51 protein-coding genes (1 of these 51 running past the window's edge) are annotated in these 57,671 nt (G+C 52.9%); 4 read left to right on the top strand and 47 right to left on the bottom strand.

Annotation, left to right across the window (positions count from 1 at the left end; all coding sequences use genetic code 11):
- The 9 genes from carA to lspA form a co-directional block, all read right to left on the bottom strand.
- Positions 1–1,108: the 5' portion of a glutamine-hydrolyzing carbamoyl-phosphate synthase small subunit gene (gene carA / locus M3G15_RS09480; RefSeq protein ID WP_009225631.1), read on the bottom strand. 29 nt of this gene lie to the left of the window's left edge; 1,108 of the gene's 1,137 nt are visible here — the first part of the coding sequence; it begins with the start codon at positions 1,106–1,108; its stop codon lies off the left edge, out of view.
- Positions 1,109–1,160: 52 nt separating this feature from the next.
- Positions 1,161–2,468, bottom strand: coding sequence for a dihydroorotase (locus tag M3G15_RS09475; protein ID WP_260070727.1), 1,308 nt, complete (start codon positions 2,466–2,468; stop codon positions 1,161–1,163).
- A gap of 91 nt (positions 2,469–2,559) precedes the next feature.
- A complete protein-coding gene (locus tag M3G15_RS09470; RefSeq protein ID WP_260070726.1) occupies positions 2,560–3,471 on the bottom strand; it encodes an aspartate carbamoyltransferase catalytic subunit in 912 nt (303 codons plus the stop codon).
- 1 nt (position 3,472) lies between these two features.
- Entirely contained in the window at positions 3,473–4,018 is a 546-nt protein-coding gene (gene pyrR, locus M3G15_RS09465) for a bifunctional pyr operon transcriptional regulator/uracil phosphoribosyltransferase PyrR (RefSeq protein ID WP_016311533.1), read from the bottom strand.
- Between the two features lie 666 nt (positions 4,019–4,684).
- Positions 4,685–4,828, bottom strand: a complete 144-nt coding sequence (locus M3G15_RS09460; protein ID WP_260070725.1) for a hypothetical protein — start codon at positions 4,826–4,828, stop codon at positions 4,685–4,687.
- A gap of 12 nt (positions 4,829–4,840) precedes the next feature.
- Positions 4,841–5,047: a hypothetical protein gene (locus M3G15_RS09455; RefSeq protein WP_260070724.1), complete on the bottom strand. Its 207-nt coding sequence runs from the start codon at positions 5,045–5,047 to the stop codon at positions 4,841–4,843.
- Between the two features lie 75 nt (positions 5,048–5,122).
- Entirely contained in the window at positions 5,123–6,376 is a 1,254-nt protein-coding gene (locus tag M3G15_RS09450) for an LL-diaminopimelate aminotransferase (protein ID WP_260070723.1), read from the bottom strand.
- A gap of 193 nt (positions 6,377–6,569) precedes the next feature.
- Positions 6,570–7,517: an RluA family pseudouridine synthase gene (locus tag M3G15_RS09445; RefSeq protein ID WP_260070722.1), complete on the bottom strand. Its 948-nt coding sequence runs from the start codon at positions 7,515–7,517 to the stop codon at positions 6,570–6,572.
- Positions 7,514–8,008, bottom strand: coding sequence for a signal peptidase II (gene lspA / locus M3G15_RS09440; protein ID WP_036645669.1), 495 nt, complete (start codon positions 8,006–8,008; stop codon positions 7,514–7,516). Before lspA ends, M3G15_RS09445 begins: the two co-directional genes overlap by 4 nt.
- Before the next feature lie 209 nt (positions 8,009–8,217).
- On the opposite strand from lspA, the gene M3G15_RS09435 reads away from it, so the two are divergent.
- Positions 8,218–8,955, top strand: coding sequence for a TraR/DksA C4-type zinc finger protein (locus tag M3G15_RS09435; protein ID WP_009225622.1), 738 nt, complete (start codon positions 8,218–8,220; stop codon positions 8,953–8,955).
- On the opposite strand, the gene M3G15_RS09430 is transcribed toward M3G15_RS09435, so the two are convergent.
- Both M3G15_RS09430 and ileS read right to left on the bottom strand, forming a co-directional pair.
- On the bottom strand, positions 8,942–9,304 hold the full coding sequence (locus M3G15_RS09430; RefSeq protein WP_260070721.1) for a DUF5665 domain-containing protein: 363 nt from the start codon (positions 9,302–9,304) through the stop codon (positions 8,942–8,944). The genes M3G15_RS09435 and M3G15_RS09430 overlap by 14 nt on opposite strands.
- 154 nt (positions 9,305–9,458) lie before the next feature.
- Positions 9,459–12,554, bottom strand: coding sequence for an isoleucine--tRNA ligase (ileS, locus tag M3G15_RS09425; RefSeq protein ID WP_260070720.1), 3,096 nt, complete (start codon positions 12,552–12,554; stop codon positions 9,459–9,461).
- A gap of 702 nt (positions 12,555–13,256) precedes the next feature.
- Between ileS and M3G15_RS09420 the strand changes: the two genes are divergently transcribed.
- From M3G15_RS09420 to M3G15_RS09410, 3 genes are all read left to right on the top strand, one after another.
- Complete coding sequence (locus M3G15_RS09420; protein WP_260070719.1) at positions 13,257–16,277, top strand: family 78 glycoside hydrolase catalytic domain; 3,021 nt, start codon at positions 13,257–13,259, stop codon at positions 16,275–16,277.
- A 97-nt stretch (positions 16,278–16,374) separates the two neighbouring features.
- Positions 16,375–16,716 (top strand): AraC family ligand binding domain-containing protein, encoded by a 342-nt coding sequence (locus M3G15_RS09415; RefSeq protein ID WP_260070718.1) that lies wholly within the window; start codon positions 16,375–16,377, stop codon positions 16,714–16,716.
- A 59-nt stretch (positions 16,717–16,775) separates the two neighbouring features.
- Positions 16,776–17,288 (top strand): helix-turn-helix domain-containing protein, encoded by a 513-nt coding sequence (locus M3G15_RS09410; RefSeq protein ID WP_260070717.1) that lies wholly within the window; start codon positions 16,776–16,778, stop codon positions 17,286–17,288.
- A gap of 162 nt (positions 17,289–17,450) precedes the next feature.
- On the opposite strand, the gene M3G15_RS09405 is transcribed toward M3G15_RS09410, so the two are convergent.
- The 36 genes from M3G15_RS09405 to M3G15_RS09230 all read right to left on the bottom strand — a co-directional run bounded on the left by M3G15_RS09405 (position 17,451) and on the right by M3G15_RS09230 (position 57,630).
- Positions 17,451–17,957 carry a DivIVA domain-containing protein gene (locus M3G15_RS09405; RefSeq protein ID WP_036645630.1) on the bottom strand — a complete coding sequence of 169 codons (507 nt, stop codon included), beginning with the start codon at positions 17,955–17,957 and terminating at the stop codon, positions 17,451–17,453.
- Positions 17,958–18,137: 180 nt separating this feature from the next.
- A complete protein-coding gene (locus M3G15_RS09400) occupies positions 18,138–18,920 on the bottom strand; it encodes a YlmH family RNA-binding protein (protein ID WP_260070716.1) in 783 nt (260 codons plus the stop codon).
- Between the two features lie 2 nt (positions 18,921–18,922).
- A complete protein-coding gene (locus M3G15_RS09395) occupies positions 18,923–19,198 on the bottom strand; it encodes a YggT family protein (RefSeq protein ID WP_028537947.1) in 276 nt (91 codons plus the stop codon).
- A gap of 7 nt (positions 19,199–19,205) precedes the next feature.
- On the bottom strand, positions 19,206–19,655 hold the full coding sequence (locus M3G15_RS09390) for a cell division protein SepF (protein ID WP_028537946.1): 450 nt from the start codon (positions 19,653–19,655) through the stop codon (positions 19,206–19,208).
- Entirely contained in the window at positions 19,655–20,347 is a 693-nt protein-coding gene (locus M3G15_RS09385) for a YggS family pyridoxal phosphate-dependent enzyme (protein ID WP_036645624.1), read from the bottom strand. Before M3G15_RS09385 ends, M3G15_RS09390 begins: the two co-directional genes overlap by 1 nt.
- An 8-nt stretch (positions 20,348–20,355) precedes the next feature.
- Positions 20,356–21,192 (bottom strand): peptidoglycan editing factor PgeF, encoded by an 837-nt coding sequence (gene pgeF / locus M3G15_RS09380; RefSeq protein WP_397376604.1) that lies wholly within the window; start codon positions 21,190–21,192, stop codon positions 20,356–20,358.
- A 272-nt stretch (positions 21,193–21,464) separates the two neighbouring features.
- Positions 21,465–21,800: a YlmC/YmxH family sporulation protein gene (locus M3G15_RS09375; RefSeq protein WP_085279291.1), complete on the bottom strand. Its 336-nt coding sequence runs from the start codon at positions 21,798–21,800 to the stop codon at positions 21,465–21,467.
- 189 nt (positions 21,801–21,989) lie between these two features.
- The gene (locus M3G15_RS09370) at positions 21,990–23,933 is read right to left on the bottom strand and encodes an FAD-dependent oxidoreductase (RefSeq protein WP_085169617.1); all 1,944 of its coding nucleotides are present in this window, start codon (positions 23,931–23,933) and stop codon (positions 21,990–21,992) included.
- A gap of 108 nt (positions 23,934–24,041) precedes the next feature.
- The gene (locus M3G15_RS09365) at positions 24,042–24,860 is read right to left on the bottom strand and encodes a MerR family transcriptional regulator (RefSeq protein WP_028537943.1); all 819 of its coding nucleotides are present in this window, start codon (positions 24,858–24,860) and stop codon (positions 24,042–24,044) included.
- A 121-nt stretch (positions 24,861–24,981) separates the two neighbouring features.
- Complete coding sequence (gene sigG / locus M3G15_RS09360) at positions 24,982–25,764, bottom strand: RNA polymerase sporulation sigma factor SigG (RefSeq protein WP_009225610.1); 783 nt, start codon at positions 25,762–25,764, stop codon at positions 24,982–24,984.
- A 152-nt stretch (positions 25,765–25,916) separates the two neighbouring features.
- Positions 25,917–26,639, bottom strand: a complete 723-nt coding sequence (gene sigE, locus M3G15_RS09355) for an RNA polymerase sporulation sigma factor SigE (RefSeq protein ID WP_016311514.1) — start codon at positions 26,637–26,639, stop codon at positions 25,917–25,919.
- A 19-nt stretch (positions 26,640–26,658) separates the two neighbouring features.
- Complete coding sequence (spoIIGA, locus tag M3G15_RS09350; protein ID WP_028537942.1) at positions 26,659–27,630, bottom strand: sigma-E processing peptidase SpoIIGA; 972 nt, start codon at positions 27,628–27,630, stop codon at positions 26,659–26,661.
- Positions 27,631–27,819: 189 nt separating this feature from the next.
- Complete coding sequence (ftsZ, locus tag M3G15_RS09345) at positions 27,820–28,935, bottom strand: cell division protein FtsZ (RefSeq protein WP_028537941.1); 1,116 nt, start codon at positions 28,933–28,935, stop codon at positions 27,820–27,822.
- A gap of 56 nt (positions 28,936–28,991) precedes the next feature.
- Positions 28,992–30,242: a cell division protein FtsA gene (ftsA, locus tag M3G15_RS09340; RefSeq protein WP_009225606.1), complete on the bottom strand. Its 1,251-nt coding sequence runs from the start codon at positions 30,240–30,242 to the stop codon at positions 28,992–28,994.
- A 255-nt stretch (positions 30,243–30,497) separates the two neighbouring features.
- Entirely contained in the window at positions 30,498–31,265 is a 768-nt protein-coding gene (locus M3G15_RS09335) for a cell division protein FtsQ/DivIB (RefSeq protein WP_260070714.1), read from the bottom strand.
- A gap of 116 nt (positions 31,266–31,381) precedes the next feature.
- On the bottom strand, positions 31,382–32,662 hold the full coding sequence (gene murA / locus M3G15_RS09330) for a UDP-N-acetylglucosamine 1-carboxyvinyltransferase (RefSeq protein WP_009225604.1): 1,281 nt from the start codon (positions 32,660–32,662) through the stop codon (positions 31,382–31,384).
- A gap of 16 nt (positions 32,663–32,678) precedes the next feature.
- Positions 32,679–33,584: a UDP-N-acetylmuramate dehydrogenase gene (gene murB, locus M3G15_RS09325; protein ID WP_009225603.1), complete on the bottom strand. Its 906-nt coding sequence runs from the start codon at positions 33,582–33,584 to the stop codon at positions 32,679–32,681.
- 228 nt (positions 33,585–33,812) lie between these two features.
- A complete protein-coding gene (gene murG / locus M3G15_RS09320) occupies positions 33,813–34,922 on the bottom strand; it encodes an undecaprenyldiphospho-muramoylpentapeptide beta-N-acetylglucosaminyltransferase (protein WP_260070713.1) in 1,110 nt (369 codons plus the stop codon).
- A gap of 4 nt (positions 34,923–34,926) precedes the next feature.
- Positions 34,927–36,024 (bottom strand): stage V sporulation protein E, encoded by a 1,098-nt coding sequence (spoVE, locus tag M3G15_RS09315; protein ID WP_009225601.1) that lies wholly within the window; start codon positions 36,022–36,024, stop codon positions 34,927–34,929.
- Positions 36,025–36,073: 49 nt separating this feature from the next.
- The gene (murD, locus tag M3G15_RS09310; protein ID WP_036645666.1) at positions 36,074–37,498 is read right to left on the bottom strand and encodes a UDP-N-acetylmuramoyl-L-alanine--D-glutamate ligase; all 1,425 of its coding nucleotides are present in this window, start codon (positions 37,496–37,498) and stop codon (positions 36,074–36,076) included.
- A gap of 5 nt (positions 37,499–37,503) precedes the next feature.
- A complete protein-coding gene (gene mraY / locus M3G15_RS09305; protein WP_260070712.1) occupies positions 37,504–38,469 on the bottom strand; it encodes a phospho-N-acetylmuramoyl-pentapeptide-transferase in 966 nt (321 codons plus the stop codon).
- Positions 38,470–38,492: 23 nt separating this feature from the next.
- Positions 38,493–39,893: a UDP-N-acetylmuramoyl-tripeptide--D-alanyl-D-alanine ligase gene (locus tag M3G15_RS09300; RefSeq protein ID WP_009225598.1), complete on the bottom strand. Its 1,401-nt coding sequence runs from the start codon at positions 39,891–39,893 to the stop codon at positions 38,493–38,495.
- The gene (locus tag M3G15_RS09295) at positions 39,890–41,380 is read right to left on the bottom strand and encodes a UDP-N-acetylmuramoyl-L-alanyl-D-glutamate--2,6-diaminopimelate ligase (protein ID WP_009225597.1); all 1,491 of its coding nucleotides are present in this window, start codon (positions 41,378–41,380) and stop codon (positions 39,890–39,892) included. Before M3G15_RS09295 ends, M3G15_RS09300 begins: the two co-directional genes overlap by 4 nt.
- Positions 41,381–41,466: 86 nt before the next feature.
- A complete protein-coding gene (locus M3G15_RS09290) occupies positions 41,467–43,431 on the bottom strand; it encodes a stage V sporulation protein D (protein ID WP_009225596.1) in 1,965 nt (654 codons plus the stop codon).
- Positions 43,432–43,514: 83 nt separating this feature from the next.
- On the bottom strand, positions 43,515–45,761 hold the full coding sequence (locus tag M3G15_RS09285; RefSeq protein WP_009225595.1) for a penicillin-binding transpeptidase domain-containing protein: 2,247 nt from the start codon (positions 45,759–45,761) through the stop codon (positions 43,515–43,517).
- Between the two features lie 19 nt (positions 45,762–45,780).
- Positions 45,781–46,179: a hypothetical protein gene (locus M3G15_RS09280; RefSeq protein ID WP_009225594.1), complete on the bottom strand. Its 399-nt coding sequence runs from the start codon at positions 46,177–46,179 to the stop codon at positions 45,781–45,783.
- Complete coding sequence (gene rsmH, locus M3G15_RS09275; protein WP_260070711.1) at positions 46,180–47,154, bottom strand: 16S rRNA (cytosine(1402)-N(4))-methyltransferase RsmH; 975 nt, start codon at positions 47,152–47,154, stop codon at positions 46,180–46,182.
- A 53-nt stretch (positions 47,155–47,207) separates the two neighbouring features.
- Positions 47,208–47,645: a division/cell wall cluster transcriptional repressor MraZ gene (gene mraZ / locus M3G15_RS09270; RefSeq protein ID WP_009225592.1), complete on the bottom strand. Its 438-nt coding sequence runs from the start codon at positions 47,643–47,645 to the stop codon at positions 47,208–47,210.
- A gap of 535 nt (positions 47,646–48,180) precedes the next feature.
- Positions 48,181–49,449: an adenosylhomocysteinase gene (locus M3G15_RS09265; protein WP_009225591.1), complete on the bottom strand. Its 1,269-nt coding sequence runs from the start codon at positions 49,447–49,449 to the stop codon at positions 48,181–48,183.
- 12 nt (positions 49,450–49,461) lie between these two features.
- Positions 49,462–51,099, bottom strand: a complete 1,638-nt coding sequence (gene bshC, locus M3G15_RS09260) for a bacillithiol biosynthesis cysteine-adding enzyme BshC (protein ID WP_009225590.1) — start codon at positions 51,097–51,099, stop codon at positions 49,462–49,464.
- Between the two features lie 174 nt (positions 51,100–51,273).
- Positions 51,274–52,215, bottom strand: coding sequence for an ABC transporter ATP-binding protein (locus M3G15_RS09255; RefSeq protein WP_036645611.1), 942 nt, complete (start codon positions 52,213–52,215; stop codon positions 51,274–51,276).
- The gene (locus tag M3G15_RS09250; RefSeq protein ID WP_036645609.1) at positions 52,212–53,207 is read right to left on the bottom strand and encodes an ABC transporter ATP-binding protein; all 996 of its coding nucleotides are present in this window, start codon (positions 53,205–53,207) and stop codon (positions 52,212–52,214) included. Before M3G15_RS09250 ends, M3G15_RS09255 begins: the two co-directional genes overlap by 4 nt.
- An 11-nt stretch (positions 53,208–53,218) precedes the next feature.
- Complete coding sequence (locus M3G15_RS09245; protein WP_009225587.1) at positions 53,219–54,181, bottom strand: ABC transporter permease; 963 nt, start codon at positions 54,179–54,181, stop codon at positions 53,219–53,221.
- 5 nt (positions 54,182–54,186) lie between these two features.
- Positions 54,187–55,119, bottom strand: coding sequence for an ABC transporter permease (locus M3G15_RS09240; RefSeq protein WP_009225586.1), 933 nt, complete (start codon positions 55,117–55,119; stop codon positions 54,187–54,189).
- Between the two features lie 186 nt (positions 55,120–55,305).
- Positions 55,306–57,021 carry a peptide ABC transporter substrate-binding protein gene (locus M3G15_RS09235; RefSeq protein ID WP_036645607.1) on the bottom strand — a complete coding sequence of 572 codons (1,716 nt, stop codon included), beginning with the start codon at positions 57,019–57,021 and terminating at the stop codon, positions 55,306–55,308.
- Positions 57,022–57,246: 225 nt separating this feature from the next.
- Positions 57,247–57,630, bottom strand: coding sequence for a DUF3397 domain-containing protein (locus tag M3G15_RS09230; protein WP_260070710.1), 384 nt, complete (start codon positions 57,628–57,630; stop codon positions 57,247–57,249).
- Between the last annotated feature and the right edge of the window lie 41 nt (positions 57,631–57,671).

The following is a 57,671-nucleotide window of genomic DNA, read 5'->3' as shown; positions in this document are numbered from 1 at the left end:
GTTCGGCTTGGCGAGGCTTTTGCGGATTTTGCCGCTTGTGCTCGCGGATCATCTCGATGAATCGGTCGAACAGGTAGCTGTTATCGTACGGTCCCGGTGCCGCCTCTGGGTGGTATTGCACAGAGAAGGCCGGGTATTTCTTATGCTTCAAGCCTTCGATGGTTTTGTCATTGTTGTTGATATGCGTCACTTCCAGCTCCGTCCCCGCGATGGACGCTTCGTTGACGGTGTATCCATGGTTTTGCGACGTGATGTAGCAGCGGCCGGTGGCCAGCTCTTTCACCGGGTGGTTCCCGCCGCGATGGCCAAATTTCAGCTTTTCCGTATCGGCGCCGCAGGCGAGGGCAAACAGCTGGTGACCCAGGCAAATGCCGAAGATCGGGTATTCGCCAAGCAGCTCGGAAATCATCTTCACCGCATGCGGCACGTCTTTCGGGTCCCCCGGTCCGTTCGACAGCTGGATCCCGTCTGGATGCAGGCGGCGGATTTCATCCGCGGTCGTATCATGCGGGACGATCACCACGTCGCAGTCGCGTTTGTTCAGCTCGCGCAGAATGCCGCTTTTCGCGCCGAAGTCGACCAGCACGATGCGTTCCTTCGAGCCGGGACTGCTGTACACGTGCTTCGTCGAGGTTTGCGCCACTTGATTGCGCAGCTCGGCGATGCTGGTCGCCAGCATCATTTCTTTTAATTCCTCCACCGATTTATTTGAGGTCGTCAAAATCCCTCTCATCGTCCCCTGATGGCGGATAAGTCGCGTCAGCATGCGCGTATCGATGTCGGCAATGCCGGGAATTCCGTATTCCTTCAGCAGGTCACCCAAATTGTACTGTGCCCGCCAGTTGCTTGGGGTCGGTTCATAGCGGCGAACGACAAAGCCGTGGATCGACGGCGTAATCGATTCAAAGTCATCGCGCGAAATGCCGTAGTTCCCGATCAGCGGATACGTCATCGTAACGATTTGTCCGCAATAGGAAGGATCCGACAGCACCTCTTGGTACCCCGTAATTCCCGTATTAAAAACGACCTCGCCGGTTTTGTCTCCTTCCGCTCCGAATGAGGTTCCGGTAAACAACGTGCCGTCCTCCAACAATAGTCTTGCCTGCATCCTGAAGCACTCCTTTATCCATAAGCTTAACTACTATTTTCTTATCCGCCCGTTAACGGGTCAGTTCTCGTTCATCGTTCCATACCAGTCTTCCTCGGACGATCGTTGCGACCGGCCAGCCCTTCAGCTTCCAACCGGCAAACGGGGTGTTGCGTCCCTTTGAGGCGAAGTCCTCAGGATCAACCGTCCGTTCCGCCTCCAGATCAACGATCGTCAGATCCGCTGGAGCTCCTGGAACCAAACGTCCGGCTTCCAGGCCAAACACCCGCGCCGGATCCGCAGTCATCCGCTGCACCAGCATCTCCAGACTCCAGCGGCCAGTTGCCACAAACTTCGTATACAGCAGCGGGAAGGCCGTCTCAAAACCAACGATGCCAAACGGTGCCAGCTGCATGCCTTTCGCTTTTTCCTCTTCGCTGTGCGGAGCATGGTCCGTTACGATGATGTCGATCGTGCCGTCCTCCAGCGCGGCGATGCAGGCTTCCACATCTCGGCGGGAACGCAGCGGCGGGTTCATTTTCCAGTTGGCATCCAATCCGGGGATATCCTCCTCCGACAAAACCAGATGGTGCGGACACACCTCCGCGGTGACGTTGATGCCAAGCTGCTTCGCCTGACGAATCAGCCGAATCGACTGCTCCGTGCTGACGTGGCACACATGGTAGTGAACCCCGGTCGCTTCCGCCAGCAAAATATCCCGCCCGACATGAATCGCCTCCGATTCGTTCGGGATCCCTTTCAGTCCGTGCTTGCGGGCGAATTCCCCTTCAGCCACCGGCGCACCTTCCACCAGTGAATTGTCTTCGCAGTGGGCAATCACCGGCATCCCAAGCGCAGCGGCCTGCCGCATCGCATCCTTCATCATTTGCGCGCTTTGCACGCCCACGCCGTCATCGGTGAAGCCGATAGCACCGGCCTCTTTCAAAGCGGCAAAGTCCGTCAGCTCGCGGCCCAGCTCGCTTTTGGTGATCGCCGCATAAGGCAGCACGTTCACCAGCCCGGCTTCCTCAGCCTTCTGCTTCACATAGCGGACTGTGTCCGGATTGTCGGTCACCGGCCGAGTGTTCGGCATGCAAGCGATGGTGGTGAATCCCCCTTTCGCTGCCGAACGCGAACCGCTTTCGATCGTTTCTTTATGTTCATACCCCGGTTCCCGCAAATGGACGTGCATATCGATAAATCCCGGAGTGACCAGTCTGCCTCCTGCATCGATCACCTGCGTCCCTTCCTCGGCGACCGGCTGCTCAATGGGTCCGGTTTTCTCGATGTTCGAGATCACTCCGTTTTCGATGACGATTTGAGCGAATTCTTGTTCTCCTTGTTCGTTTAAGATCTTGGCATTCATTACGACAAGCCGCATTCTGTTTTCTCCCCCCGCTGATTTTGAAGTACGATCCGAAAAATAACGTCCATCGCCCGTCGCCTAAGCTTCCAGGCACTCTACCTATTTGCTACAGCAAAGCGCGTTCCAGAACCGCCATGCGGATTGGAACCCCGTTTTGCATCTGCTTGAAGATGCGGGATTGCGGGTGCTCCACCACCGCATCGTCGATCTCAACGCCCCGGTTCACTGGTGCCGGGTGCATGATCAGCGCGTGCGGCGCAAGGCTCGCGGCCCGCTCCTCCGTCAAGCCGTAATGCAGTCGATATTCTTCGGCCGACTTAATCAGCCCGCCAACATGGCGTTCCAGCTGCACTCGCAGCATCATCACCACATCGGCGCAAAGCGCTTCGTCCATCGGAACGTAAGGCGCATACGCGCTGAGCTCCGGTGCTTGCATATTGTCCGGCGCGCACAGCTTCACTTCGGCGCCGAATTTTTGCAGCGCCCACAGATTCGAACGTGCAACCCGGCTATGCTTGATATCCCCGATGATCGATACCTTCAGCCCGCCGAGTTCCCCGAAGTGCTGCCTCATCGTATATAGATCCAGCAGCGCTTGCGTCGGGTGCTCATTGTTGCCGTCTCCGGCATTCACCAGCGGTACGGATACCCGCTTCGCCAGCTCCTCCAACACACCGATCGGCTTCAGCCGGATGACTCCAGCGTCAATGCCCATCGATTCCAACGTGCGAACCGTATCGTAAATCGACTCGCCTTTCTCTACGCTAGAGGCGGCTGCCGCGAAGTTCAGCACCTGAGCACCCAGCCGTTTCTCCGCCATCTCGAATGAGAAGCGGGTGCGCGTACTGTTTTCGAAAAACATATTCGCAACAAAGTGCTCCTTCAACACCGGAATCATCTTCTCTTCCTTAGCATCCCAGTAGGCAGCCCGGTCGAGAATCGAGGAAATTTCCGCTGCGCTTAACTCCTTCAGCCCGAGGAGGCTGCGTTCCTTCAGTGCAGTTGCCGTCAGCGCCATCTTAGTTCCCCTCCCGTGCATGCAGGATGCGAACCAGATCAGTGCCGTCATGCTCGGTCAAGAGCACCTCGATTTCTTCCGATCGCGATGTTGGTACGTTCTTGCCAACGTAATCAGCTCGGATCGGCAGTTCCCGATGTCCCCGGTCAGCGAGTACCGCTAACTGGATCGACTCCGGACGACCGCAATCCATGATCGCGTCCATGGCTGCACGAATCGTACGGCCTGTGTAGAGAACATCGTCGAACAGGATCACTTTTTTGCCTTGAATCGAGACCGGGAACGTGGCTTTGGCCGCCCCTTGAGTAGCCTCCACTTTGTCATCGCGGTAGTTTGTTACGTCAAGCTCGCCCCATGGAATTGCGGTTCCTTCAATACTCTCCAAGCGCTCAGCCAGCCGTTTTGCGAGGTAAACTCCTCTGGTTTTGATGCCGGCCAATACACAGCCCTCGATGCCTTTGTTGCGTTCCAAAATTTCATGTGCAATTCTTGTCAGTGCCCTCCGAATCGCGGTTTCGTCCATAATGATATGACTTTCGTTGCTCACAGCTGCGACCTCCTTAGGGATAGGGTCACCTTGCATCGGTCCGTGATAGGCGCATAAAAAAACTCCCTGCCCGTATATCCAGGCAAGGAGTCTTCAGCCATAGTGTACCTATGACTATCATGTAGGATTTGGGCACAGAGAACCGACTTAAATAAGCGCAGTTCGCCCATTTCCCCACTCACGTTACCTTGCCAGCCTCACGGGACTGAATTAAAGGTGCTTATGGTTTACATGAATTATGACAGAATGAAAATAGCCTGTCAAGACACCCTGCCGAGTTTGTAACCTCCCGATACTGAGGTTGATTCTTCCCCCGTGTGAAGCCTGCTGTGATGCGGTTGTTAATAATTATACATTCAATGTAATATTTATTCAACAGTTAGTTTTCCCGGCTTATCCTTGATCTGAAGCCGTTTAACCCGTGTGCTCTCCCCGCCAGATCCCTGCATAAATTTCCTAACATGTTGAATATTTAACCGGGATGTTTGGGGAATGGTGGGCAGCAAGATCACTAATAGTGCATGGTACTTGCTGTGTAACGCTGATCAGAAACGCTATTTGGAGAAAAATGGGGCCTCATGCAACGTAACGCTTGCAGGGGAGCTTATTTGCGATTTTTCAGTGCAAATGAGGTAGGTTTTGCCTAAATAAGACAGCTGGCCAGCGTTAAACGTAAAAATCTGTGATTTTCGCCAAAATAAGCATTCTGGCAAGCGTTAGAGCAAAAGCGGCACCGGCATCGGCATCAACAACAACAACAGCAACAGCAGCAGTAACCAGTAGCTGCAACAGCAAAACCAACATCAGCATCAGCAGAACCCATCAGCACCACATCAGCAACAGCATCAGCAACAGCATCAGCAACAACATCAGCAACAACATCAGCAACAGCATAATCAACAGTAGCACCCAGCTCCAGCAGAACCTGCACAGCACCGGCACACCACCACTAGCATCAAAAGCATCAGAATCAGCAACACAAACACCAACACTAGTATCAGCCACCAGCAGCAACAGCGGAATCCTCAAATCACACATCCTCCACACAAATCAAAAAACGCCCCTTGGATCAACCCAAGAGGCGTTATGGTCTAATTTCTTCTCTTAAAAAATAAACTTCAAATCGCCAAGGCGGCGTTTGATTTCGGAAATGACGCGGCGTTCTTCTTCTTCACCGTCGGCGATAAACGTCACGGAGAACCGCACGTAATGGCCGGCATCGTCCCACGGCACCGTGGAAATCAGCTTCTCCCGGATCAAGAACTGCGAGAAGTCTTCGGCCGTCTCAAACGTTGGTCCGCCTTCCACACCCTTCGGCGCTTGCACATAGAGAAAGAACGATCCCTTCGGCTTCTTCGCCTTAAAGCCCAAGTCGTTAAGGGCGTTCACCAGCAGCTCGTGGCGGCGCGAATATTTCTCAGCGATGCGCTCCGTGATTTCCGGATGGGCCAGCCCGTAAGCTGCCGCTTTCTGAATTGCGATAAACTGGCCGGAATCGTTGTTGTCCTTCACGTCGCTGAACGCTTTAATGATCAGCGGGTTGCCGGCAACAAACCCGATTCTCCACCCCGTCATGTTGTACGACTTGGATAAGGAGTGCAGCTCGACACCTACGTCCTTCGCCCCTGGCACGGACAAGAAGCTCAGCGGCTTCAAGCCGTCATAAGTCAAAGCAGCATACGGTGCATCGTGTACGATCACGACATGATATTTCTTCGCCCAGTCCACCACTTTGGCAAAAAACTCCTTTGTCGCGCTCGCGCCCGTCGGATTGTTCGGGTAATTCAAATACATCAGCTTGGCCTTACGTGCGATCTCTTCCGGAATCGCGTCCAAATCCGGCAGGAAGTCATTTTCCTCCGTCAACGGCACCGTATAAACCTCGCCGCCCAAATACTTCGTATGGGTCCCGATAATCGGGTAACCCGGCACGGTCATAATCGTGATATCACCAGGATTGATGAAGCAAGAAGGCAGCATGGCGATCGCCGGCTTGGAGCCGATCGAGTGCACCACTTCCGTAACCGGATCGATGCCTTCAACGCCAAAAACATCATGAAGATACTTTGCCGCCGCTTCCTTGAACTCGGCGATACCGTTGTCAGCGTACCCGCGGTTCTCGCGTTTCGCTGCTTCCTCCGCCAGCTTGGCCACGATGCCGGCATCGGCCATGTCGTCCGGTTCGCCGACGCCCATGTCGATCAGCTCAATATCGGGAAAATCCTTCTTCGCAGCTGCTTTGGCACGTTTGATTTTCTCAAATTTATAAATAGCGGTGTCTTTGCCGTAATTTGCCCCGCCAATGCGCTCTGCAAATTGCTGTTGAATATAAGTTTCCTGTCTATTCAGCGTACTCATCTCAAACGTCCATCTCCTTCGTATTCATGAAAAAAAATCCATCCTCAAATGGTTCGAACTCGCACTTTAAATATGCAGGAATTCGGCCTATTTAGAGAATGGATTAATCACCTGATCGTTTGTACTTTTTGATCAAGCTGTCTCCTGGAGGTGAACATTTTATAGGTTAAACAACCATTTCTGAACAATTTTCTTAACGGTTTCTCAATGATTGCAACACATTTTCCATATCCGCAGGGATCGGCGCGCTGAACTCCAAATACCGTCCGTCTTCCGGATGATCAAACCCCAGCACAGCGGCATGCAACGCTTGTCCGTCCATTTTGACTCCTTTGCTGCGTCCATACAGCGGGTCTCCCACCAACGGATGGCCGATAAACTTCATATGCACGCGGATTTGATGCGTTCGTCCGGTTTCCAGCTTGAGCTCAAGCAGCGTATAATCGCCAAACCGTTCAACCACTTGAAAATGCGTTACCGCATGCTTGCTGTTCCGTTCAATCACTGTATACATTTTGCGGTCATGGGGATCGCGGCCAATCGGCGCATCCACCGTGCCTTGGTCATGGCTGACGTTGCCATGCACCAGAGCATAATATTTCCGCGTCACCGTATGTGCCTTCAGCTGAGCCGCCAACGAGGCGTGCGCTTTATCGTTCTTAGCCGCCATGATCAGGCCCGACGTGTCCTTGTCGATCCGATGCACGATCCCAGGCCGAAGCTCGCCGTTGATGCCCGACAGATCCTTGCAGTGGAACATCAAGGCGTTCACCAGCGTCCCGGAAGTATGACCCGGTGCCGGGTGCACAACCATGCCGCGCGGCTTGTTGACGACGATGACATCACTGTCTTCATAATAAATTTCGAGCGGAATGTCTTCGGGCACGATTTCCGTTGGCTCTGCCCCCGGAATCACCAGCACGATGCGGTCGCCTTCTGCCAGCTTGTAATTTGCTTTCACCGGGGCCCCGTTTACAGCCAAGTTCCCCGCTTCAATCCACAGCTGAATCTGGCTACGAGAGAACTCTTCACCCAGCTGCGTTTTTGCATATTTATCGATTCGCTCTTTCGCGTCGGCCGGTCCGGCCACCCACTCGAGCTTCTCCTCTTCAAAATCCTCTAGTGTTTGATCCAAACTCATACGTTTTCCTCATGCTCCTGTTGAGCTGCGGTCTGCTTCTCCCGGCGAAGCTCCAGCAGCGAATCCAAAATGATCAGCGCCACGCCAACAACAATGCAGGAATCCGCAACGTTAAAAATCGGGAACGTGTACGAACCGAAATTAAACATCAGAAAATCAACGACTTCCCCGCTGACGGCACGATCGAGGAAATTGCCGATTGCCCCGCCAAGCACCAGAGACAACGCCACCGGCAGCATTTTGTTGGGTTGATTTTTTACTTTAAGCAAATACCAGACGATCCCAATCACCACAACCGTAGTCACCACAATAAAAAACCAGCGCTGATTCTGCAAAATGCCAAACGCCGCGCCGCGGTTCCGATGGGAGGTAATCAGGAAAAAGTTGCCGATCACCGGGATCTGTTCCCCGATCGTCAGTCCGGTTGCAATCCAATATTTCGTGCCTTGATCAACCAGAAAAACGATTAATGCAATCAAAAAGTATACCACGCGGTCCGTCACCTCGTTTTTCATTTCCCGCTCGCAACAAGCGGCAGGATATTCCTCTTCTAAGCCTTGTATATTGTAGCACAGCCGGAAATGGCCCGTCCATGCGCGAAAGGATTTTCCTTAGGTATTTCGTCATGGTTCTGCACAAAATACCGCTAGGAGAGACGTTACAAATCACCGCTCTAGATGCAGGAAGGAAGGAGCAACACATGCCGCATTTGACGAAAGCCCAACTCGCGGAGCTTACCGCAAAACTGCAGGAAACCAAGTCCGCTTTAACCGAACAGTTGTCGGATAATGACCATTACGGTATGAATGAATCGATGCGCGATAATACCAATGAGCTGAGCCAGATCGATAATCACCCCGGGGACCTCGGTTCGGAAGTCTACGAGCGGGGAAAAGACCTCGCGCTCGCCGAGCATCATGAGCTGCATTTGGCCCGGGTCGAGGATGCGCTCGAACGGATCGAGGACGGCAGCTACGGCTACTGCGCGACGTGCGGCAAGCCGATCAGCTACGAACGGCTCCGTGCGATCCCGGAAACGGCCTACTGCAAGGATCACAGCCCCCAATCGTTCGTGTCAGCCAAACGGCCGATTGAGGAAATCTTCTTGTCCCCTCCTTTTGGCCGCACGAGCCTGGATGAACGCGAGGACCAAAATGGCTTCGACGGGGAGGATGCTTGGCAAATCGTCGAGAGCTACGGTACTTCGAATTCACCGGCGATGGCCGAGGACCGGGAAATCGATGATTATAACGATATGGAAATCGAAGCATCCGAAGAGCTCGACGGATTTGTGGAGCCTTACGAGTCCTTTGTTGCCACCGATATTTACGGCAAAAACGTCTGCTTTTACCGCAATGGGGTTTACCGGAAACATATGAGTGCCACGGAGCATTTGGATAGCGAAGATTCGCTCGGAACCGGCCCTAATACGTATTAAGCTCCAGCTGTCTTTGCACGATCCGCACGATGTCCGCGATATAGTCGCCGATGATCGGCAGATTCAGCGCCCCCAGGATCTGCAGGATGTAGATGATCGTTGCCGCAAAAAAGGTAAACCCGATTGCGATCCCCACCCCCCGGGCTGTTCCGGACAACAGGTTCAACCAGATCAAGCGCCACGGGCGGTTTAGCAGTTCGGTGTAATCGGCGATCCGCGATTTCTCTAGCTGCCTGGTCCAATTCAAGGTCAGGCGGTATACGGCGTTCATCTGCTCCTCCGGCGTTTTTGGCAAAGGTTCCGCCGCCGCAGGTACCGCAGGTTCAGGCCTCGGTTTTCGACGAATCATTTACACCCCATCCTTTGCTCCCCAGTGTATCCCAAAACACAAACGAGCCCGTTCTCCATCCCGAGAGACCGCAGGCTCGTTTGCTTCAATTACTAATATTATGACCTTCCTGGAAAAGCTCCATTCAGGCGAATCTGCCATTTCCCCTTAACGGTTAAGCATCAATCGAAATGGCGATCGTTTTACTGCCGAGATCCACCGTTTCTGCCGGGCCTTGCGGCTTGCCGAAGGCGACGTCCGTGATCAAGACGTTCTCACGCAGCACATGTTCAAACGCGGTGATGGCCGCTTTTAATTCATCGTCAACATCCAAGGTGAGGTGTACCCGTTTCTCGATCGGCAGATCGAGCTTCTTACGGGTATCCTGCACCGCGCGGACGACTTCACGCACCCAGCCTTCTTGTTCCAGCTCCGGCGTGATGTCCGTGTTAAGCGCAACGGTTATGCCGTAACCGGAAGCGGAAGCGTAGCCCGGCTTTGCTTGTTTCTCAACGAGCAATTCGTCCGCAGTAACCGTCAGCTCTTCGCCTTCCGGCGAGGTCACGGTAAATTGACCTTGCTCCACGATGGCGCGGGTTTGCTCCGGTGCGAGATTCTTCAGGTAGCCTTGCAGGAAGCCGATGTTTTTGCCGTATTTCTTGCCGGCCACCTTCAGGTTCATCTTCAGCGTGAAATCAACGAACCCGCTGTCGCTCGTTTCGATCTCGATCGCTTTGACGTTGATCTCTTCCTTGATGATGTCTTCGTATTCACTCACCGCAAACTCCCGGTCCATGGAGACGATCAGGCTGGACAACGGCTGACGCGTTTTGATGCCGCTCTCGTTGCGGACGTTGCGGGCCAGCTCAACGATTTGCCGTGCGCTCTCCATGTCTTGTTCCAGCGCCAGATCGATCAGCGATTCATCCGCTTGCGGATAATCGGCCAGGTGGACGCTTTCCCCGCCGCCCAGGTTGGTGAAAATATCCTCGGCGATCAACGGCGCAAACGGAGCGATCACCTTGGAGATCGTGAGCAACACGTGAGTCAGCGTTTGGTAAGCGGACAATTTGTCTTCGTTCAGGCCGCTGCCCCAGAACCGGTCGCGGGAGCGGCGGATATACCAGTTACTGAGCTCATCGATAAACCCTTCGATCGCTTGAGAGGAGTTCACGAAGTCGTTAACCGCCAGGCCTTTGTCTACCACCTGAATCAAGCTGTTCAGACGGGACAGAATCCAGCGGTCCAGCTTATTCTCGGAAGGACGGTAAGCGTGCTCCTCCGGTTTGTAGCCGTCGATGCCGGCGTAGAGCGTCAGGAACGCATGGGTGTTCACCAGCGTATCCACGACTTTGGATTTGGCTTCAGCTACGATGCCTTTGGAGAACCGTTTGCTGTTCCAAGGCGCACTGTCGGACAAGAGTGCCCAACGGAATGCGTCCGTGCCAAACTCGTTGATGATTTCCCAAGGATCGATGACATTGCCTTTGGATTTGGACATCTTCTGCCCGTTTTCGTCCAGCACGTGGCCGGTGGCGATGACGGCTTTGTACGGCGCTTTGCCGGTGAACAAGGTAGACACGGCCAGCAAGCTGTAGAACCAGCCGCGCGTTTGGTCGATCCCTTCGCAGATCATGTCCGCCGGGAATTGCTCCGCGAACGTCTCTTGGTTCTCAAACGGATAATGATGCTGGGCAAACGGCATCGAACCGCTGTCGAACCAAACGTCGATGACTTCGCTCGTCCGTTCCATCACGCCGCCTTCGCAATGCGGGCAATGCACCTTCACTTCGTCGACATATGGCTTATGCAGCTCCAGATCCTCACTGACATGGCCTACTGCATGCTCACGCAGCTCGGCGATGCTGTGCGGTGCGAACTGCCCGCCGCAATCCGGACAAACCCATACGTTCAGCGGAGTACCCCAATAGCGGTTCCGGCTGATGTTCCAGTCGACCAGCTCTTCGAGGAACTTCCCGAAGCGGCCTTCACGGACATGCCCTGGATACCAATCCACAGAATTGTTGTTGGCGATCAGCTGATCCTTCACTGCCGTTGTTTCGATAAACCAGCTCTCCATCGCATAGTAGAGCAGCGGCGATTTACAACGCCAGCAGAACGGATAGCTGTGCTCGTATTTCTCTTTGCTGTACAGCGTTCCTTGCTCGGACAGCATCTTCACGATGTCGAGGTCGCAGTCCTTGACGAAGCGGCCGGCAAAATCAGTCACCACATCCGTATAACGACCTTGGCCGTTCACGACGCTGACGAAGGTGATGCCGTTCTCGCGGCAAGTACGATAGTCGTCTTCCCCGTGAGCCGGTGCCATGTGAACGATCCCTGTACCGCTGGCATCGGTAACAAACGAAGCGCCAACGATCACGTTGATGTTCTCCGCCTTGATATAGGTGAACGGCGGCGTATAGGTTTTGCCTACGAATTCCGAACCTTTATGCGTCGACAATACCGTGTAATCGCCTTTCATGACTTTTTCAACGAGGTTCTTCGCAACGATATATACGCCGTCTTCCTGCTGCACTCTAGCGTATTCCATGTCCGGATTCACAGCCAATGCCACGTGGGACGGCAGCGTCCAAGGCGTGGTCGTCCATGCCAGCACATATTCGCCGGTGTCGTTCAGCTTAAATTTCGCCGTGGCGCTGAGATCCTTCACGTCCTCATATCCTTGCGCCACTTCGTGGGAGCTGAGCGATGTTTGGCAGCAAGGGCAATACGGGCTGACGCGATGACCGCGGTACAGCAAGCCTTTGTCGTGGATCGTTGCCAGGATGTTCCACACGCTTTCGATGTAGCTGTTATTCAGGGTGATGTACGGATCGTCGAGATCCACCCAGTACGCAATCGCTTCGGTAAATTCACGCCATTGCTTTTCGTAGCCAAACACGCTGTCTTTACATTTTTTCACGAATTCCTCAATGCCGTATTTCTCGATTTCCTGCTTGCCGGAGATGCCAAGCTCCTTCTCCACGCCCAGCTCTACCGGCAATCCGTGCGTATCCCAGCCCGCTTTGCGGACTACGCGATAGCCTTTCATCGTTTGATAGCGGCCAATGAAGTCCTTGATAACGCGGCCCAGCACGTGCCCGATATGCGGCAATCCGTTAGCCGTAGGCGGTCCTTCAAAAAAGACGTAGTTCGGCCGGCCCGCCCGATTTTCGATACTCTTTTTAAACGTATTTTCTCGGCTCCATTTGTCCAGAATCCGCAGGTCGCGCGCCCGCGCATTTTCTTTGACGTCAACCTTCTTCATGTTTCTCTTCCTTTCTTTAATCAGCCTGAAAAATAACAAAGCCCCGTCCCTAGAAGGGACGAGGCATTAGCTCGCGTTACCACCCTTGTTTCATGCGCTTGGCTCGCAGCCGCCCGTAAGGACGAGACCACAAATAGGCATGACACCTTGATCCCATACGCTTCATATGGGGTCGGTATAACGGCCGACAGCCGGCAAAGCTTACTACATCGGATTTTGATCACGAAGCAGATCAAGTAATAATTCGACATCGAATCTTGAATTCAGCCGAGTCTTCCGTTGCTCACGTAGGTCTTCCTACGCTCCGCTACTCAGCCTCTAGCTTCATCCAACCTTCTCGGTGCTGAAAATCCGATTTAGAAGAGTTCAGCCTTGCTTCTCCGGGAGGATCTTCCGTCCGTGCATTGAACGTTGGCTTTCAGCAGGATGCCAACTCTCTGGGGAACAACAACACGGCGTACTGGTCCCATCATCGAATGATTCTTTATGCAAGTACAATATGTAAATAGTTATATCTTATTGCCTCCCTCATGTCAACATCCTGCCCTCAACCTGTTTTTTTGCCTAGAAGACAATTCATCATTGCCCTGGAAATGTCCGGAATCCCCCTCTTTCGTACGTTTTCCCCCTCCCCTGTTCCTCAGGTGCCTCTTTTATAATGAAAGGGATTACATTTTCGTGTGAGAAGGAGCGAGCATACCGATGGAGACCCTCTGGCAAGGAAAATGGATTTGGCATTCCGGTGAATCCAGCCCGCGTAACGAGTGGCGTTGCTTCCGCAAAACGTTTGCGTGGACGGCAGCCAACAGCGGGCGAGTAGTGATCAAGCTTACGGCGGACTCCAGATACGTCCTGTACGTAAACGGACAACGGATTGGTCAAGGCCCTCCGCGCTCCTGGCCGTTTCGGCTGGCTTATGATGAATACGACATCGGCCATTTGCTGAGACCAGGACAAACGAACGTCATCGCCGTCATGGTGATGCATTTTGGAATCAGCAACTTCTATTATTTGCGGGGACGCGGGGGCTTGCTGGCCCAATTGGAGCTTGGTAGCAGCCCACAAATCCTAGCAGCAACAGACGATACGTGGTTCACTGTGGTGCATTCAGGCCATGACAGCCGTTCCCCGCGAATGTCCTGTCAGCATGCTTTCGCCGAGAAGATCGACGCGCGATTGTGGGACGACAACTGGATTCAACCGGACTACCAACCTGGCCCGGAATGGCAACCAGCCGCGGTCATCGGCCCGGCAGGCTGCGAGCCTTTGGGAATGCCGGTTCCCCGGGACATTCCCTATTTGACGGAAGAAACCGTATATCCTCGGCGCATCGAACGCTTGAGCAAGGTTAAGCCCGTTCAATATACGGCGGCTATTGACCTGCGCAATCAATTTTTCGAAGAGAGTACCGACACGGCGAACCCAGCCGAATTTCTCGGATTGCTCGCTACCGTGGTGCGTTGTCCGTTGAAATGTACGGCTACGCTGGGGCTGATCGATGTGGGCGGGACATTTCGGGGCTGCAGTCTGGACGGGGTTTGGTACGATGAGAAGTCATTAATAGGTGAAGCTCCCGAACGCTTTCTCCGCCTTGAGCTTGATCCGGGAGATCATCTCCTGCTGATCGACGTCAGCGGAGGGACGCACGGAAGCGGGCATCATTTTGCGGTGGATGCCGAGAAGCCGCTGGAGTTCTTATCGCCTCTAACGTTCATACAAGCACACTCAAACGCTCAAGCAGACGATTCGTCCGTCTTTGTTACCCTTGGTCCCTTTGACGGCGGAATCCGTTACGACCATAAACCAAATCCTCCGATGAATCCGGCGCACCCCGACTATTTGCGGGCCCGAGAGATCGCAGATGCGGCAGGACTTGTACCGTTTGCGAACTGGCTCCGTCCGGTTCCCGAGGCGCTGGTCAGCCAGGAAGATGTCTTTATCCTTTCCGTGTGGAAAAGGGATGAAGTCCCTTTAGCGATTCCAAACACGCTGCAACAAGCGGTGATTCCCAGCTTCGAGCTGGCGGAGGTCCCTTGGTATCCCGATGGAGATACCGAATTTGTGATCGATTTTGGCAGAGAGCTGTCAGGTTATTTAGAGTTCGAAGTTGAAGCGCCGGAGGGGGCGATCCTTGATTTTTACGGATTCGAGTTTATGCATGAAGGTCGACGCCAGGATACTTACGGATTGGACCATACGCTTCGCTACATCTGCGCCGGGGGACGCCAGCGGTACACGTCTCCAGTGCGGCGTGGACTGCGATACTGCCAGGTCACCGTACGAAACGCAACGGTTCCTGTGCGCATCTGCTATATTCGCATGCTGCAAAGCAATTATCCGATCGCTGAGGTTGGGCAGTTCCAGTCATCGGATCCGCGCCTAAATGACATTTGGCAGATCAGCCAACATACGACCCGGCTATGTATGGAGGATACTTTTGTTGATTGTCCGATGTACGAGCAGACCTTCTGGGTCGGCGATGCCCGGAATGAAGCGCTGATCAACTATTATTTATTTGGGGCTGACCGGATCGTCGAACGCTGCCTGCGATTGGTTCCCGGCTCCAAGTTCCAGACCCCGTTTTACGCCGACCAAGTGCCGAGCGGATGGAACAGCGTCATTCCGAACTGGACATTCTTCTGGATTATCGCCTGCTTGGAGCTGTATCGCTATAATGGGGACAAATCCTTTGCCGCGGATATTTTCCCCCATATCGAGTATACGCTCAAGCATTATTTAGAGCGGCTGGATGATCGGGGATTACTATGGATCCGCAGCTGGAACCTGCTCGATTGGGCTCCGCTGGACCAGCCGAACGACGGGATCGTATCACACCAGAACATGTTCCTGGTCAAAGCATTGATGTCCACCGCTGCTATTGCTTCGGCTCTCGGCAATCGTGAAGCGGAGGCGTTCTACACGGAGCAGGCGAACCGCTTGGCAGCCGCCATCAACAAGCATTTATGGTCGGAAGAACAACAAGCCTATCTCGATTGCATCCATACGGATGGGCGGCGCTCTGACATCTTCAGCATTCAGACGCAAGTTGTGGCGCTGTTGTGCGGCATTCCCGAACAGGTTAAGGACGAGAGCTCCAACTCTGCAACCGCTCAAACGGCAGACGCAACGCTCGCGAAGCGCAGACTTGCTTCCGTTGAACGACTGATTCTGCATCCGCCCAGCTCCTTCGTGCAAATTGGCAGTCCGTTTATGTCCTTCTTCTACTACGAAGCGCTGGCGAAACTGGGCAAATGGGATATCATGATCGAAGATATGCGTCAGGGCTATGGGCAAATGATCGATTGGGGAGCGACAACCTGCTGGGAGATGTATCCTAACTTCACGGAAAACCGAGCCAAAGCCGACCTGCTGACTCGGAGCCATTGCCATGCCTGGTCTGCGGGACCCGCCTATTTCCTAGGTGCCTACGTCCTCGGCGTTCGCAGCCTGGAGCCCGGATGGAGTCGAGTGCTCGTGGCACCGCAGCCATGCGGCGGATTGACCTGGGCGCGCGGCACCGTTCCCGTTCCAGGCGGCGGCAGAATCGACGTTTCCTGGCGTCTGGAATCCCCTGCAGCCGTTGCAGCGGAGGAAAGTCAACCGCAACCCAGCCTGCCCCGGATGCACTTGCGGATCGTTTCTCCAGAAGCCATCGAGATCGAGGTTCAGTCCCCGAGCGAGGTTGACGTTGTGATTGAGCATATTCGTGTCGCTTCAGCATAGGCATGTTGTATTTGTCATGGGCTTAGCCGATTTCAAATTGACCCTTGCCGGAGCTGACACTATAATAGGGGCAACCGCAGCGTAGGAGGGATCACCGTTGTCTTTATACCGAGGGGAGAAGGTACTGGACGGGGCTGATTTTTTTACGGACTCCTTACCTTTTTACTTTAACCGGGTCGAAGAGACCTTTGATTTGCAGATGCATAGCCATCGTTTCGTGGAAATTGTGCTCGTGGATGAAGGTGAAGGGTTTCATTTCATCGATGAGGAGGTTGTGCGCGTCACCAAAAACGATGTATTTCTGCTCCCCGCCGGAACGAGACATGTGTTTCGCCCCGGACATGCGGGATCTCGTCATCCGCTATCGTTTACAACTGTTTATTTGAGCCGAGCAAGCTGCTCGCATGCCTGGAACACCTGCCCGGCTTTCACGAGTTAAGCCGCTCCAGACCGTATTTGTTCGAGGGAACTAGGGCCTCCTCTCCGGGGTGGCTGCACTTGAGGGAGGGAGGCAGTCCGTGGAGTATTTGGTTTCGCGCTGCCTACCGTGAGTTTACCGAACGAAAGCCGGGGTATCTCCTTCAACTGTACAGCCGATTTATTGAGCTGGCCGTCATGCTGGAACGTCATCTGGAGCGCCTCCAGTCCAACTCTGCCGCAGAGCCGGAAAATCGGTTCATGGAAGAAGTCCTGCGCCGGATCGATAAAGACTATGCAATGCAATTATCCGCGCAGAGTTTTGCTGCTGCAACTCATCTGAGCGAACGTCACTTCCGTCGCTTGTTCCAGCAGTATGCCGGCTGTACCTTTCACGAATACGTCCGGAGCAAAAGAATCGAGAGAAGCCGCGAGCTGCTGGCCTCCACCCGGCTTCCAGTGATAGAGATTATGAAGAGAGTGGGTTACACAGATAAGAAGCATTTTCTGTCCCTCTTTAAGCAATCGACCGGCGTCTCTCCTACCGAATACCGACGGCAAGCCAGCCTGCATCATCCTCTTGAAGGCAAATAAGAAAAACGTCTATCGACGTACATTCAAAGTAGACAGACCGCGTTTAGCGGAAGTTTTTCTTGCGATATCAGGATGCCAATGCCCCGAAGTTTATACTTTCTGATATCTTAAAAAAACGCCATTTGGCTTCCATGAGGGAGCGCCAAATGGCGTTTGTTGTGATTAGTACAATTCCTGTACTTCTTGACCTTTCTCAGGGACACGTTCGCGGCTCTCCAGCGTATCCCAGGTTTCGCTGCTAAGCAAATCCAACTGGGCTTCCACCAGCGTACGGAAACGAGCGCGGTAAATGGAAGCCTGCTTCTTGAGCTCTTCCACTTCCATCGCGATTTTGCGCGATTTGGCCAGCGATTCGTTGACGATCCGGTCGGCATTCTTCTCCGCTTCCTTCACGATCAACTGGGCTTCCTTCTTCGCGTTGTTCTTCACTTCATCGGCCGCTTCCTGTGCAACGATAATGGTCTTGCTAAGAGTTTCCTCGATATTCGCGAAATGATCCAATTTCTCTTGCAAAGTCAACAGTTGGTTATGAAGCTCCTTGTTCTCCCGGATCACGATCTCATAGTCTTTAATGACTTGGTCGAGAAACTCGTTAACTTCATCTTCGTCATAACCGCGCAAACGTCTGGAAAACTCTTTGTTATGTATATCCAGCGGCGTTAATGGCATGATCCTCACCTCCTAGAAATTTCGAAACTCCCCGTGAAGCGATAGTTCCATCAGCTAATGGTCCCGTTGTTGAACTCGCACCTCAGCGGGAAGACGTGTCCAATTCAATCACGAGATACATTCAAGAACCAGTTCGAACTATCATATTCGACAAGAATCCACCATCTCCTGCAAAACGCCTTATACAAATTTACCGATTTTGACACGATGTCTGCCTTTCTTAGTCAAACCGCCTGCTTCCAGCACCTTAAATCGCCCAAAGCCCTGCAGTGCTACGACATCGCCAACCTTCAACGGTGTGGAGGGGTCCTCCTCCGTTCTCCAATTTACTCGGCAACGGCCGGCTTTGATTGGAATCAGCACTTTGTTACGGCTTAAGCGAAATACATCGCTAACAATCCCATCCAAGCGCAATGAAGCCACCGTTAGCTCCATCGGTTCCAGCTCTTTCTCCATCGTCCGCAGTTCGCTGAGGTTCAGCACATCGGTCATGACGTTGACGCGATGCACTTGATGGAGGTTCATTTGCAGAAACGGCGCAATCTCTTCCGCAACGATGACGTGACATCCGTCCTCGCGAACATGGATGTCGCCGATTTTATCGCGTTTGAGTCCTAATCCCAAAATCGCCCCTAAATAATCGCCATGCTGCAGGGCGAGAAATTTCTGGTCTCCTGAGGTGATATCGAGCACTTTCAGTCCCATCGGCTCTTGGCTTAGATCCCGGTAATCCGGAGCAATTAATGCCCGCCGTCGTTCCGCGCCTTCATAACCGCCGTCCAGCCGAATTTGCACATCGGGATGGCGATTCGCCAGGGTCTCCAGAATGTAACATTGCCGCGGATCCAGGAAGTCGCTAAGCTTGACCTCATGATAATCCCCGGCATTCACGACCCATTCCCAGGCACGGTCGACAAACGGCCGTTCCTCCGGTTTAAAATGCTCATAAATATCGGCTTTCATCATTAGTACCCAAAGATATAGTGGAGAACACTAATTAATCCGAAGACAGCCAATCGGAGCACAAACAAGGCAATAATCGGCGAGATGTCGATCATCCCCATGATCGGTGGAATAAACCGCCGGAAGGGAGCCAAATAGGGCTCAACGAGCTTGCCCAGCAGTTCGCCAATAAAGCTGTCGCGGGCGTTAGGTACCCATGACATCAGAATGTAAACCAGGATCATATAAAAATAAATATTGTATAGCAGCCATACAATGGAATCGATATAACCTACCAAGCTGTCATCACCTCATTCTGTTATAATCGGAATCCTCCGTTAAAATCTCTGTAATCGATCCCTGAATTTCAACGGTATCCGGTGTGCAAAGAAAAATATTCGATCCAATTTTGGAGATGCTTCCGCTAAGCGCATAAATCGTTCCGCTTAAGAAATCAATAATGCGCATGGCTTGATCATTGCGGACCCGCTGCAAATTAACGACGACCGATCGATGGGAACGAAGATGGTCAGCGATTTCCTGCGCTTCTTCATAGGAGCGAGGTTCATAGAGGATGACCTTGACATTCTTCTGGGAGTGAATACTGACCACGTTGCTTCCTCTCTGATTTCTACGGGATTCAAAGCTTGGGGTTTCAATTTCTGCGTCTTCTTGACCAGAAAACCGTTCGCGCTCCACAATCTCTTCTTCTTCCTGTAAGCCCAGAAAGTTCATGAACCGGTTCATTACTCCCATTACGACAATTCCCCTTTCCCCACTAACAGCGTTCCGAGGCGAACCCATGTCGCCCCTTCCTCAATCGCCACTTCAAAATCTCCCGACATGCCCATCGACAATTCCGTCAACGGCTCCGCCGTCACCGATTGAGCGTTCAGTTGATCACGCAGCTCGCGCAGCTTGCGGAAGACTGGTCTTGTCCGCTCTGCATCCTCCTCGATGGGAGCCATGGTCATGAGACCCACCACGCGGACATGCTTCAAATCAGCGATTTCCTTCAAAAAATCAGCAGCGGCCTCGGGTGCAATCCCTTGCTTGGACGCCTCGCCGGAGACGTTCACCTGCAAAAATGCGGTAACGCTCGTTCCCATCGCAGAGGCTCGTTTCTCCAATTCACGGGCCAGCGACAGCCGGTCCAACGAATGAATATATTGAAATCTTCCAATGACGTCCTTGACCTTATTGCTCTGCAGGTGGCCGATAAAATGCCAGGTCCCTTGCCCTCCGAGCGCTTCCCATTTCGGAACGGCGATTTGCGGGCGATTCTCGCCGATATGCACGATTCCTGCCTCCAGCACTTCGCGCGTAGCTTCAACCGATACATATTTGGTTACGGCGACGACATGGACCTCCTCGCGCTTCCTGCCGCTTCGCTCGCAGGCTGCCTTAATCTGCTCTTCCACGTGCTGTATCCGTTCCTTCAGCGACACGGGAAGGATCACCTCTCTTTTATGCCAATCCAGCTTGCCATTCTCCCTGTAACGCCATTTTGCGCCCGGTAAGAGTAAAAATACTCCGGATGACAGCTTGTACACCACGTTGTACATTCGATATGAGTCGGCAATATTCCTGCTTTAATCATAATGATTCGATTCATTTCTTTCAAGTTCAGCATTGTTTTTCCTGCACGGGGAGATGCGGAAGCATAATGCTGCTCCTCGCCTGGTAGGGCCTCACGAACCTTCTCCATCACCACTTCGTCCACCTCATAGCAGCATTCCCCAATGCTGGGGCCAATCGCCGCCCGGATCTCGCTGCGCTGGCTGCCGAACTCGCGCTCCATCGTTTGGATCATTTCCGCAGCGATCAGACGGACGGTGCCTTTCCAGCCGGCGTGGGCCAAGCCAACGACGCCTCTCACGGGATCAGCGAAATAAAGGGGAACACAATCGGCATAAAACGAGGTGAGCAGCACGCCCGGCACGTTCGTCACCAGCCCGTCCGTTTCCTGGAAAGCGCTGCTGCGGTCCAGGTATCCTTTGCCGCGATCTTCGGCACGAACCATGGCGACAGCGTTGGCGTGAACCTGCTCCCCGCAGGTCCATGCCTCAGGGGCAAACCCCAACGCTTCAGCTAACCGGCGCCGGTTCTCAAGCACGTGCTGAGGATCATCGCCAACGTGGAGAGCCAAATTTAAGGCATCATACGGCGGTTCGCTGACTCCGCCTGACCGTCCGGTAAATCCGGCGCTGATTCCCGGAAAAATATTCGCCCACGGAGCCAGCTCGAGCCGTTCCGGTTGTTGGTCTTTAGCATTCCTTACAAACGGTTCCATCATCCATCTCCTTAAGGTAATTAAATTTAACGGACCTAAACGACCTTATTTGCCAGAAAAAGCGTCAAACAAAGATCTAACGGACTGGGAAACCTCTATCAGCTTGATCTTGCAGCAATTTGTGCCCCGTTTAGTCGAATAAGGTCTGTGAGGTCCGTCTCATCTAGTTTCTCAGCCGTATTCACCAGAATAACGTCTTTGAGGTCCGTTAAAGTTCAATATTGGAATTACTTCAAGTCTACCATAAATCGCCACAATACCGCTTGCGGAATCTAGCTCCGTCGTTCCGCCCGTCCGTCTCGGTCGATATACACCGTCGTATCGTAGTTTGTCTGGGTTCTTGTTTCTCGAAGCTCCTCCATTTTCACCAATACAACGTCAGATCCAATCTTCACGATATTTTTCCATGGGATAATGAGATCGCTCCCGCCGCCAAACAACCCCATAAATTTCGCCCCGACAGGCACGACAATCGCTTCAATGACACCCTGTCTTAAATCCAGCTCCAGGTCGCTGATATGGCCAAGCCGCTTCCCGTCCACAACATTGATAACGTCCTTCGTCTGAAAATCGGATATTTTCATACTCGCCCTTACCACATTATCCATACTTCTACCGCCCCCGTCCCGTCGAATTACTCCGTCCCTTTACTATATGAGCTTGGGATTCGGTGCATGCCCTTGGCCACAGGAAAAGAGATGCCCGACCAAGCCCACACAGAAAAGGACAGCCCTTCCGAAAATCTGTAAGATTCCAGAAGAAGCCGTCCTTTCAGTTATCCGTTCGCTTTTATGCTATTATTTCCCCAGCGCCCCGGCAGCTGCACTTTCGCCGCCCAGTCGTCCGGAAGTAAAGGAATAGCCAATGCCTACCCCGTTCCCGACGTAAGTGTCGTTAAACAGCACACCTTCAGATTCAAGCCCAACGGCGTAAAGTCCTTTGATCGGTACACGTTGGTCGTTCAACACTTGGAATTTAGGGTTTACGAGCAAGCCGCCAACCGAACCCAGGTTGTTAATCTCGGCAATGATCGCATAATAAGGACCCTCACCCATCGACAGCAAGTATTCTTTGGATTTGCCAAACTCTGTATCTACGCCAGTTTTGGTCGCTTGCGTATATTTGTTAAACGCGTCCTTAAACACCTCGACGTCCATGCCAGCGTTTTTGGCTAATTCCTCAATCGTATTGCCTTTATACCCATCCCCGTTCTTCACCATCGATTCAAAGACGGCGGTCACGTTCTTCCATGGAGTATCCAGCTTAAACTGATCGGTGAAATCCGCGTAAAATTCCGGTGGAAGTCCTGGCAGCTTCGGCGCTTTGATGCCGTTCATGCCCTTCGCTTCCAAGGCCTTCAACTGCGATTGCGATACGATCACCAGATGGTAAGGCCCGTTAAACGCACTCGTATTCGCTGCCGCTACTGCCGTCAACGTCGCCGTCTCATCTCTGAAACGAGCTCCCGATGGGCCTACGTTCATCAAGTTCGGCAGATAGCTGAGCATGAGTGGATAGCTGGCTTCGAAGGAGGAATATTGCTTCTTCAGATTGCTGGTTCCTCGGGCCAGTGTTTGGTGCAGCATTTGTCCGCCAAAGTTGTCCGGTACCTTCGCTCCAACTTCCCAGGACATTTTCAGACCTTCGCCAATATTTTGGGCGAGTCCGCCATTCACGCCCTCAAAACCAAATGCCTCTTTCACCATTTCCTTGTTTCCTGCGTAGCCGCCCGTTGCGATTACGACGCTTTTTGCACTGATTTCCAGCGTGGTGCCGTCCGTTTTTTCCGCGATAACGCCAGTCACCGCTCCTTTAGCGTTCGTGATCAATTTCTTCCCGGTGGTTTCTGTAATTACCTTGCCGCCGTTCTTCTCAACCGAAGCCGTCAGCATCTTACGGAGCGTCTGCTCGCGAGTATTATAAGCCGGCAGCACATGCAGCTGCTCTCCACCGAAGTTCAGGAACGTCGTAACATACCCTTTGTTCTTCAGCCAATCGTACGTATCCCCGGATTTCGTCACATATTGGCGCACAGCCGCTGCATCCACTCTCCAGTGGTTGTTGACGATCCAATCGGCGATCTCCTTCTCCGCGTCCACCTTGACACCGCTCTCAAGTGCGGCGGAGGAGTTATAGAATTTGCCCGCCCAAGACAGATTGCTGGCACCGCCAATGATACTGGTCTTTTCGATAATGATCACTTTTGCGCCTTTGTCCGCCGCCGCTACCGCAGCCGACACCCCGGAAGCACCGGCCCCAACGACGACGACGTCGGCTTGGAGCTTTTCCGTTTTGCCTGTGCCAGGCTTCTTGACGCTAACCGATTTCAAGGCATTCACATCGCCGCCTGCTTTTTTAACCGCATCCTCTACCGCTTTCAGCATGGCGTCGCTGGATACAGTTGCGCCGCTTACCGCATCAATCTTCAGCGATTGGTTCGTCAAGATTTGATCCTTGATTTTGCTCAGCGCGCTGTCACCAAGCCCCTCAGTTTCGGTTTGGCTGACGATCTTGATGTCCTTGATCCGATCCGCTTGCTCCATCGTCACGAGCACTTTGATTACGCCGTCTTTGCCCTCGGCCTCCCCGGTATACGTCCCCGCCTTAAATGCTGAGGCCGCGACCGCTGTCGAGGAGCTGTTTAGCAGCTTCTCAGATGGCCAACCCCAACCGAACATCGACGCAACCAATACGATGCAGATCGTAACCAAGAGCACCTTGTTCACTCGTTTGTTGCGCATTCCCTCTTCTCCCCTTACTGCATAGTCTGCCTTGTTATTGTGAATGTTTTCACTTATGTTCACAAACAAGGCTACACTAGAAGCATAAACCTTGGTGTTGCACCAAGGTCAATAGGAATTCTCGATAGGAATATGGATCTCTAGGAACGAACGTTTCGTGCCCTCGTGGTTCTCGGTCAACATCAATCGTCCGGTTACCGCACCGGAAATTGCATAGTGCTGCTCATTTATGTAATTCAGCATAAAACGAAGCGATTCTTTGGTAAAATCTTCGCTCTGCGGGGACAATATCACCGATGTCACACAACGAGACGGCGGAATATACTCTAAATGCTCATCCAACGTGATGCCCAGTTGGTGCACCTCGTTTTCCGAAATCGACAGGCCCCAGCTGTATTCCAAGCCCTCCGCCTCGGATTCGATGGAATCCGGGTCGATGCGGAAGCAATAAAATGAGTAAGGAAGCACCTCCATTAACGCATTAATGGTGCCCTCCAAACCTTTCGTGTTAAGCAGGTGATTTTTATCCGTTTGCTTTAATCGGTAGAGTCCTGGTCGGTCCCCCAGCGTGCAACGATAAAGTCTCCCCTCTAGATTCTGGACCTCCCGGCTCAGTTCATCTAACTTATGCAGCAACATCGTGCTTTTGCGGATCTCTTCCTCCAGCTCCCGCTTGCTCTGTTCCATCTTGTTGAGAATGTCGTCCAACGAGGCATTTTGAATCAAGCTGGCCACATCCTGCAGTGGAATCTGCAAACTGCGATACCACCGGCTCATCAACAAATCCCGGGCGTCCAAATCGTTGAAATAGCGGTAGCTGTTATGACGGTCCTTGACCGGCCTCACGATGTCATGCTTCTCATACAGCCTCAGTGTGTCCCGGGTGATGCCAAGCAGTGAAGAAAATTCCCCAATGCAATACTTCATCTACCTTCCCTCCCGCACATCTCAAGTCACAAGCCTTTTGTCCCACTTCTATGATATTGAAGCAGGGGGGATTGAAGATATGGAAATGTTCACACGAAAAAAGGCCCCCGCAGGGACCGAATTACGACTTCACATGTTTCTGCATTTGTAAAATAGCGGATTTCTCGAGTCTGGACACTTGGGCTTGGGAGATCCCGATCTCATCGGCGACCTCCATTTGCGTTTTGCCTTCAAAGAAACGCATGGACAAGATCATCTTCTCACGGTTGCCCAACCGCTGCATCGCTTCGCGTAAGGCGATTTCCTCGATCCAGGATACGTCCTTGTTCTTGTCATCGCTGATTTGGTCCATCACGTAGATGGGATCCCCGCCGTCATGGTAGATCGGCTCGAACAAGGAAACCGGGTCCTGGATGGCGTCGAGGGCAAAGACGACGTCCTCCTTCGGTAAGCCCAAAGCCTCAGAGATTTCAAAAATCGTAGGTTCACGGGAGTTCTGATTGGTCAGGTTGTCCCGCATTTGAAGCGCCTTGTAGGCGATATCTCGCAAGCTTCGGGAGACGCGGATCGGGTTGTTGTCCCGCAGATAACGCCGAATTTCCCCAATGATCATCGGCACAGCGTAAGTGGAGAATTTGACGTTCTGCGATAAATCGAAATTATCGATGGCTTTCATGAGTCCGATGCAGCCAACCTGGAATAGGTCGTCCACATACTCCCCCCGATTGTTGAACCGCTGGATGACGCTCAGCACGAGTCTCAGATTGCCATTTACTAACTTTTCTCTGGCTGATCTTACGTGGTCCTGCTGCAACGAGTGGAACAATTCACGCATTTCCGCATTGGTTAGAACGGGCAATTTTGCGGTATCGACACCGCAAATTTCGACTTTGTTTCGGGTCATCGTGTCTTACCTCCCAAGGAGAAACTAATGAACAGTATCTCCCGGGACTGCATTTTTATTCCGCCGTCATCTTCCAGGTCGAAGCGAAAACACTTAAGTCGACTTCTGTCGAAATAATTGGAAATTGGGAAAATTGCGCTTCCATCAGGCCATTACACCATCTTGTTAAATTCCTTGCGCAGCCGTTTAATGATCCGTTTCTCCAGACGCGAGATGTACGATTGCGAAATCCCCAGCAGGTCAGCTACATCCTTCTGTGTCTTCTCATCGCCGTCAACCAGCCCGAAGCGAAGCTCCATAATCATCCGCTCGCGCTCGGTTAATTTATCCAACGCCTTGTGCAGCAGCTTCCGGTCAACTTGCTCTTCGATATTACGGTAGATCGTATCGTTCTCCGTACCCAGCACGTCGGAGAGCAGCAACTCGTTGCCGTCCCAATCGATGTTCAGCGGCTCATCAAAGCTGACCTCGGTGCGGATTTTGCTGTTCCGGCGCAGGTACATCAGAATTTCGTTTTCAATGCAACGAGATGCATAGGTCGCCAGCTTGATCTTTTTCTCCGGGTCAAACGTGTTAACTGCTTTAATTAAGCCAATGGCGCCGATGGATACCAGGTCCTCGATATTGATTCCCGTATTCTCGAACTTTCTGGCGATATATACGACCAGCCGCAGGTTACGTTCGATCAGCATGGCCCGGATGGCGGAATCGCCGCTGGGCAGCCGCTGCAGCAAATATTCCTCCTCTTCACGGGTTAATGGCGGAGGAAGTGCTTCGCTGCCGCCGATATAATAGATTTCTTCACTCTTTAGTCCAAAAAGAAACAGCAGCCGGTAATACTGCAGCTGCAGCATCATTTTCCACTTTACACGCATCACTTTGTATCCTCCTAAGTTACGTTCCCGTTTTACTGATGGTGTCCATACTCTCCTTCGCCTCTGTCGACTCAACCAGTGCGGGATGAACAATCGCTTGGTAGGTTCCTTCCGTCGATAACCGCCCCCCGTCCAAACCAATCAGCACCCGGGACGAACGATATTCCTTGCCGTCTAGACGGACCATAACCTCGTCAGGCTTCAGCGCCAGCATAAACTGGGTGCCTTTGTTGATCCCGCGGTAAGGAACCAACCGCAGCCGCTCCGGCCATGGAAAATCTCCTGCCTCTGTCAGCTGCAAGATGAGGTTGTCCGCACGTTCGTCAGCCAGCTTCCCCCGATACGACGGGGGCAAAACCTGCTCCCAAAGCACAGCTTCCATTACGGTCACCGGAAGCCGGCTGAGGGGATCGGATAACTGGTTGCCCGTATCGATCAATCCCGTGCACGTAATCGCTGTATCGCCTACGCGTACTTCCAAATCAGCTAAGAAGGAGCGAATCCGCTCCTGCCGTTGACGTGCATCGATCACCCGCTTAAACCCATACAATACGGCGAAGAAGCAAACCAGAATAAACAACACTCCAATTTTCAAGGAAAACGAAAGCCCGCCGGAAGCCGAATACCATATCCCGCTCCAGATTTCTCCGGAATCTTGCAGCAAATAATGTACACCTAGAATTCCGCCGGCCGCTGCAAAATTGACGATATAAAAAGCTCCCATATTCCGTAAGTAGTTTTGTAAACTTCCAAATCCGAACGCAACCCACAGCATCACGACAGAGAATAGAAATTTCACCAGAAACGTGTACAGAAATGAGAGCTCCGGCAAAAACATCATGACGACATACATCGCCCCAACCACCGCCGACAAGGCCAGCCGCCAGAGAACGACTTTTTGCTTTCGCATCCAAGCCGTGACTAGAAGCAAGCTTGCATCGATCAATAGGTTCATCAAAAATATGAGATCGATATAGACAACCAACGGCATTCACCTGCCTGGGTAGATGGTTATCAGTATAAAGAGAACGCGCGATAAAGTCTGTCTAAAATTGAAAGTAGAATGCCACTATTTTTGTCGACTTCGCGGGAGAGATTTGCAGAAGGGAAGGATAGAAAAAAAAAGACCTTGGCCCATCTCGGGTCAAGGTCTAGGGGAAGACGTTTAATAGCTCCTAACCTATTCGTTGTTGTTCCGCGAACGGTTACGAAGAAACGTCGGAATATCCAGTTGGTCGCCGCTAGGCTGGTTACCGAACGGTCTCAGGGTGGAGGTCGAACGGTTCTCCTGCGGCTCCGGAGCACCAGGGGCAGCTGCTGCCGGCTTGCGGCTAGGCAACGGCTTGTTCTCGAATCCCGTGGCGATCACGGTAACTTTGATCTCTTCTTTCATATTCTCATCGATGATTGCACCAAAAATCATATTCACTTCTGGGTCCGAAGCGGCAATAACGATCTCTGCTGCTTCATTGACTTCATACAACGACAGGTTCGCCCCGCCGGTAATGTTCATAATGACGCCGCGCGCCCCTTCGATCGAAGTCTCCAAGAGCGGACTCATGATGGCTTTACGTGCAGCTTCGGCAGCACGGTTCTCGCCGGTTGCAAGACCGATACCCATCAGGGCGGATCCGCGCTCGGTCATGATCGTCTTCACGTCGGCGAAGTCGAGGTTGATCAGACCCGGCACGGCAATCAAGTCAGAAATGCCTTGCACGGCTTGACGCAGGACGTTATCCGCTTCGCGGAACGCTTCCAGCATCGGCGTCTTCTTATCCACAATCTCAAGCAAGCGATCGTTAGGAATGACGATCAGCGTGTCTACCTTTTCCTTCAACGCTTCAATCCCCATCTCCGCTTGCGTGGAGCGTTTGCGGCCTTCAAACGTAAACGGACGGGTTACGACGCCAACCGTTAGTGCGCCGCACTCTCTGGCGATCTCGGCAATGACCGGCGCTGCCCCAGTTCCCGTACCGCCGCCCATACCGGCAGTAACAAACACCATGTCGGCGCCTTTCAACGTATTGGCAATCAAATCGCGGGATTCCTCAGCTGCTTTCTTGCCCACTTCCGGATTAGCTCCGGCGCCGAGACCGCGGGTCAGCTTGTCCCCGATTTGCAATTTATGTTCGGACTTGGCCAAATGCAGCGCTTGAGCGTCCGTGTTGACCGTAATAAATTCCACGCCCTGCACGCCGTTCTCGATCATTCGGTTAACCGCGTTGCTTCCGCCGCCGCCAACCCCGATCACCTTGATTTGTGCCAAGCTCTCCATTTCGAAATCAAATTCCAACATACTCTTCCATCTCCCCCTCAATATGCATGGATCGCCCATGCATCATTCCTGAACCACTATATAAATTCGCTAAACAAGTTCTTGAGTCGTTCCATCAATCCGCTCTTCCGAACGGTTTCCTGCGGTGCCGGAGCCTTGCTCCGGTTCGCGTTCTTCTTCGGGCTGGAAGCGCTGCGGATCCGCATGTTTCTGACCACCTTATGCAGAATTCCCACCCCGCCGGTGTAAGAAGGATCACGAACGCCGATGAAATCAGGCACAGCAATTCGAACCGAAGCTTCCAGCTCCTGCTGGGCAATCTTGAGCAATCCCGGCATGGACACCGTACCGCCGATCAGGATATATCCCCCCGGCTGCTCGCTGTAGCCAAGACGCTTGACTTCCTGGCGGATCAACTGAAAAATCTCCTGTACGCGCGGCTCCGCAATCGCGGCTAAATCCTCCTGCGTAAACTCCTTGTCCACATTGCTTCCGATCCGTGTCACCTTAAAGGTTACATCCGACGCCGCGTCCTCGATTGAAGCGCAGCCGTATTTCAACTTCGCCTTCTCCGCATGGTCCGTTAACGTCCGAAGACCGTAGGCAATATCGTTCGTTATAAATTCTCCCCCAATCGGAAGCGTGGATGTCGCAACGATCGTGCCGCTTTCAAATACAGCGATCGTCGTGGAACCCGCACCGATGTCTACCAGGACGGATCCCATCGTTTTTTCGTCTTTAGACAACGCCAATTGACCGGCAGCAAGCGACAGCAATATCAGATCCCGAACCTTAAGGCCGGCCTTCTCCACACAGCGAAGCAGATTGTGAATCGCCGTCTTGGAGCCGGTGACGATCGTCGCTTCCACTTCCAGCCGAACGCCAATCATCCCGCGCGGGTCCGAAATCCCTTCCAGTCCGTCCACGATATATTGCTTGGCCACCACATCGATAATTTCTCGTTCCGGCGGCAGGGCGATCACCTCGGCCGCCTTCAGGACCCGCTCGATGTCTTCTTCACCGATTTCCCGGTCTTCATTTTGTACGGCTACAACCCCGTGGCTCGTTTGGAGTCCGATGTGATTTCCCGAAATGCCGACATACACTTCAGATATTTGAATATCTACCATCCGTTCTGCATGATCCACAGCGCTGCGGATCGATTGCACCGTTTGGTCAATATCTACAATCGCGCCTTTTCGAATTCCTTCCGAGTCGGCAGATCCAACCCCAATAATATTAAAGGTTCCATTATTAATTTCCCCAATAATAGCACGAACTTTGGATGTACCGATGTCCAAACTAACAATGATGTCATTGTTGCTCAAGCCCCTGGCACCTCCTATTTCCCCATCAAAATATACTTGCAAAATATGCTTGCCGTGTTAGATGCACTATCTACTAATTCAACGCCACTTAACCTTTCCCTCTTTTTTCTACAAATTTTTTGGCTTCCAACTTTTTACATCTCATAGACAGGAAGTAACCTGACTGTGGCAGAGACCCTGCCCCTATCTGAAAAATTAGAAGAAAAAAGAGGGAGAACGCCAACTAGCCCATAAAATGTATTTTATCATTGTTTTTCAATCATGAGTAGTATCATTTTGTCCATCGTCTCCGTCCTCCGTCGTGGAGTAAGGAACATAAGAATCCGCGTCCAGCATCGTCAGCTTTCCAGGGTCCTGTGTTTGCAGAATTTCGTTCATGTATTCCGCCTTTTTGGCTAGGAGGGAAGTGGCTGAAATGATTTCGAATTTGGACCGGGTATACAGCTTAATTCGGTCCGGATAAGACAACGTTGGTGAAGGTACGATCTCCGAAATGTCTGCGGTCAGCTCGTCCGGAATTTGCGACAGCGTTTGGCAAAGTTTGACCAAGCCCTCGTCATCGTCCTTCCAACCGGTTAATATCGGCTTGTCCACCGGCATCGCCCCGTCCTTCAGGTCGATGCGCGTTCCGTTGGCGAGCAAGCCTCGCAGCTTCCCGTCCTCTGACAGCACATACGCTGCAATCGGATATTCCTCGATATGGATCGTTACGCTGCCGGGAAACGTTTTGTCTACCTCAGCTTGCTTCACCGAAGGAATCTCTTCCAGCTTGCGGGCGATATGATCGGCACTGACCGCAAAAAACGGGGAACCCACCTGAAGCCCTGTGGCGCCCAACAGCTCCGTCTCCGTCGTATACGTATTGCCTTCAAACGTAATGACAGAAATTTTGCTCAGAGATGAACGGAAAAATAGAACGCATAATAACGCGAGGAACAGCAGGATAAGTATGGTTTTGATTTTTCGTCCGCTTTTCTTCTTGGGCGCAGGTTCTTTTAGGACGGGTACATTCGCTTTTGGCATGTCATTTCTCCGCAACTTTCTGAATAAGTATTACAAAGCTTATTATCCCCTCCAGGGGAGGGGACAAAAGTTTAGGGCTATACTACGAAGGTTTCGCGAATCAGCATCACATTGACCTAGGCCAGATCCAGCTGACGCAAGGCTGGAGATTCACGGCGTACCGAGCCTCCAAGCCGTTGGAACATCGTTTCGATCCGATCATAACCACGGTCGATATGATGAACCTGCTCCACCACGGTTTGACCCTGGGCCGCCAAGCCGGCGATCACCAGCGCCGCCCCTGCACGCAGGTCGGTTGCTTCCACGGTCGCGCCGTAAAGCCGGGGCACCCCGCGAATAAACGCGGAATTCAGGTCCACCGTAATGTCAGCTCCCATGCGAACCAGCTCGCCCACATGCTTGAACCGGCCTTCGAACACGGTTTCTTTCATCACGCTCATTCCGTCCGCCAAGGATAACAGTACCATCACTTGGGACTGCAAATCGGTAGGAAACGAAGGATAAGGTGAGGTCACAATCCGTTCCACCGCTTTCGGACGGCCTGCACTGCTCAACGTTATTATATCATCGCTCACTCCGATTTGAACACCGGCCCGCTTGAGCACGTGCAGCAGCGATACCAGATGCGAAGGGTTGCTGTGGGTCAGCGTGACGCTGCCGCGGGTGGCAGCAACAGCAATTAAAGCAGTACCCGCAACGATACGGTCCGGGATAATCTCGTAATCGCAAGGGAAGAGGCGTTTCACTCCTCTGATCGTAATCGTGTCGGTACCAGCGCCGATGATGCTGGCGCCCATGGCATTCAAGAAGTTTTGCAAATCCTGAATCTCCGGCTCCCGTGCTGCGTTCGTAATCATGGTTGTGCCTTCAGCCAACGCTGCAGCCATCATGATGTTCTCCGTTGCACCCACGCTGGGGAAATCCAGATGGATGTCGGTACCAACCAGCTTGCTGGCTCTGCACCATATTTGCTGATCGTGCTCTTCAATCTTCGCTCCTAAAGCTTCAAGTCCCTTCAAATGCAGATCGATTTTCCGTTCCCCGATCGCACAGCCTCCCGGCTGATAGATGCATACTTCCCCAAACCGGGCAAGCAGCGGCCCCATCAAAAAGATGGAGGAGCGCATCTGTTTCATCAAATCCTCAGGAACATGGCTGGAATCTGCTCCCGAGGTATCGACAGTCACCGTATCTCCCAAATGGACGGCTTTACAGCCCAGTCGACCGAGAATGCCTAACATGACATCAATATCGAGCAGGCGGGGGACATTTCGAAGTTGCACCTTACCTTCCGCCAGCAGCGATGCGGCCAGAATCGGCAGTGCGGCATTTTTCGCTCCATGGATACGAATGGTTCCTGATAGGGGTTTCCCGCCTTCGATCACCAATTTGTCCAATGTATCACCTCCGAGTTTACCGTTCACCCACGAAGAAGACCTCCGGCACCAGCGCCACCCCAAATTGATCTTGGACGGCTGCCTTGACTTGCTCCATGAGCGCAAGAACGTCCTCTGCTGTCGCTTGCCCGGTATTGACGATGAAATTGGCATGCAGCGTGGACACTTCAGCCCCGCCGACCTTCATCCCTTTGAGACCCGCCGCTTCGATCAACCTGGCGGCATGATCGCCGGGCGGATTGCGAAATACGCTGCCTGCACAAGGCTGCGAGAGCGGCTGCGTTTTACGGCGGCGGTCCTTGTACGCCGCCATGGCCGCCGCGACCTCCAGCCGGTCACCCGCGGCAAGCGAAAAACGTGCCTGAGCCACGATCCCTCGCTGTTCATGCAGGACGGAATGCCGGTAGGCAAACTTCATATCCTCCGCTGTGTATGTGACCAATTCACCCGTCTCCAGAACAATGTCAGCGGATTTAAATATACGTGACACATCGGACCCGTGGGCACCGGCATTCATGTAGACGGCGCCGCCGACCGTACCCGGGATCCCCCCGGCGAATTCCAGCCCGGTTAACCCCTCTTTGCCCGCCATGATGCTGAGCCGGACGGTGGATGCGCCTCCTCCGGCGCTGACTTCCGTACCGTCGAAAACAATCTGCTCGAACTCACCACCCAGCCGGATGACGCAGCCTCGGATGCCTTTGTCGGAAACCAGCAGATTGGAGCCTTTTCCGATCATCATCCACGGGATTCCTTCTGCGTGGAGCAAGCGCATCAGCTCCGCAAGCTGCCGGGTCGTTTGTGGAACGGCCATCGCATCCGCCGGACCGCCGATTTTCCAAGTCGTGTACTTCGACATTGGCTCATTCGGCAACACCTCCAAGGCCTCCAGCCTGGTCAATTGTGATATCCACTGCTGCATCGTATAACCCTCCTTGACTTGAATGGCGGATACCTTCGGCGGTATTTCGCCGGGTGCCACTGTTCCATATCGGCAGCCGATGACTGCCGGAGCCCGGGTCCTGCAGGGCTGATCATCTTGCCCCGCTTGGTTGTCACGATTTATAGAGTATCTTATGCCTCCCTCACGGAGAGTGTGACAATCGCCCAGCCCCCGGCACAAGGCCTTACGCCGCCCATGAACAGCGCCTTATTGGTGTTTGACGAGCCTCCGCATCTCTTCCACGATAAGATGAGCGGAATCCGGTTTGCCCAAGGCACGGGAAGCGGTCGACATCGCGCTGTGCTGACGCAAATCGCTCATCACGCGCTCGATGGACGCATACAGGCTGCGGCCCGTCAGCTCCGACTCCAAAATCACTTCGGCGGCACCGGCGCTCTCCAGCGCGCGGGCATTTTTCTCTTGATGATTGTTCGTCACGTTAGGGGATGGAATCAGAATCGCGGGGATCCCCAGCGCCGTAATTTCCGCCAAAAAAGAAGCCCCAGCACGGTTCACGATCAGCGAGGTGCAGGCCAGAACCTCCGGCATGTTATGCACATAAGGAAGCACCTGCAGATTGGCGGGCAACTCGCCCAATTTCGCCGAAATCGCCTCCACCGTCGAGGCATAATAGCGGTCTCCGGTGACGTACACAAATTTTAAGTGTTCGGACTGTTTAAGCAGCGGAGCCATTTCAACCATCGCTTGATTGATGGCTCGAGCTCCCTGACTGCCGCCGACCACAAGGACAACCGAGCTGCTAGGCGGCAAACCAAGGGATTCAAAGCCCTTTTGTTTATCGGCTGCAAATACGGTTGTCGCCCGCGGATTTCCCGTGTAAATGACGTTTCGAGCTGCGGGGAACGCCTTTTCCGATCCCTCGAAGCTGACGGCAACCGTCGATGCGTATTTGCTCAGGAAGCGGTTCGTTAAGCCCGGAATGGCGTTCTGTTCATGAATGATGCTGGGAATGCCCAGCTTGGCCGCAGCGTACACCACCGGACCGCAGACATATCCGCCGGTTCCGATGACGACATCGGGCTTAAATTGTTTTAACAGTTTCTTGGAAGTTTGCACTCCCTTGAGAAAACGCATGACCGTTTTCACATTATCGAATGACAGCTTCCGACGGAAGCCGGTAATCTCAATCGCTTCAAACGGAATTCCTTGCTGCGGAACAATCGAGCTTTCAAGCCCGCGCTTGCCTCCGATGTACAGAAATTCGGAGCCGGGAAATTCCTTGGCGCATTGGCTGGCGACGGCCAGAGCCGGGTAAATATGCCCCCCGGTTCCGCCGCCGCTTAGTACGACGCGCATATTCTCACCTCGCATAACGGGATAAATTCAGTAGAATGCCCAGCGCGGTCAGCATCAGCGTCAGCGAAGATCCTCCGTAACTGATCAGCGGCAGCGTAATGCCGGTGACCGGCATCAGGCCGATGACAACGCCGATGTTGATCACGACCTGCACGCCAACCATGCCAACGATCCCAACGGCAAGCAAGCTGCCAAACAGATCGTCGATGGTCATGGCAACGCGCATACCGCGCCATACTAAAATTAAAAACAATAACAGAACCAAAAGTCCGCCGATAAAACCTAATTCCTCTGCTAGGATCGAGAAGATAAAGTCGGTTTGCGGCTCCGGCACGTAGCTGTATTTTTGCCGGCTCATCCCCAGTCCCAAGCCCGCCAATCCGCCGGGTCCAATCGCATACAGCGACTGGATGATCTGATATCCTGCGCCCAGCGGGTCCGACCAGGGATCAAGGAAGGCGGTGATCCGCTTCAGCCGGTAAGGCGCTGCCAGGATCAAGCCGACGAAGCCCAGCGCTCCCACGGCCGCCAGGCCGGCTAAATGCCGAATGCGTGCACCTGCGGTAAACACGATCAACAGGGAAGCGCCCAGCATGACCGTCCCCGTCCCCAAATCGGGCTGAAGCATGATTAAGCCGAAGGCAAGTCCGATAATCCCAAGCGGCGGCAGCAGGCCTTTCGTAAAATTCGTGATCTTGTAATCTTCCTTACTCAGCCAATAGGATAGAAACAAGATCATGCCAAGCTTCATAAACTCGGAGGGTTGAATCCCAAACGAGCTGATGCCCAGCCAGCTGCGCGCCCCGCCGCGCACGACCCCGATACCGGGAATCAGCACGATCACGAGCAGGATGAAGCATAGAACCAGCCCGATTTTGGCGTATTTCCGCAGCAGACGGTAATCTACATTCATCATCAGGAACATCGCGATTAACCCAAGTACAGCAAAGAGCAGCTGCCTCTTGACGAAATAGAAAGAATCGCCGTAATCATGGAAAGCGAGTACGGAACCCGCGCTGTATACCATTACGATTCCGATCGCCAGCAATCCGAGAATGCTGGCCGCCAGCCAAAAATCCGGCGCCGTACGGCTCTTGCCCATCGTGGATGCCACCTCTTAACCGAAAGTAGGGGCTTTTCCACCCCCCTACTTAAAGGGTATGCACCGCCTCTTTAAAAATGCGTCCACGCTCCTCATAGGAAGGGAACATATCCCAGCTGGCACAGGCTGGCGAGAGCAGAACGATATCTCCCGGCTCCGCCAGGCTTGCAGCCTCCTTCAGCGCAGCACGCAGCGTATCTGCGGCGCTGTCCACAGTATCGACCAGCACGATGTGCGATAGACCCGCCAGCTCAGCGACTCTAGCAATTTTTTCTTTCGTTTGCCCCATCGCCACAACGGCTTTCACCTTCTCTTTGAAAACCGGCAGCAGCTCCATATAATCCGAGCCGCGGTCCAAACCGCCGGCGATCAGCACGATGGGTGCCTGCAGCGCGCCGAGGGCCATGACCGTCGCTTTGGAATTGGTCGCTTTGGAGTTGTTATAGTAAACGACGCCTTGCTTCTCGTCCACATACTCCAAACGATGCTCCACACCGTGGAACGTTCGCAGTGGCTCCGCAAGCGCTTCTGGTGCGGCACCCGCCGCAATCGCCGCCGCAACCGCCGCCAGCGCGTTCTCGATGTTAAAGCGGCCCGGCAAGGCGATGTCGGCAATGTCGATGATGACACGCACCTCGCCATCAGCCCCCCGATACATGATGCGGCGGGCCAGCCCGTCTTCAACGTCCGGAATGTATGCCGGCTCGACGTAAACACCCTCCGACTGCAACTCCTCGGTCATGGAGAAAGGGATCAGCTTCGCTTTTATGTAAGGCACAAGCTCCCGGCACACGGGGTCGTCCCAATTGAGGACGGCGCGGTCCGTTTCCCGTTGATTCGCAAACAGCTTGGCTTTCGACGAGATGTAATCATCCATTGTCCCATGATAATCCAGGTGCGTCTCCGCCACGTTCAGCAAGCAGGCTACCTCCGGGCGGAACGCCCGGGTCCCCTTCAGCTGAAAGCTGCTGAGCTCGGCGACCAGCCAATTGCCTTCATCCGCCTCCTCAGCGGCCTCGCACAGCGGGATGCCGATATTGCCAGCGACAATCGGTCTCATGCCGGCAGCCTCCAGCATGTTGCCGATCCACGTTGTCGTGGTCGTTTTACCGTTGGATCCGGTGATCCCGAGAATGGGAGCCGGGCTGATCAAATAAGCGACCTCCACCTCCGTCACAACCTCGATGCCAAGCTCAATCGCCCTGGCCACGGGAGGCGCGGTATACGGGATTCCGGGGTTTTTAACGACCAGCGAAACGCCCTCATGAATGAGATCGTCCGGGTGACCTCCGCATACAACAGAAATTCCCAAAGCCTCCAATTCGGATGCTTCGGGACACTGTTCTCGTTCTTTTTTATCGTTGACCGTGATGACGGCGCCATAATGATGCAGGGTTTTGGCGACCTGAACGCCGCTTCTCGCCAAACCGAGAACGACAACCTGACGTCCCCGGTATTCTTCTGGATGATTCATCTTCATTACAACCCCTTGTTCAAGTAAAGTCCTATGACCGCCAGCACCAGTCCAACCGCCCAGAAGGTGACGTCAACGCGCCATTCCGACCATCCGGACAACTCGAAATGATGGTGAATCGGGCTCATTTTAAATACCCGTTTGCCGCATGTCTTAAACGAAATGACCTGGATGACGACGGACAACATTTCGATGACGAAAATTCCGCCGATGACCAGGAACAACAGCTCGGTTTTGGTGACGATCGCAATCGCTCCAATCGCCCCGCCGATGCCCAGCGAACCGGTATCGCCCATGAACACCTTGGCCGGATGAGCGTTAAATACCAGAAAGCCCAGCACGGCACCGATCATGGCTGCCGCACAAACCGCGGCAGGAAGCGAAGTCACCTGCATGGCGATCACCGCAAACGCCCCCAGTGCAATCGCGCTGACGCCAGACAGCAAGCCGTCCACGCCATCGGTAAAATTCACGGCGTTGGTCACCGCCATCATCATAATGACGATAAACGGATAATAGAACCACGGGCCCCAGTCCAACGCAATGTCCGTCCCCGGGATAACGATCGCTGTGCTATGGCCCTCCGAGATGAGCAAGGCACACATGATTCCGGCGAACAGCAGCTGTCCAATCAATTTCTGTCTGGGTGTGAGACCCAAAGACCGATTAAATACAATTTTGATATAGTCGTCGAGAAATCCGACCAGTCCAAAGCCAAGCGTGGCGACCAGAAGCACGTAGAAGTCGGTATTCACAACGGAAAATTTCAAGAAAGCTAACGTAAACGCCAATAGGATAATGATGCCGCCCATCGTTGGCGTTCCCGCCTTTTTCAAATGGCTTTGCGGCCCTTCGCCGCGGATTTGCTGGCCGAATTTGAGTCTTCTCAGCAGCGGAATGATCAGCGGAGCCGAGATGACCTCCAGAATAAAAGATACGCCGATCGTTAGCAAGATAAGTCCAAAATCCATGGGATCCCCCCCTTTCGCCGGTATTAGTGTGTCAGCTCGCTAGTTTTGATCGCTTCGACGACTTCTTCGAGTTTCATGCCTCGGGAAGCCTTAACCAAGACGACGTCCTGCGGATGCAGCAACGAAACCAGCTTGCGGATCAGTTCAGACTTATCAGTATATGCATGAATGAAATTCGGGTCCAACTGTTTCTTCGCCCCTTCGGCGATGTGGCGGGAAAGCGGACCGCAGGTGAACAGCTGATCCACCGTACCTGGTGTCAACATCTCCCCGATTTCGCGATGGTAATCTGCCTCGGAATCGCCCAGCTCCAGCATATCGCCGAGCACGGCGATTTTCTTCCGATACCCTTTCATATGCTCCAAAACGCCAAGGGCCGCTTTCATCGAAGTGGGGCTGGCGTTGTACGCGTCGTTCAGGATCGTAATGCCGCTCCGTCCGGTAATAACCTCAATCCGCATTCCGGTCAGCTCCACTTTGCTGAAGCCCTCGCGGATCGCTGCTTCGCCCACCCCGTAATGACGGGCAACCGTGATCGCCGCAAGCGCATTGGATACGTTATGCTCGCCGAGAAGCGGCAGTTCCAGCGGATCGCCTTCACTGCCATGCGGCGTAAACAACGTTTGATGGTCCGTAAACAGGATCCCCGTGGGATACTGGTCATTCTCCGGACGCAGCCCAAACGTTGCCGTTTGCAGTCCTTCCGGCTTCACCGTAGACGGCTCGGCCAACACTTTAGGGATGAGAGGTTCGTCCCCATTGTAGATGAACAGTCCTCCCGGCTTCATGCCCGCTAGAATTTCCAGCTTGGCTCTTGCGATCTCTTCCCGCGAACCCAGCTGCAGCAAGTGGGATTCGCCAATGTTGGTGACAACCGCCGTTTCCGGTTCACCGATCTTCGAAAGCAGTTCGATTTCCCCACGGCCGCTCATCCCCATCTCCAGTACGGCGATTTCCGTATCTTCCGGCATGGCCAAGATCGTTAACGGAAGGCCGATATGGTTGTTGAAATTCCCTTTGGTTTTATGCACTTTATAAGTCGTAGACAAAAGAGCGTAAACCAAGTCTTTGGTCGTCGTTTTCCCGTTGCTTCCGGTGATCCCGACGACTTTAGCTCCGGTTTCGGTCAAGTATGATTTGGCCAGCGCCTGCAGCGCAATTAGCGTATCGTCCACGAGTACGGCCGGGCCTGGCGGCGTTCCCTTCGAGAGTGCCCACAGGCAAGCGCCTGCTCCCGCCTGCAGGCAGTCCGAGGCGAAATCATGGCCGTCGAACCGTTCTCCCGCCAGCGGCACAAACAGGCAGCCTTTCGTTATTTGCCGGGAGTCCGTCACAACGCCTTGCACCACGATGCCGGCATCGCCCGCTTCCCGAATCTGTCCGCCGCACATCGCGGCAATTTCCGCTAAGTTTCTTTTGATCACTTTGCCAAACCCCTTATCGCTTCTTTTGCAACGATTCGATCGTCAAAATCGAGCACCTTGGAGCCTATCAATTGATAGGTCTCATGGCCTTTCCCCGCAATCAATACTACATCCTCACGGCTTGCCATTTCAATAGCCTTCCCGATGGCCTCGCGGCGGTCGACGATCAGCTCATAACGCGCCTGATCCACGCCGTCCTCAACGAGTCCCTGTTCGATGTCCCGTAAGATGGCTTGCGGGTCTTCCGTGCGAGGATTATCAGAGGTCACCAGTACGTAATCTGCATACTTCGCGGCGATTTGGCCCATAATCGGACGTTTCTTCCGGTCCCGATCCCCGCCGCAGCCGAAGACGCAAATCACTCGGCCTTTCGCGAATTCATTCACCGTCCGCAGCACATTCTCCAATCCGTCCGGGGTATGGGCGTAATCCACAATCACGGCGAAATCCTGACCTTCATCCACCGCTTCCACCCGGCCCTCAACGCCTTTCACCGATTCCAGGCTGGCCTTGATCTGCTCTAGCGGTATGCCTTCCAAGAGCGTCGCCGAGATGGCTGCCAGCGCGTTGTACACATTAAACTTCCCTACCATCCGCAAGGAGATATCTGCGCTCCCGCGGAACGTATCCACGTGGAAGGACGTCCCCCGTGCGGTAATCGAGATGTTTGAGGCTCTAACGTCGGCATCTTGCTCCACGCCATACGTAATCACCTCAGCCGCCGTCTGCTTGGCAAAATAAGCGCTCGCCGGGTCGTCAACATTCAGCACGGCATAGCTGCGCTCCTCTGGATTTTCCGCATACGTATTGCCCAGTCGGGAGAAAAACAATCCTTTGGCCCAGCGGTATTCGTCCATGGTCTTATGATAATCCAGATGATCCTGGGTCAAGTTCGTAAAAACGGCCGTCCGGAAGCGGGTTCCTTTCACGCGCCCTTGCGCCAGCGCATGAGAGGACACTTCCATTACACAATACTCACCGCCGCCTTCAGCCATGTCATGCAAATATTGCTGCAGCTCCAGCGACTCCGGCGTTGTCCCGGACATCGGATACGTCTGCCCGGCGAACCGGCGTTGGATCGTGCCGATCAATCCCGTTTCCCTGCCTTGATCTTGCAAAATCCGCTCGATCAGATAAGTGGTGGTCGTCTTGCCGTTCGTGCCGGTCACGCCGATGACTTTCAGCCGCGAGCTTGGCGCGCCGAAGAATACGCCTCCGAGCACAGCCATCGCCTGCCGGCTGTCCTTGACTTTAAGCTGCGGCAAGGCAACATCGTCCAGCCACCGTTCTACTACAAGTGCCGCGGCACCTTGTTCTTCCGCCTGCCGGGCATAATCGTGACCATCCACCGTATGGCCGGGAAGGCAAATAAATAGATCCCCCGGCTGTACCTTGCGCGAATCGATCGCAATCCCCGTACAGGACGTTTCCCCATCCCCTCGTATCTGCGATGTCATAAAATACGTTGCTAGTTTCTTAAGCAGCATAGGTTACCCCTCCGTCTTTCAACTGCGTGTTGTACCGCTACACACTCATACTATATTATCACCAAATTTAACTAAGTTCAGGATTATTATTCACTTGTGATCGAGTTATGATCATGCTGTTGCTCTGCCTCCGCTTCTGTCCCCATGTAGATGCGGATCGTCGATCCTTTCTCTACCCGGGCCCCCGCTTTCGGAGCTTGGTTGATCACCACATTGCCGGTGCCGGATCTCGCCAGGTTGAAGTTCATGTTCAAATCCTCGTAGATTTCCTGGGTCGTGTGGCCGATCAGATCAGGTACCGTTACGATTGGCGTCTCTCCGTATTTATACTTCTTGTTGACCTGCTGCTCGCGAGGCGGAACCTTCATATATTCCAGTGCATCCTCCATGATGTTGCGTACGATCGGCGCGGCCACCACGCCGCCGAATTGAATGCCTTGCGGGTTATCCACCGCCGTGTATACGACGATTTGCGGGTCGTCTGCCGGAGCGAAGCCGATAAACGAAACGATATGTTCATTTTGCGAGTAACGCCCGTTCACAACCTTTTGCGCTGTCCCGGTTTTGCCGCCAACCCGATACCCGTCGATAAACGCGTTCCCGCCGGTTCCGTTAGCGACGACGCTTTCCAGCGCCATGCGGATCTGCTTGGAGGTCTCTTCCGAAATGACCTGCCGCACCAGCTGCGGCTTGTTCTCCGAAACCACCTCGCCCGTCTCCGGATTCGTCCACGCTTTGGCTACATAAGGTTTATACAGCTTGCCGCCGTTGATCGCCGCGGATACCGCCGTAATCTGCTGGATCGGAGTCACCGAAACGCCTTGACCAAACGAGGTCGTCGCCAGTTCCACCGGCCCTACTTGCGAGAGCTTAAACAGAATCCCGTTCTCTTCCCCGTTCAGGTCGATGCCGGTTTTGCTGCCGAAGCCGAAATTTTTGATGTATTGGAACAGCGTTTCTTTCCCCAGCCGTTGACCTAAGGCGACAAACCCGGGGTTGCAGGAGTTTTCTACGACCTGAAGGAACGTTTGGCTGCCGTGGCCGCCTTTCTTCCAGCAGCGCAGGGTTGCCCCGCCCACCTTGACGTAACCCGGATCAAAAAAACGCTCATTCAGCAAATCCACCTTTTTCTCTTCCAATGCCGCAGCCAATGTAATGATTTTGAAGGTGGAACCTGGTTCGTACGTCATCCAGATTGGTAAATTCCGGTTATACACTTCTGCATCATATTCTTGGTAGGCTTCCGGCTCATACCCCGGCCGGGCAGCCATGCCAAGGATTTCTCCCGTCTTCGGGTTCATCGCAATTGTCAGCGCTGAATCAGCCTGCAGCCGGTCCATCGCCTGATCCAACTCCCGCTCGATGATGCTCTGGATCGTCTTATCGATCGTCAGCGTCAGATTCAGGCCGTCCTTCGGCTCCACGTATTTCTCCGACGAACCTGGCATCAAGCGCCCGCCGGCATCGGACAAATAAGACACGCTTCCGTTCATGCCGCTGAGCAGGTTGTCGTATTTGCTTTCCACGCCGGTAAGGCCTTGGTTGTAGCCGCCGGTGAAGCCCAGGATATGTGCTGCCAATCCCCCGAAGGGGTAGTAGCGCTTATTGTCTTCGGCAACAACAATACCCGGAAGAGCCAAATCACGAATTTGCTGCGCTTTTTCCATCGTAATTTTGCGTCCGCCGGGTTGCAGCCTGACTATGGATTGTCTCTTGGTGATCGTCTTCAGTACCGATTCCTCGGTCATCCCAAGCAGCGGCGCCAGGCTCTTGGCCGTCTGCTCCGGATTTTTGATCTGCACCGGAATGGCCATCACCGTTGGCGTCGTAATATTATAAGCAAGCACCGTGCCGTTGCGGTCGCTGATTTCGCCGCGCTTCGCCGAATACGGGATGTTCCGGCGCCAGGAATCCTCCGCTTTGGCGGACAATTCAGCGCCTTTCCCGATTTGAACGTAGGCAAGACGCACGGCCAGCGCCGCAAACAGCAAACACAACACCATTAACAGCCAGAATAATCTTCGTCGTACAGTAAATCTGGATACTTTCACAGGTCGCCCCCCTTACCCATCCTGACATCATCATGATTGCACTCATCACATGACTATTCAGGACAACCAGGGGTTAGAACAAGCTATGGCGAGTCCGAGGTCTCCTTCTCTCCGGCATCGTTCCCTTGATCGCCGCTGGTTGAGGCATCCTCCACCTGCTCATCGTTGGACGAAGTTTCCTCCTTATCCGGCGGTTCCAGGGTAAGGATTACACGTCTGCCGCCGTTCTCGTTGACAACCTCCTGTGAGACGACGTAGCCTTCCCCATTCGCCGTAACCGGGATTTGAAGGACCGATAGTAACTCCAAGGCATCGCGCAGCGATTCGCCTTGCAGGTTTGGCACATTGATGTCCGATCCCTTCTCCGTAAGCAAGTAAACGAATTGCCCGGATTTGAGCGTCGTTCCCGCCTTCGGGAATTGGGAGATAATCGTATCCCCTTTCCCATATGTTGCATAGGAAATGCGACTTGCCGACAGTTTGTCCTTGGCTTGTTGAACTGGCAACCCGCCGACATCCGGAACTTTTGGTCCCGAAGCCGCTGTCTTCGAGGAGTTACCGGACGCGCTGCCTTCGATTTTTTTCGGAACTCCCATATACTGCAGCGTTTGATTTACGATCTGCTTAAACACCGGAGCGGCGGCGGCCCCCCCGCCCAGTTCCGAGTCCTTGGGTTCGTCGATCAAGACGATAACCGCGATCTTCGGATCATCCACCGGCGCATAGCCGATAAATGAAACGACCTGTTTCGTGTAATCATATTGGCCGTTAACTACCTTTACTGCAGTCCCCGTCTTACCGGCAACCCGATACCCTTCGATGTAGGCGTGACGTCCCGTCCCGATCTTTTGGTCCGAGACCACCTGCTCCAAATAAGTTCCAACTTCTTTCGCTTTGTCGGGAGAGATCACCTGCTGAAGCACTTTAGGTTTGGTTTCCACCGTCTCCCCGGTTTGCGGATCGGTGATGGACTTGACGATATGCGGCTCCATCAGCTTGCCGCCATTCGCGATGGCCGATACCGCCACAATTTGCTGCAACGGCGTCACAAGCAGCTTCCCGTGGCCGTATGACATCGCCGCAAAGTCAGCCTGCTGCACCGGATCCACGATCCCTTTGGATTCCCCCGGCAGCTCGATGCCCGTTTTTTTCCCGAATCCGAATTGATCGACGTACGTCTTCAGACGTTCCGGACCCAGCATCTCGTAACCCAGCTTGACGAAAGCGACGTTACTGGAGCGTTTCACGCCTTCCAGATACGTGATCTCGCCCCAGCCGGAACGCTTCAAGTCGTGAATCGTTTGCCCCGGCACCCGGATGCTGCCGGATTTGTATGTAGCATTTGGATTAAATAAGCCTTCCTGTACCGCCCCGGCCAAGGTCACGATTTTAAATGTGGAACCTGGCTCGTAAACGGATTTGATCGCGTGGTTATAGAAATTTTTCTGATCGACATCCGCCCAATATTCATTGGGGTTATAGGTCGGCATATTCGCCATGCCAAGGATTTCCATCGTCTTCGGATCGGCCGCAATCACCGTCATACTGATCGGCTGCAGCTGATCGTACGCTTCCTTCATCGCCTGCTCGATGTAGTACTGGATCGTGTAGTCAATCGTCAGCTTCAGGTTGTCTCCGTTCTTCGGCGGGTTATAAATTTCGCTGGCTTTCGGAATCTCAATTCCCCGGCCGTCCCGCTTGTACTCGAGCGAACCGTCAACGCCCTTGAGCTGCTCATCGAAGTAGGCTTCAATACCGGATACGGCTTTGCCTTCGCGGTCGATGTATCCCAAGACGTGGGAAGCCAAGCTTTGATTCGGATAATACCGCTTCTGATCCTTGATCAAGTAAATGCCGACGTCCTGCAGTTTGCTATGCTTTTCCTTCAGCTCGTCGATCAATGCCTGCACCTGATTCTTCAGGTCTTGATCAATCTTCCAGCCCTCGTTCCGAACCTCGCGTTGCGTATAGTACTCGCCGGACTCTTTTTTGGCACTGACGATTTTCCGGAGTTCACTTTCATCTTTACCGAGGACCTTGCCAAGCCCTTCAACTACCTCGTCCTGAAGGCCGTACTTGTTAATCAGTTCGGGATTGACGGCCACCGTGTAAGCCGGAGCATCCACCGCCAGGACATCGCCATTCCGATCCGTGATCGTTCCTCTCGTTGCGGGCAGCAACTTTTTGGTTGACCACAGCTCCTCCGCATGCGCCTGCCAAAAGTCCGCTTGCACGACCTGCAGCCAAAACGCTCTACCGATCAATACAGCAAAAAAGAGGGTAATACATCCCCCTATCAGCAGTGTTCGAAGCTTTATTCGCTTGATCATGGCAAAACCTCTTTAGACATTATTTCTTGGCCGTTTCAACGCCATCTGCCGGTACATTCACATGAAAGCCTTCTACCTCCGGCTGAACATAACCGAGCTCCTTCGCCTTCTCCGGAATTTGCTCCTCCAGCTTTTCCTTTTGAATGCTTAGTTCCTTCACTTCCGCGTTGATCGCTTGAATGTCCGTATTCAAATTAAACATTTGACGCTTAATGTTGTAAAGTGACACATTTTGCCATAACAACCCGCCCATCACGGCTACGCAAAAAATAACCGTCATCATATACAGCAACTTCTCACGAACCGGCAACGGCGAACGGCGGGTTACCACCTTCGTCGTTTCCCGATAACGCTGCGGTTGATAGCTGCGTTCCGCTTGCTTCTCCTTGACTGCCAGATTCCCACGCGTATAAGCCATTTACGATACCTCCACACCGGTTTGCAATTTCTCCGCCACGCGTAATTTCGCGGAACGGGCCCTCGGATTGTCAGCCAACTCCTGCTCCGACGGAACGATTGGTTTCCGGTTGATTAATTTAAGTGATCCTTTGCCGCCGCACACGCACATCGGAAAATCGGGCGGGCAAGTACATTTCTCCACATAGCTGGCAAAGATTTGCTTACAGATTCGGTCCTCCAACGAGTGGAAGGTGATGACCGAAACCCGTCCTTCCGGCGCCAAACAACGGATGGCCGCATGCAGCCCTTCTTCGAATGCGCCCAGCTCATCGTTAACCGCGATGCGCAATGCCTGAAAGCTGCGCTTGGCTGGGTGGCCCCCCGTACGCCTTGCAGCCGCCGGGATGCCCTCCTTGATCAGCTCGACGAGCTGCCCCGTCGTTTCGATCGGCTCCTGTGCTCGCCGGTCTGCAATGACCTTGGCGATCCGCCTGGAAAATTTCTCCTCGCCGTATTGGAACAAAATACGAGCAATTTCGCGTTCCGGCCACGTATTTACGATCTCCCGAGCCGTCAATGCGGCCGATTGATCCATCCGCATATCGAGCGGCGCGTCCGCGTTATAGCTAAACCCCCGCTCCCCTTCGTCAAACTGAGGGGAGGAAACACCGAGGTCGAACAATACGCCGTCCACCTGGGGAACCCCGTTTAGCTGCGGCACCCCTTCGATCTCCCGCAGTTTTTGCTCGATGTAGCGGAAATTGCTTTTTACCAAAGTTAACTTGTCCGCATAGGCTGCGAGCCGCTCCTTGGCATTGTCCAGCGCCCAGTCGTCCTGGTCGAAAGCGATCAGCCTTCCCCCTGGACCTAGCTTGGATAAGATGACGGAGCTGTGGCCGCCGCCTCCCAGCGTACAATCCACATAAATGCCGTCCGGCTTGATGCGCAGCCCTTCTGTCGCTTCTTCTTTGAGTACCGTGATGTGATGAAACAAGACTTACGCCCCCAAACCTGAATTCATTTGACTAGCTTAAAGAATAACTCCTTCTAAAGATCGAAGTTGAAATCCACCAGCTTCTCAGCAATTTCGTTAAACGTATCTTCCGACTGCTGGAAGTATTGCTCCCACGTGTCTTTGCTCCAAATTTCCACGCGATTCGACACGCCTAAAACAACGCAATCCTTCTCCAGCTTGGCATACTGCCGTAAATTACTTGGCAAGTTTACCCTTCCCTGTTTATCCCATTCACATTCGGTTGCACCCGAGAAAAAGAAGCGGGTAAACGCACGGGCGTCGGATTTCATCAGTGGCAAAGCCTTCAGCTTCTGTTCCAGCACTTCCCATTCCTGCATCGGATAAACGAAAAGACACTGGTCCAAGCCGCGGGTAACCACGAAAGAGCTGCCGAGGAGTTCACGAAACTTAGCCGGAATAATAATCCGGCCTTTATCGTCAATGCTATGTTGGAACTCCCCCATAAACATTGGTGACTCACTCCTTACCTCTTTCCCCCACTTTGCACCACTTTACACCACTGTGATATGTAACTATTCCACACTGAACGAGAAAATCCTTCTCTGGTTCAAAATTTTTTTGACAGGCGGTTGGTGGGAAGGAGGTATTACTTTAGGGCTGCAACCGCGGTTGACGCTTCGTTCGGCGCTAAATAAGCAGCAAAAAGGACTATCCCGGCAGATTTGATCTGCCTCAGATAGTCCTTTATTGGTGTGTTAACAGTAAAAAGTACCTTTATTTTATTGAACAATCCGCAGTTTCAGCGAATTAACAGGATTTTGTACCGTTATTTTCGGTGAAATCACCCGACTTCGCCCAATCCGGCAAAATTAGCGGTAGGATTTACCGTTAATCATCGTCTAGCGGCGGATAAGTAACAATTAGCGGTACGATTTACCGTTAATTATCGTCTCCCGGCGAACACGCATCAATTTACAGCGGCCGTAGCGTTTCACCGTAACGCCTGTCCACCGGCGATCGAGCTGTAATCACCGCTGCGACGAATTAATGCTCCTGCCAGCTATCCAGGTAAGCGCGTTGCTCAGCGGACAGCGTATCGATGTTCACGCCGAGGCTTTCCAGTTTGAAGCGGGCCACTTGCTCGTCCAGCTCATAAGGGACGTTAACAACCGTTTTCCCGATTTCCTGATAACGGTCATTCACGTATTTCAAGGACAACGCCTGCAGCGCAAACGTCATGTCCATGATTTCGGCCGGATGTCCGTCGCCGGCGGCCAAGTTCACCAGACGGCCTTCGGCGAGCAGGTACATTTTGCGTCCGTCCTTCAACTGATATTCCTCAATGTTCTTGCGCACGGTGCGAACCGAAACCGAACGCTCCGCAAGCTCAGGCTTGTTGACTTCCACGTCGAAGTGGCCGGCATTGGACAGAATCGCGCCGTCCTTCATCACATCATAATGCTCGCCGCGAATCACGTCGCGGTTGCCGGTCACAGTGACGAAGAAATCGCCGATCTTCGCCGCTTCCAGCATCGGCATCACTTGGAAGCCGTCCATCACGGCTTCCACCGCTTTGATCGCGTCAACTTCGGTAACAACGACGTTAGCGCCAAGGCCTTTGGCCCGCATCGCCACGCCTTTGCCGCACCAGCCGTAGCCGACAACCACGACGGTTTTCCCAGCAACGACCAGATTCGTCGTCCGGTTAATTCCGTCCCACACCGATTGGCCGGTGCCGTAGCGGTTGTCGAACAAGTATTTGCAATAAGCATCATTTACTGCAACCATTGGGAATTTCAGCTGGCCTTCCTTGTCCATCGCTTTCAGGCGCAAAATCCCGGTGGTCGTCTCTTCAGCGCCGCCCCGCACATTCTCCAGCAAATCCTGACGTTCCGAGTGCAAGATCGTAACCAAATCACCGCCATCGTCGATGATAAGATCCGGCTTCGTCTCCAGCGCTTTAATTAACAACGCCTTATATTCTTCCGGTTCAGGATTATATTTGGCATAAACGGTGATGCCATCTTCAACGAGTGCAGCACAAACATCGTCCTGCGTCGACAGCGGATTGCTGCCGGTAATCGTCACTTCCGCCCCACCGGCTTGGATAACTTTAGCCAAGTAGGCCGTTTTGGCTTCCAAATGAAGCGAGATGGTCACTTTCAGTCCTTTAAAAGGCTGCTCCGCCTCAAATTGCTTCCGAATCCGGTTCAGCACCGGCATGTGGGCTTCCACCCAATCGATCTTCAAATGCCCCTCCGGCGCAAGCTTCAAGTCGGTAATGATGCTGTTCTGAATCGCTAACGAACTCATAAATGTCTCCTCCTATAAATAGATGATTCGATGTTTGCCAGTTAACTCATAAGGGATATTCATCAGGCCTTCGATCCAATCCGTCCCATATCGATTTAATGCATCAAAGAGATTGTAAACTCTCTCCTGCGGCTTGCTTAGAGGGAATAGCGAGAGTTGAATCCGGTCGAAATGGCGTAAGCCGGTCTCATGAATTTTCTCCAACGCATCCTTCGCCTTGCCGCGCAAATACTCGATTTGGCCGATGATCTTGTCTCGGTTCACCGCCCCGAGTCTGGACAAATCGCTTTGAACTCCTGCCAGCTCCTCAATGAGCGGATTGTATAGCTCTCCAAACGCAGCGATGACCTCATCAAACCGCTTGTCGACCGGCATCCGCTCCTGCGCCGCAAGCCAAGCTCCACGTCTGCGGCGGAAGCCTTCGGCATCCTTCACATCATCCCAGCTGAGCTGATATTTCTGCATATACTTTTGCACGGTTCGATCTACCACCGTAAAAGCTTCCCGTGCCAGCAGCAGTGGCATTTTCAGCCCAAGCTTATGAAACGCCTTGCGCGTCAGCCCCCAGTAAGCAATTTCGCCGGGGCCGAGAACCGAGCCAAGGACGGGAAGCAAACTGTCCTGCATCAAGGGGCGAGTTAACACATTATTGCTGAACCGCTCCGGATGCTCCCGCAGCTCGGCGAGCAGCTCGTCAGCCGTAAAGGAGACTTTGCCCTTGCGGTCTTCGAAGCGCCCTTCCTGTTTAAACAACAGCAGCCGTTCATGTTCATTAATATAGAACAAATTCGCTCCATTTTCGGCCACTTCAGCCGAAGGTTCAAATCCCAAGCCCGCCAAATCCCGTACCGTTTCGTGGTAAGCCGATTCCAGCTCATCATTGCGGCGAATCATTTGCTCAAACACCGGTACTTCCAGCCGGCGCAACTCAGGATCTGACGAGTCCAGCAGCACCAGTCCGTATTTTCCAAATAAAGCTCCCATCAGCTTGGCAAAAGCGGCCGTCAAGTTATCCGCATCCGCTGACGAGCTTCGTGCCAAGTCCAGGAGCGCCGCCTTATGCTCGCTGTCGGGCAACAGCTGCTCCAGCTCTGAAATGGCCTTGTCCCACGCCTCGGACGTCACCTTCGTGAAGCTGACCGGCAGCCGGTCCATGCTGCCGCGGTGCATGCGAATCCGACGCACCTGTAAATCCGGCGCCAACACATAGGTGTGATTGACCTCATCCCAGTCGTGATCCTCGCCGGCAATCCAGAACACCGGCACCACCGGACGATTTAACCGGGCCGAAGCGGCCTTCGCCGCTTTGAGGATGGTCACGGCTTTATAGATCACGAGCAGCGGCCCGGTGAATAACCCGCTTTGCTGCCCGCCGACAATCACCGCCGTCCCCGGCTGCTCGAGTTGATCGATCGCCTGTTCAACGGCCGGGGACGGGTTATATTGTCTGTTATATTCACGAAGTCGGGCAGCGACTGCCTTCCGACTTATGCGCGTATGCTCTGATTGATCAAGCCATGCGACTCGTTCAGCCCAGCTGTTGGCCTCCGCCGGGTCGCTCTCATACAATTGCTGAACCGTAGCAAACTGATTGACGTATACTTCAGCCAGCGGCCCCACAAATGAAAGTTGCTCTTGAACGACATTCATCAGTTTGCGTCCTCCTGTCTGCATCAAAACCTTCCTTGATTGTAACGGATGTCCTACCGCTCCGTCAAAGAAATCCTTACTTTTGCTAAACCTCTAACTTTCCGTAATGATCAGGCGCAAAAAAAAAAAACTCCCGCAACCGTCATGAACGGCTGCGGGAGTTCGCAGAATCGATCAACCTTTTTTCGGCATGGAGACGAAATGTCCTTTAGACACTTCAACCAGCTCGGAGTTCTCCAAGTCGTACAAACCTCCGCTGGCAACCCCTTCTTTGCCGATTGGACCGCTGGTGGTATCCTCCAGAACAATCCGTTTCTTGTTAGCTTCAATTTCCGGATCCGGGATCGGAATCGCGGACAGGAGCGTTTTCGTATAAGGGTGCATCGGGTTGGCATACAACTCTTCGCTGTCTGCCAGCTCCACGATCCGGCCCAGATACATCACGGCCACACGGTCACTGATATGCTTCACCATGGACAAGTCGTGCGCGATAAACAGATACGTTAATCCGAGACGGTCCTGAAGATCCTCAAGCAGGTTGACAACCTGTGCCTGAATGGATACGTCCAGCGCCGAAATCGGTTCGTCACAGATGATGAACTTCGGATTCACCGCCAGCGCACGGGCAATCCCGATCCGTTGGCGCTGACCGCCGGAGAATTCGTGCGGATAACGGGTTGCATGGTCCGGGTTCAAACCAACCATATCCAGCAATTCTTCAACCCGTTTCTTGCGTTCTGCTTTAGATCCGGCCAAACCGTGAATATCCAGCGCTTCCCCGATGATATCCGTAACGGTAAACCGCGGATTCAGCGATGCATACGGATCCTGGAAGATCATCTGCATGTCGCGGCGCATCGCTTTCATTTTCTTCGGCGGCAATTTGCTGATGTCCACGCCGTTGAAGCGAACGCTGCCAGCCGTCGGCTCGTACAAACGAAGAATCGTACGGCCCGCGGTCGATTTACCGCAGCCCGATTCGCCAACGAGGCCAAGCGTTTCGCCTTCGGCAATCGAGAAGCTGATGTCGTTGACCGCCTTCAGTACGTTACCGCCGCCAACGTTAAAGTATTTTTTCAAGCCTTCAACTTCAATTAGAGTTTTGCCTTTGCTCATGACGACTGTACCTCCTTGGCCATCGGATGAAGATCCCAGCAGCGGGCTGTATGCGTTTCGCTAAATACAGTCGCGCCTGGGTCGATGCGTTCGCAAATCTTCATCGCTTGGTCGCAACGAGCGGCGAATGGGCAACCAATCGGCGGCTTGATCAAATCCGGCGGTGTACCGATAATCGGAATCAGCGGTTCGCCCTTCTTCTGATCCAAACGCGGCATCGAACGCAGCAAACCTTTGGTGTATGGATGCTGCGGGTTTTTGAAGATCTCCCACTTCGTTCCGGTCTCCACCACTTCACCGGCATACATGACGATGACGCGATCACACATGCCGGCTACGACGCCAAGGTCATGGGTGATCAAAATGATGGAGGTGCCCAGCCGGGATTGCATCTCTTTCATGACGTCCATGATTTGAGCCTGAATCGTCACGTCGAGCGCCGTTGTTGGTTCGTCAGCGATCAACAGCGCAGGCCGGCAGGCAAGTGCGATGGCGATCATGGCGCGTTGCCGCATCCCCCCGGAGAATTCGTGTGGATATTGGTTAAAGCGGGCTTCTGCATTTTTGATGCCTACAAGCTTAAGCATCTCGATAGCCTGTTTCTTCGCTTCGCCCGCTGACATTTTCTGATGTTTGATTAATACTTCAGTGATTTGTCGGCCTACTTTGATCGTAGGATTCAAGGAGGTCATCGGGTCCTGAAATATCATGCCAATATCTTTCCCGCGGATCGATTCCATTTGCTTGTCGCTTTTCTTCAAAAGGTCTTGCCCTTGGAAAATAATTTCACCTTGCTTAATGATGGAAGGAGGAGACGGAATCAGGCGCATAATCGTTTGGGCCGTGACGCTCTTGCCGCTGCCGGATTCGCCGACGATCGCAACCGTTTCACCTTTCCCCACTTCAAAGTTCATGCCGCGGACGGCCTTCACTTCTCCACCTTTGACTTGGAAGGAAACATGCAAATCTTTAACTTGTAAAATCGGCTCCATCATTCCACCTCCTACTTCTTCAGTTTAGGGTCAAGCGCATCGCGAAGACCGTCACCAAAAATATTAAACGCCAGCATGATGATACTGATCAAAATGGCTGGGAACAGCATCCGCCACGGGTAATACAACCAGCCGGTCAAGGCATCATTGATCATCGAACCGAGCGAAGCAACCGGAGCTTGAACGCCCAAGCCAAGGAAGCTAAGGAACGCTTCGGCGAAAATCGCGTTAGGTACAGACAATGTCACCGTAACGATGATAGGTCCAACCGCATTTGGCAACAGGTGGCGGAACAACAAGCGTCCGTGGCCTGCGCCCATCGAACGGGAAGCCAACACGTATTCGCGGTTCTTCAACTGCATAATTTCACCGCGGACAATCCACGACATGTTAATCCAGCCGGTAATTGTTAAAGCAAGGATAATCGTTCCCAAGCTCGGCTCCATCACGACCAGCAACAGAATCGTAACGAGCAGATAAGGGATGGAGTACAAAATCTCTGAAAACTTACTCATAATTTCATCGACGCGGCCGCCAAAGTAACCCATGATTCCGCCGTAAATGACGCCAATCAAAAGGTCGATACACGCTGCCGCCAGACCAACGATCAGGGAAATGCGCGCCCCCATCCAAGTTCGGATAAACATATCGCGGCCAAGGTCGTCCGTACCAAACCAGTGCGTGGCCGATGGCGCTTTGTTCGTATTTAAAAGGTCGTTTGAATAATAGTTGTAGCCGTAGATTTTACCGACGATAACCGGAGCGATAATCGCAGCCAACGTTACCAGCGCCAAGAAGATCAAAGCCGTCATCGCCAGCTTATTGCTGCGCAATCTTTGCCATGCATCTCGCCAAGCTGAGATACTTTCGCGTTGAATGACTTCGGCTTCTTTCTCGTCCGCGCCGATTTTGCGGAAATCGTCCGCCGTCAGGTCGACCGGAGTCGGCATCACTTTGATTGGATTCGTATCCATGCGCATTATCCCTCCTTCCCTTTCGAAAGCTTAATTCTCGGATCCACTAGCACGTAGAGGATGTCCGTGATAAACCGGGCCAACATCAGCAATACGCCGTAAAAAATCGTAATCCCCATAATCAGCGGATAATCGCGGACGCTGATCGCTTGCACGAACTGTTTTCCGATACCGCCAATCCCGAAGAGCTGCTCGATAACCACAGAACCGGTTACGATGTTTGCCGTCATCGGTCCCATATAGGTGATTACCGGCATAATCCCGTTACGGATCACGTGACGGAACAGAATTGCCATCCAGCCCAGGCCTTTCGCCTTAGCCGTTTTGATGTAATCTGCATGCAATACTTCCAGCATGCTTGAACGGGTCAAACGGGCGATAAACGCGATCGGCTGCGCCGTGAGGGCCGCTACCGGCAACACATAATACATCGGACCTTTAAAGCCCATCGTCGGCAGCCAGTGCAGCTTCGAAGCAAATACGTACTGCAGCAAAGAAGCCACGACGAAGCTAGGTACCGCGATGCCCAGCACCGCTAACACCATCGCCACATTGTCGATCAATTTGCGATGATACAGCGCTGCCAACATACCAAGCAGTACCCCAAGGACTAACGCGACGATAATCGCAACAATCCCCAGCTTCAAAGACGCCGAAAACGTTTGACTAATGATGTGAGATACATCCTGGTTGATCTGCTTCATGGAAATTCCCAAATCGCCCTGAGCAATTTCACCCAAATATTTCAGATATTGCTGGTAAACGGGCTTATCGAGTCCTAACTGTTCTATAAGACGCTCCTTAATTGCCGGAGGCACCTGTTTCTCGGAAGTAAGCGGATTCCCCGGAATCGCCTTCATCAGGAAAAAGGTAGCTGAGATCAAAATAAACAGCGAAATTAACATGTAAAAAAACTTACTGGCAATATAGCGCACCATGCCCGTTCACACCTCCTTCTTTTAAATTTCGACACATATCGATTTTAGGTGAAAAGAAACACTTTGTCTATTCCATATATTTGTATAAGGACGCAATGCTTGGAAGAAGAGGGCACACAAAAAAAACGGGATATATATGGAACACCCACATATATATCCCGAGATTTCTATGCGATTAACAATGACTTATTTACGATCATCCGTAATATAAGCGCGGCTGTAATCGATCGCACCGCTGTAGTCGAGAACTACACCTTTCAACCACGGTTTCGTAGCCGAAACGTTCGTGTAGTAGTAGATCGGCATCAAGACTTGGTTGTCCTTGATCAGGATTTCTTCGGCTTTTGCGAAGTTCGCGTCACGAAGTGCCATATCTTCGCTATTTTTCGCTTCTTTGATCAGCTTGTCGTATTCTTCGTTCGAGAAGCCGGTGTCGTTGTTACCGCCACCTGTTACCCACATATCCAGGAATGTCATCGGATCGTTGTAGTCTGCACTCCAACCAGCACGAGCTACTTGGTAGTTCAGGTTTTGACGGTTTTCGATGAATACGGCCCATTCTTGGTTTTCCGTTTTCACGTCAACGCCCAGGTTTTTCTTCCACATATCCGCAACTGCCAAAGCGATTTTCTTGTGCCCTTCACTGGAGTTGTAAGTCAATGTGATCTCAGGCAATTTCGTATAGCCTTCTTCTTTCATACCTTGTTCCAGAAGCTTCTTCGCTTCTTCCACGTTTTCTGTGAAGTAGTCGTCTTTGTGTTCATTACGATATTCGTCATTCAGACCTTTGATACCCGGAGGTACGAAGCCGAATGCCGGAACTTGACCACCCAGCGTTACGTTGTCAACGATCGCTTGACGATCGATAGCCATCGCAAACGCTTTGCGGATATTCACGTTATCAAACGGTTTAGCCGTTACGTTAAATTCATAGTAGTACGTACTTGCAATCCCTTTGATCTCCAATTCGTCTTTCAATTGATCTTTCAGGATCGGAATTTGGTCGGTTGGGATTTCGCCGTTAGGCGCACCTGCGCGATCCAATTCGTTGTTTTGGTAAGAAGCCAACTCAGTTGCGCCGCTGTTAACCAGAGACATGGTGATTTTGTTCAGCTTGATGTTAGCTTTATCCCAATAGTTTTCGTTCTTCGTTACTTCGATCGATTGGCCTTTCACCCAGTTGGTCAGCGTGAACGCGCCGTTAACGATCATTTTGCTTTGGTCAACCGCCCATTTCGGATCATCCTTAACGGATTGGTGAACCGGATAGAACGTATAGAAGGAAGTCAGACCAAGGAAGTAAGGAGTTGGAGCAACCAGTTCCACTTCCAGCGTATAGTCGTCAACTGCTTTTACGCCGACTTGGCTGAAATCCGTGATGGTTCCTTCGTTATATTCTTGAGCATTTTTCAGGTAGTACAATTGATAAGCATAAGGTGCAGCCGGATCTGTGTTCGGGCTCAGGACACGTTCCCAAGCGAATACGAAATCGTTCGCCGTAACAGGGTCGCCATTGCTCCATTTAGCGTCTTTACGCAGGTGGAACGTATATTTCGTCCCGTCGATGTCCCAGCTTTCAGCTGCAGCGGGGATAACTTGACCAGATTCGTCCTGGCGTGTAAGACCTTCGTACATCAACTTCAGAACGGTGTTAGCTTGGCTGTCTTGAGCTTGAGCCGGGTCGAAAGTTGGTGGCTCGGCGCTCAGGTTAATTCTCAGCGTTTGATCTGCGGCCAACTTCTCTCCGCCGCTGTTGCCACTGTCGGAAGCTGTATTGCCTCCATTCGCTGCGCCATTATTAGCAGCGCCATTGTTTCCGTTGTTCGAACCGCATGCGGCTAGCAATGTGCCGACTGCAAGAACGAGCGTCAGAAGAAGCAAAAGACTCTTACTCTTCTTCATCTAGCAATATCCCCCTTAAAATGGTTTGGTATATGTTTTTAGATTATACAACCAGCGGTCAAAAAAATCCAACATAAAATTCAAGATTTTTCGCGTTAATTGCTAAAATTCGCGCTAGACTTTAACAAAATAGTCCAATATACAATATTGACATTTGATTTTCTTAACAATTAACCAAGAATGTCATCCCTTTATTCGGTATTGGGAAGGCAACCCTAGTTTGACCTAAGCGGCGGTGATATATGTAATAAAGCTGATTAAAAACAATAAAACGTATGCTAATCCGGTTGCCGCAAACGCCAAACGCCACACCACACGCAGCAGCTTGCGGGCGTCGACCCTTCCCTTCAGGCGAGTCTGCGCCCCGCCAATCAATCCGCTAACAACCAATAGAATTAATACGATCAGATAGAAGCCAAAGGTCGAATGGAACACATTATTAAACAACGCAGAGACCGACAAGATCAGAAACAGCGTCGTTACGTCCATGGCCAGCTTCAGCGCTCTTTTCTTATCCCGCTTGACATAATAATGAATGAAATAAACGAGCCCAAATGGAATGACCGGTATCATAGCCAACACGATCAAGGAAGAGACCAACGCTTCCAAAGCCTCACCTCCGCATCAATTTTGGTTATAGAAAAAATCAA

Origin of the sequence: Paenibacillus sp. p3-SID1389, assembly GCF_025151705.1 — a bacterium.
Taxonomy (GTDB): Bacteria; Bacillota; Bacilli; order Paenibacillales; family Paenibacillaceae; genus Fontibacillus; species Fontibacillus phoenicis.
This window is presented reverse-complemented; position numbering and strand designations above follow the sequence as displayed.

Excerpts from the sequence above, each read along its gene's own strand:
- M3G15_RS09370 (WP_085169617.1), bottom strand. The coding sequence starts at position 23,933 with ATGCGCAACAAACGAGTGAACAAGGTGCTCTTGGTTACGATCTGCATC.
- M3G15_RS09400 (WP_260070716.1), bottom strand. The coding sequence starts at position 18,920 with ATGAAAGCCGATATTTATGAGCATTTTAAACCGGAGGAACGGCCGTTT.
- M3G15_RS09365 (WP_028537943.1), bottom strand. The coding sequence starts at position 24,860 with ATGAAGTATTGCATTGGGGAATTTTCTTCACTGCTTGGCATCACCCGG.
- M3G15_RS09280 (WP_009225594.1), bottom strand. The coding sequence starts at position 46,179 with ATGGCTTATACGCGTGGGAATCTGGCAGTCAAGGAGAAGCAAGCGGAA.
- M3G15_RS09405 (WP_036645630.1), bottom strand. The coding sequence starts at position 17,957 with ATGCCATTAACGCCGCTGGATATACATAACAAAGAGTTTTCCAGACGT.
- M3G15_RS09250 (WP_036645609.1), bottom strand. The coding sequence starts at position 53,207 with ATGGAGCCGATTTTACAAGTTAAAGATTTGCATGTTTCCTTCCAAGTC.
- M3G15_RS09375 (WP_085279291.1), bottom strand. The coding sequence starts at position 21,800 with ATGGATAATGTGGTAAGGGCGAGTATGAAAATATCCGATTTTCAGACG.
- murG (WP_260070713.1), bottom strand. The coding sequence starts at position 34,922 with ATGCGCGTCGTACTAAGCGGCGGCGGAACCGGGGGGCATATTTACCCG.
- M3G15_RS09460 (WP_260070725.1), bottom strand. The coding sequence starts at position 4,828 with ATGCTGATGTTGGTTTTGCTGTTGCAGCTACTGGTTACTGCTGCTGTT.
- M3G15_RS09265 (WP_009225591.1), bottom strand. The coding sequence starts at position 49,449 with ATGAGTTCGTTAGCGATTCAGAACAGCATCATTACCGACTTGAAGCTT.
- M3G15_RS09470 (WP_260070726.1), bottom strand. The coding sequence starts at position 3,471 with ATGGCGCTGACGGCAACTGCACTGAAGGAACGCAGCCTCCTCGGGCTG.
- M3G15_RS09445 (WP_260070722.1), bottom strand. The coding sequence starts at position 7,517 with ATGAGTTTGGATCAAACACTAGAGGATTTTGAAGAGGAGAAGCTCGAG.
- murB (WP_009225603.1), bottom strand. The coding sequence starts at position 33,584 with ATGCAGCAGTGGATATCACAATTGACCAGGCTGGAGGCCTTGGAGGTG.
- M3G15_RS09240 (WP_009225586.1), bottom strand. The coding sequence starts at position 55,119 with ATGGTGCGCTATATTGCCAGTAAGTTTTTTTACATGTTAATTTCGCTG.
- M3G15_RS09430 (WP_260070721.1), bottom strand. The coding sequence starts at position 9,304 with ATGATTCGTCGAAAACCGAGGCCTGAACCTGCGGTACCTGCGGCGGCG.
- pgeF (WP_397376604.1), bottom strand. The coding sequence starts at position 21,192 with ATGGAACCGTTTGTAAGGAATGCTAAAGACCAACAACCGGAACGGCTC.
- M3G15_RS09475 (WP_260070727.1), bottom strand. The coding sequence starts at position 2,468 with ATGCGGCTTGTCGTAATGAATGCCAAGATCTTAAACGAACAAGGAGAA.
- sigG (WP_009225610.1), bottom strand. The coding sequence starts at position 25,764 with ATGACCCGAAACAAAGTCGAAATTTGCGGTGTCGATACCGCAAAATTG.
- mraZ (WP_009225592.1), bottom strand. The coding sequence starts at position 47,645 with ATGTTTATGGGGGAGTTCCAACATAGCATTGACGATAAAGGCCGGATT.
- M3G15_RS09245 (WP_009225587.1), bottom strand. The coding sequence starts at position 54,181 with ATGGATACGAATCCAATCAAAGTGATGCCGACTCCGGTCGACCTGACG.
- M3G15_RS09435 (WP_009225622.1), top strand. The coding sequence starts at position 8,218 with ATGCCGCATTTGACGAAAGCCCAACTCGCGGAGCTTACCGCAAAACTG.
- M3G15_RS09420 (WP_260070719.1), top strand. The coding sequence starts at position 13,257 with ATGGAGACCCTCTGGCAAGGAAAATGGATTTGGCATTCCGGTGAATCC.
- M3G15_RS09295 (WP_009225597.1), bottom strand. The coding sequence starts at position 41,380 with ATGCTGCTTAAGAAACTAGCAACGTATTTTATGACATCGCAGATACGA.
- M3G15_RS09450 (WP_260070723.1), bottom strand. The coding sequence starts at position 6,376 with ATGAGTACGCTGAATAGACAGGAAACTTATATTCAACAGCAATTTGCA.
- bshC (WP_009225590.1), bottom strand. The coding sequence starts at position 51,099 with ATGAATGTCGTTCAAGAGCAACTTTCATTTGTGGGGCCGCTGGCTGAA.
- M3G15_RS09390 (WP_028537946.1), bottom strand. The coding sequence starts at position 19,655 with ATGGGAGTAATGAACCGGTTCATGAACTTTCTGGGCTTACAGGAAGAA.
- M3G15_RS09335 (WP_260070714.1), bottom strand. The coding sequence starts at position 31,265 with ATGCCAAAAGCGAATGTACCCGTCCTAAAAGAACCTGCGCCCAAGAAG.
- spoVE (WP_009225601.1), bottom strand. The coding sequence starts at position 36,024 with ATGGGCAAGAGCCGTACGGCGCCGGATTTTTGGCTGGCGGCCAGCATT.
- murD (WP_036645666.1), bottom strand. The coding sequence starts at position 37,498 with ATGAATCATCCAGAAGAATACCGGGGACGTCAGGTTGTCGTTCTCGGT.
- mraY (WP_260070712.1), bottom strand. The coding sequence starts at position 38,469 with ATGGATTTTGGACTTATCTTGCTAACGATCGGCGTATCTTTTATTCTG.
- ileS (WP_260070720.1), bottom strand. The coding sequence starts at position 12,554 with ATGAAGAAGGTTGACGTCAAAGAAAATGCGCGGGCGCGCGACCTGCGG.
- spoIIGA (WP_028537942.1), bottom strand. The coding sequence starts at position 27,630 with ATGCCGTTGGTTGTCTATATCGATCTCATATTTTTGATGAACCTATTG.
- M3G15_RS09255 (WP_036645611.1), bottom strand. The coding sequence starts at position 52,215 with ATGAGCAAAGGCAAAACTCTAATTGAAGTTGAAGGCTTGAAAAAATAC.
- ftsZ (WP_028537941.1), bottom strand. The coding sequence starts at position 28,935 with ATGTTGGAATTTGATTTCGAAATGGAGAGCTTGGCACAAATCAAGGTG.
- M3G15_RS09285 (WP_009225595.1), bottom strand. The coding sequence starts at position 45,761 with ATGATCAAGCGAATAAAGCTTCGAACACTGCTGATAGGGGGATGTATT.
- sigE (WP_016311514.1), bottom strand. The coding sequence starts at position 26,639 with ATGCGTGTAAAGTGGAAAATGATGCTGCAGCTGCAGTATTACCGGCTG.
- M3G15_RS09235 (WP_036645607.1), bottom strand. The coding sequence starts at position 57,021 with ATGAAGAAGAGTAAGAGTCTTTTGCTTCTTCTGACGCTCGTTCTTGCA.